49 protein-coding genes and 2 pseudogenes (2 of these 51 cut by a window edge) are annotated in these 57494 nt (G+C 71.1%); 29 read left to right on the top strand and 22 right to left on the bottom strand.

Going from position 1 to position 57494, the window contains the following annotated elements; translation table 11 throughout:
- Window positions 1-47 carry the 5' portion of a DeoR/GlpR family DNA-binding transcription regulator gene (locus ACFYZ8_RS41735; protein WP_359029798.1) on the bottom strand. Its footprint begins 718 nt before the window's first position, so only the first 47 of its 765 coding nucleotides appear in the window; it begins with the start codon at window positions 45-47; the stop codon falls past the left edge of the window.
- A 128-nt stretch (window positions 48-175) separates the two neighbouring features.
- Here ACFYZ8_RS41735 and ACFYZ8_RS41740 point away from each other — a divergent pair, with 128 nt between their 5' ends.
- The 8 genes from ACFYZ8_RS41740 (at window position 176) to ACFYZ8_RS41775 (ending at window position 12249) form a co-directional block, all read left to right on the top strand.
- Entirely contained in the window at window positions 176-1192 is a 1017-nt protein-coding gene (locus ACFYZ8_RS41740; protein ID WP_359029797.1) for a carbohydrate kinase family protein, read from the top strand.
- Window positions 1193-1257: 65 nt separating this feature from the next.
- Entirely contained in the window at window positions 1258-2535 is a 1278-nt protein-coding gene (locus ACFYZ8_RS41745) for an extracellular solute-binding protein (protein WP_359029796.1), read from the top strand.
- A 124-nt stretch (window positions 2536-2659) separates the two neighbouring features.
- Window positions 2660-3544, top strand: a complete 885-nt coding sequence (locus ACFYZ8_RS41750; RefSeq protein ID WP_388533708.1) for a carbohydrate ABC transporter permease — start codon at window positions 2660-2662, stop codon at window positions 3542-3544.
- Window positions 3541-4410, top strand: a complete 870-nt coding sequence (locus tag ACFYZ8_RS41755; RefSeq protein WP_388532238.1) for a carbohydrate ABC transporter permease — start codon at window positions 3541-3543, stop codon at window positions 4408-4410. The genes ACFYZ8_RS41750 and ACFYZ8_RS41755 overlap by 4 nt, the downstream gene beginning before the upstream one ends.
- A gap of 388 nt (window positions 4411-4798) precedes the next feature.
- Window positions 4799-5749 carry an alkaline phosphatase family protein gene (locus tag ACFYZ8_RS41760; RefSeq protein WP_388532236.1) on the top strand — a complete coding sequence of 317 codons (951 nt, stop codon included), beginning with the start codon at window positions 4799-4801 and terminating at the stop codon, window positions 5747-5749.
- Window positions 5746-8685 (top strand): glycoside hydrolase family 2 TIM barrel-domain containing protein, encoded by a 2940-nt coding sequence (locus tag ACFYZ8_RS41765; RefSeq protein WP_388532234.1) that lies wholly within the window; start codon window positions 5746-5748, stop codon window positions 8683-8685. The genes ACFYZ8_RS41760 and ACFYZ8_RS41765 overlap by 4 nt, the downstream gene beginning before the upstream one ends.
- A 35-nt stretch (window positions 8686-8720) precedes the next feature.
- A complete protein-coding gene (locus ACFYZ8_RS41770) occupies window positions 8721-10553 on the top strand; it encodes a LamG-like jellyroll fold domain-containing protein (protein WP_388532232.1) in 1833 nt (610 codons plus the stop codon).
- Between the two features lie 25 nt (window positions 10554-10578).
- Window positions 10579-12249, top strand: coding sequence for a PHP domain-containing protein (locus ACFYZ8_RS41775; protein ID WP_359029791.1), 1671 nt, complete (start codon window positions 10579-10581; stop codon window positions 12247-12249).
- Between the two features lie 85 nt (window positions 12250-12334).
- Here the strand turns inward: ACFYZ8_RS41775 and ACFYZ8_RS41780 are convergent, their stop codons facing one another.
- The 4 genes from ACFYZ8_RS41780 to ACFYZ8_RS41795 are packed head-to-tail and all read right to left on the bottom strand — an operon-like array spanning window position 12335 to window position 16137.
- Entirely contained in the window at window positions 12335-12790 is a 456-nt protein-coding gene (locus ACFYZ8_RS41780) for a MaoC family dehydratase (RefSeq protein ID WP_355732506.1), read from the bottom strand.
- 14 nt (window positions 12791-12804) lie between these two features.
- Window positions 12805-14310 (bottom strand): long-chain fatty acid--CoA ligase, encoded by a 1506-nt coding sequence (locus tag ACFYZ8_RS41785; protein ID WP_388532228.1) that lies wholly within the window; start codon window positions 14308-14310, stop codon window positions 12805-12807.
- A gap of 10 nt (window positions 14311-14320) precedes the next feature.
- A complete protein-coding gene (locus ACFYZ8_RS41790; protein ID WP_388533706.1) occupies window positions 14321-15196 on the bottom strand; it encodes an amidohydrolase family protein in 876 nt (291 codons plus the stop codon).
- Window positions 15197-15219: 23 nt separating this feature from the next.
- The gene (locus ACFYZ8_RS41795; RefSeq protein WP_388532227.1) at window positions 15220-16137 is read right to left on the bottom strand and encodes an SDR family NAD(P)-dependent oxidoreductase; all 918 of its coding nucleotides are present in this window, start codon (window positions 16135-16137) and stop codon (window positions 15220-15222) included.
- 197 nt (window positions 16138-16334) lie between these two features.
- On the opposite strand from ACFYZ8_RS41795, the gene ACFYZ8_RS41800 reads away from it, so the two are divergent.
- From ACFYZ8_RS41800 to ACFYZ8_RS41820, 5 genes and pseudogenes are all read left to right on the top strand, one after another.
- Entirely contained in the window at window positions 16335-16754 is a 420-nt protein-coding gene (locus ACFYZ8_RS41800) for a MarR family transcriptional regulator (protein ID WP_359029787.1), read from the top strand.
- Window positions 16751-17536 (top strand): IclR family transcriptional regulator, encoded by a 786-nt coding sequence (locus tag ACFYZ8_RS41805; RefSeq protein WP_388532225.1) that lies wholly within the window; start codon window positions 16751-16753, stop codon window positions 17534-17536. The genes ACFYZ8_RS41800 and ACFYZ8_RS41805 overlap by 4 nt, the downstream gene beginning before the upstream one ends.
- Before the next feature lie 688 nt (window positions 17537-18224).
- Complete coding sequence (locus ACFYZ8_RS41810; RefSeq protein WP_388532223.1) at window positions 18225-19421, top strand: sensor histidine kinase; 1197 nt, start codon at window positions 18225-18227, stop codon at window positions 19419-19421.
- Entirely contained in the window at window positions 19418-20086 is a 669-nt protein-coding gene (locus tag ACFYZ8_RS41815) for a response regulator (RefSeq protein WP_388532221.1), read from the top strand. The genes ACFYZ8_RS41810 and ACFYZ8_RS41815 overlap by 4 nt, the downstream gene beginning before the upstream one ends.
- Before the next feature lie 7 nt (window positions 20087-20093).
- A pseudogene (locus ACFYZ8_RS41820) lies at window positions 20094-20312 on the top strand (transposase family protein); the annotation flags it as partial.
- A gap of 83 nt (window positions 20313-20395) precedes the next feature.
- Here ACFYZ8_RS41820 and ACFYZ8_RS41825 read toward each other — a convergent pair.
- Entirely contained in the window at window positions 20396-21292 is an 897-nt protein-coding gene (locus ACFYZ8_RS41825) for an alpha/beta hydrolase (protein ID WP_388533703.1), read from the bottom strand.
- Between the two features lie 607 nt (window positions 21293-21899).
- Here ACFYZ8_RS41825 and ACFYZ8_RS41830 point away from each other — a divergent pair.
- Entirely contained in the window at window positions 21900-23282 is a 1383-nt protein-coding gene (locus ACFYZ8_RS41830; RefSeq protein WP_388532219.1) for an erythromycin esterase family protein, read from the top strand.
- 160 nt (window positions 23283-23442) lie between these two features.
- Here ACFYZ8_RS41830 and ACFYZ8_RS41835 read toward each other — a convergent pair whose 3' ends face one another.
- Window positions 23443-23850 (bottom strand): VOC family protein, encoded by a 408-nt coding sequence (locus tag ACFYZ8_RS41835; protein WP_359029782.1) that lies wholly within the window; start codon window positions 23848-23850, stop codon window positions 23443-23445.
- A gap of 198 nt (window positions 23851-24048) precedes the next feature.
- Between ACFYZ8_RS41835 and ACFYZ8_RS41840 the strand changes: the two genes are divergently transcribed.
- The gene (locus tag ACFYZ8_RS41840) at window positions 24049-26157 is read left to right on the top strand and encodes an MMPL family transporter (RefSeq protein ID WP_388532217.1); all 2109 of its coding nucleotides are present in this window, start codon (window positions 24049-24051) and stop codon (window positions 26155-26157) included.
- A gap of 201 nt (window positions 26158-26358) precedes the next feature.
- Window positions 26359-27744, top strand: a complete 1386-nt coding sequence (locus ACFYZ8_RS41845; protein WP_359029780.1) for a glycoside hydrolase family 16 protein — start codon at window positions 26359-26361, stop codon at window positions 27742-27744.
- Between the two features lie 55 nt (window positions 27745-27799).
- Here the strand turns inward: ACFYZ8_RS41845 and ACFYZ8_RS41850 are convergent, their stop codons facing one another.
- The 4 genes from ACFYZ8_RS41850 to ACFYZ8_RS41865 form a co-directional block, all read right to left on the bottom strand.
- Window positions 27800-28822, bottom strand: coding sequence for a TolB-like translocation protein (locus tag ACFYZ8_RS41850; protein ID WP_359029779.1), 1023 nt, complete (start codon window positions 28820-28822; stop codon window positions 27800-27802).
- Complete coding sequence (locus ACFYZ8_RS41855; protein WP_388532215.1) at window positions 28819-30111, bottom strand: MFS transporter; 1293 nt, start codon at window positions 30109-30111, stop codon at window positions 28819-28821. The genes ACFYZ8_RS41850 and ACFYZ8_RS41855 overlap by 4 nt, the downstream gene beginning before the upstream one ends.
- Window positions 30112-30116: 5 nt before the next feature.
- On the bottom strand, window positions 30117-31007 hold the full coding sequence (locus tag ACFYZ8_RS41860) for an alkaline phosphatase family protein (RefSeq protein ID WP_388532213.1): 891 nt from the start codon (window positions 31005-31007) through the stop codon (window positions 30117-30119).
- 215 nt (window positions 31008-31222) lie between these two features.
- Window positions 31223-32137, bottom strand: a complete 915-nt coding sequence (locus ACFYZ8_RS41865) for an AraC family transcriptional regulator (RefSeq protein WP_388532211.1) — start codon at window positions 32135-32137, stop codon at window positions 31223-31225.
- Window positions 32138-32283: 146 nt separating this feature from the next.
- Here ACFYZ8_RS41865 and tkt point away from each other — a divergent pair, with 146 nt between their 5' ends.
- The 9 genes from tkt to ACFYZ8_RS41910 all read left to right on the top strand — a co-directional run bounded on the left by tkt (window position 32284) and on the right by ACFYZ8_RS41910 (window position 43725).
- Window positions 32284-34359, top strand: coding sequence for a transketolase (gene tkt / locus ACFYZ8_RS41870; protein ID WP_388532209.1), 2076 nt, complete (start codon window positions 32284-32286; stop codon window positions 34357-34359).
- A gap of 19 nt (window positions 34360-34378) precedes the next feature.
- Entirely contained in the window at window positions 34379-35524 is a 1146-nt protein-coding gene (gene tal / locus ACFYZ8_RS41875; protein WP_359029774.1) for a transaldolase, read from the top strand.
- Window positions 35521-37056, top strand: coding sequence for a glucose-6-phosphate dehydrogenase (gene zwf, locus ACFYZ8_RS41880; RefSeq protein ID WP_359029773.1), 1536 nt, complete (start codon window positions 35521-35523; stop codon window positions 37054-37056). Before tal ends, zwf begins: the two co-directional genes overlap by 4 nt.
- Entirely contained in the window at window positions 37053-37988 is a 936-nt protein-coding gene (gene opcA / locus ACFYZ8_RS41885; protein ID WP_359029772.1) for a glucose-6-phosphate dehydrogenase assembly protein OpcA, read from the top strand. Before zwf ends, opcA begins: the two co-directional genes overlap by 4 nt.
- Window positions 37981-39633 (top strand): glucose-6-phosphate isomerase, encoded by a 1653-nt coding sequence (pgi, locus tag ACFYZ8_RS41890; protein ID WP_388532207.1) that lies wholly within the window; start codon window positions 37981-37983, stop codon window positions 39631-39633. Before opcA ends, pgi begins: the two co-directional genes overlap by 8 nt.
- A gap of 1 nt (window position 39634) precedes the next feature.
- On the top strand, window positions 39635-40513 hold the full coding sequence (gnd, locus tag ACFYZ8_RS41895) for a phosphogluconate dehydrogenase (NAD(+)-dependent, decarboxylating) (protein WP_388532205.1): 879 nt from the start codon (window positions 39635-39637) through the stop codon (window positions 40511-40513).
- A 7-nt stretch (window positions 40514-40520) separates the two neighbouring features.
- Window positions 40521-41108, top strand: a complete 588-nt coding sequence (locus ACFYZ8_RS41900; RefSeq protein WP_388532203.1) for a histidine phosphatase family protein — start codon at window positions 40521-40523, stop codon at window positions 41106-41108.
- A gap of 306 nt (window positions 41109-41414) precedes the next feature.
- The gene (locus ACFYZ8_RS41905) at window positions 41415-42179 is read left to right on the top strand and encodes a hypothetical protein (protein WP_388532202.1); all 765 of its coding nucleotides are present in this window, start codon (window positions 41415-41417) and stop codon (window positions 42177-42179) included.
- An 82-nt stretch (window positions 42180-42261) separates the two neighbouring features.
- Window positions 42262-43725, top strand: a complete 1464-nt coding sequence (locus ACFYZ8_RS41910; protein WP_388532200.1) for a membrane-associated oxidoreductase — start codon at window positions 42262-42264, stop codon at window positions 43723-43725.
- Window positions 43726-43732: 7 nt separating this feature from the next.
- Here ACFYZ8_RS41910 and ACFYZ8_RS41915 read toward each other — a convergent pair whose 3' ends face one another.
- On the bottom strand, window positions 43733-44608 hold the full coding sequence (locus tag ACFYZ8_RS41915; protein ID WP_388532199.1) for a shikimate dehydrogenase: 876 nt from the start codon (window positions 44606-44608) through the stop codon (window positions 43733-43735).
- A gap of 129 nt (window positions 44609-44737) precedes the next feature.
- Here ACFYZ8_RS41915 and ACFYZ8_RS41920 point away from each other — a divergent pair, with 129 nt between their 5' ends.
- Window positions 44738-45403, top strand: coding sequence for a TetR/AcrR family transcriptional regulator (locus tag ACFYZ8_RS41920; protein WP_388532198.1), 666 nt, complete (start codon window positions 44738-44740; stop codon window positions 45401-45403).
- 124 nt (window positions 45404-45527) lie between these two features.
- Window positions 45528-46868, top strand: coding sequence for an MFS transporter (locus ACFYZ8_RS41925; protein WP_359029764.1), 1341 nt, complete (start codon window positions 45528-45530; stop codon window positions 46866-46868).
- A gap of 36 nt (window positions 46869-46904) precedes the next feature.
- On the opposite strand, the gene ACFYZ8_RS41930 is transcribed toward ACFYZ8_RS41925, so the two are convergent.
- Together ACFYZ8_RS41930 and ACFYZ8_RS41935 are read right to left on the bottom strand one after the other, a co-directional pair.
- Window positions 46905-47315, bottom strand: a complete 411-nt coding sequence (locus ACFYZ8_RS41930) for a VOC family protein (protein WP_359029763.1) — start codon at window positions 47313-47315, stop codon at window positions 46905-46907.
- A 247-nt stretch (window positions 47316-47562) separates the two neighbouring features.
- Window positions 47563-48012, bottom strand: a complete 450-nt coding sequence (locus tag ACFYZ8_RS41935) for a PPOX class F420-dependent oxidoreductase (protein ID WP_359029762.1) — start codon at window positions 48010-48012, stop codon at window positions 47563-47565.
- A gap of 158 nt (window positions 48013-48170) precedes the next feature.
- Here ACFYZ8_RS41935 and ACFYZ8_RS41940 point away from each other — a divergent pair, with 158 nt between their 5' ends.
- Entirely contained in the window at window positions 48171-49397 is a 1227-nt protein-coding gene (locus ACFYZ8_RS41940) for a serine hydrolase domain-containing protein (protein ID WP_388532197.1), read from the top strand.
- A gap of 15 nt (window positions 49398-49412) precedes the next feature.
- Here ACFYZ8_RS41940 and ACFYZ8_RS41945 read toward each other — a convergent pair whose 3' ends face one another.
- From ACFYZ8_RS41945 to ribA, 5 genes are read right to left on the bottom strand one after another with little or no spacing between them, the layout of a single operon-like run.
- Window positions 49413-50567, bottom strand: a complete 1155-nt coding sequence (locus ACFYZ8_RS41945; protein ID WP_388532195.1) for a saccharopine dehydrogenase family protein — start codon at window positions 50565-50567, stop codon at window positions 49413-49415.
- Window positions 50560-51624, bottom strand: a complete 1065-nt coding sequence (locus tag ACFYZ8_RS41950) for a saccharopine dehydrogenase (RefSeq protein WP_388532194.1) — start codon at window positions 51622-51624, stop codon at window positions 50560-50562. Before ACFYZ8_RS41950 ends, ACFYZ8_RS41945 begins: the two co-directional genes overlap by 8 nt.
- The gene (locus tag ACFYZ8_RS41955) at window positions 51621-52769 is read right to left on the bottom strand and encodes an FAD-binding oxidoreductase (RefSeq protein WP_359029757.1); all 1149 of its coding nucleotides are present in this window, start codon (window positions 52767-52769) and stop codon (window positions 51621-51623) included. The genes ACFYZ8_RS41950 and ACFYZ8_RS41955 overlap by 4 nt, the downstream gene beginning before the upstream one ends.
- Complete coding sequence (locus tag ACFYZ8_RS41960) at window positions 52766-53020, bottom strand: hypothetical protein (RefSeq protein WP_388532192.1); 255 nt, start codon at window positions 53018-53020, stop codon at window positions 52766-52768. The genes ACFYZ8_RS41955 and ACFYZ8_RS41960 overlap by 4 nt, the downstream gene beginning before the upstream one ends.
- 45 nt (window positions 53021-53065) lie before the next feature.
- Window positions 53066-53725 (bottom strand): GTP cyclohydrolase II, encoded by a 660-nt coding sequence (gene ribA, locus ACFYZ8_RS41965; protein ID WP_359029755.1) that lies wholly within the window; start codon window positions 53723-53725, stop codon window positions 53066-53068.
- A gap of 38 nt (window positions 53726-53763) precedes the next feature.
- On the opposite strand from ribA, the gene ACFYZ8_RS41970 reads away from it, so the two are divergent.
- Window positions 53764-54531 (top strand): creatininase family protein, encoded by a 768-nt coding sequence (locus ACFYZ8_RS41970; RefSeq protein WP_388532190.1) that lies wholly within the window; start codon window positions 53764-53766, stop codon window positions 54529-54531.
- A 113-nt stretch (window positions 54532-54644) separates the two neighbouring features.
- Here ACFYZ8_RS41970 and ACFYZ8_RS41975 read toward each other — a convergent pair.
- The 3 genes and pseudogenes from ACFYZ8_RS41975 to ACFYZ8_RS41985 all read right to left on the bottom strand — a co-directional run.
- Window positions 54645-55769, bottom strand: a pseudogene (locus ACFYZ8_RS41975) (YbhN family protein); the annotation flags it as partial.
- Window positions 55766-56782: a class I SAM-dependent methyltransferase gene (locus ACFYZ8_RS41980; RefSeq protein ID WP_388532188.1), complete on the bottom strand. Its 1017-nt coding sequence runs from the start codon at window positions 56780-56782 to the stop codon at window positions 55766-55768. The pseudogene ACFYZ8_RS41975 and the gene ACFYZ8_RS41980, both read right to left, overlap by 4 nt.
- A protein-coding gene (locus tag ACFYZ8_RS41985; RefSeq protein ID WP_388533700.1) for a glycosyltransferase family 4 protein crosses the window boundary here: on the bottom strand, window positions 56779-57494 show its 3' portion. The gene runs 460 nt beyond the window's last position; 716 of the gene's 1176 nt are visible here — the last part of the coding sequence; its start codon lies off the right edge, out of view — the gene reads right to left on this strand; the stop codon is at window positions 56779-56781. Before ACFYZ8_RS41985 ends, ACFYZ8_RS41980 begins: the two co-directional genes overlap by 4 nt.

The following is a 57494-nucleotide window of genomic DNA, read 5'->3' on the forward strand; positions in this document are numbered from 1 at the left end:
GAGCGCAGGGCCCGCAGGATGAGTTGGTGTCGTCGTTCTGCCAGCACGGCGTGAACACTACTCGTCATCTTCAATCAAATCCATGCTCAGTTCTGCTCGGGTATTGACCAATCTCGCGGATCAGCGCACGATTCCCGTCATCGAAATTGACGAGTTTTGACGAGAGGCTCTTCGCGTGGACGACGACAGGCCCGACGTGCTCCTGACCGGGCTGCTCTTCTACGACCTCGTCCTCACCGGCCTCGGGAAGCCGCCGACGCCCGGAGAGGAGATCTGGACGGCCGGCATGGGCTGCGGCCCCGGCGGCATCGCCAACCTGGCGGTCGCCGCGTCCCGCTTCGGTCTGCGCACCTGGCTGGCGGCGGCCTTCGGCGACGACTTCTACGGCGAGTACTGCCGGGACGTGCTGTGCGACCAGGAGGACATCGACCTCTCGCTCTCCCGCACCGCGGACGGCTGGCCCACCCCGGTCACCGTCTCCCTGGCCGCCGGCCACGACCGGGCCCTGGTCACCCACGGGCAGGAACCGCCGTACTCCCAGGACGCGCTGATGGGTGACCCGCCCGAGGCGCGTACGGCCCTCGTCCACCTGGAGGCCGAGCCCCGCGCCTGGCTCTCCAAGGCCGCCGCCAACGGCACGCAGATCTACGCGGACGTCGGCTGGGACCCCACCCAGGAGTGGTCGAAGGACCTGCTGGAGCAGCTCGCCCTGTGCCACGCCTTCCTCCCGAACGAGACCGAGGCGATGGCCTACACCCGCACCGACAGCGCGGTCGCGGCCCTCGGCACGCTCTCCGAACTGGTGCCGGTCGCGGTCGTCACCCGCGGCGGTGACGGCGCGGTGGCCGTCGACCAGATGACCGGCGAGTACGCGGAGGTCCCGGCCCTCCCCGTCGACGTCCTGGACGCGACGGGCGCCGGTGACGTCTTCGGCGCCTCGTTCGTCGCCGCCTCCTTGGGCGGCTGGCCGCTGGAGGAACGGCTGCGGTTCGCCGTCCTCGCGGCCGGACTCTCCGTCCGGCACCACGGGGGCGCCCTCGCGGCCCCCGGCTGGTACGGCGTCGACCGCTGGTGGCGCTCCCTGACCGACCCCGACCTGCGCAAGGCGTACGGCTTCCTGGCCGACCGCCTGCCGGCGGACGTCGGCCCGCCGGTGCGCCACGCCCCGGTCACCCCGCCCCGGCACCACTGACCCTCACAACGCCCCCACAGTCCCACGCCCCTCAGCACCACGAACAGGAACAACAGGAGTGACCCGTGGACCTTTCACGTAGAGGCTTCCTCCAGGCCGCCGCGCTCACCGCGGCCGCCTCCGGACTGACCGTCGCCTGCGGCGGCGGCTCGGGCTCGGGCGGCACCAAGAACGGCAAGAACCTCACCCTGTGGTACTGGGGCGGCGCGCTCAGCGACAAGGTGGTCGCGGAGGCGAAGACCCACTTCAGCAGCGAGATCAAGCTGACCACGGCGTCCATCGGCGGCGACTTCAAGCAGAAGCTCACCACCACCCTCGCGGCGGGCACCTCCGTGCCCGACATCACCGGCATCAAGGGCGAGGACATCGCGTCCTTCCTGCCCAACGCCAACCGCTTCCTCGACCTCAACGACCTCGGCTTCAAGAAGCTCGCGCCGCAGTACCTGGACTGGAAGACCAAGCTCGCCCAGACCGAGGACGGCAAGCAGATCGGCTTCCCGATCGACATCGGCCCCACCGCGCTCTTCTACCGCGAGGACTTCTTCGCCAAGGCCGGGGTGGACACCGACCCCGCCAAGGTCGCCGCCCTGGTCAAGACCTGGGAGGACTACTTCCAGCTCGGCGTCGAGCTGCAGAAGAAGAACCCCGGCACCTATCTGATCAACAACCTCGGCTCGATGTTCGACATGACCGTCGGCCAGGGCACCCAGCGGTTCATCGACAAGGACAACCACTTCATCGGCGACGGCGACCACATCCGCGCCGCGTGGACCACGTCGGTACGCCCCTACACCCTCGGCCTCGACGCCAAGATCAACGACAACACCTGGAACGCCGCCATCGGCAAGACCCTCCTCACCGAGCTCGGCGCGGCCTGGCACGCGCTGGACATCGAGCAGGCCGCCCCGCAGACCAAGGGCAAGTGGCGGGTGTGCGCGATGCCGGTCGGACCGGCCAACCAGGGCGGCTCCTACCTGGCCCTGCCCAAGCAGTGCCGCAACCCCGAAGAGGCGTTCAAGATCATCAGCTGGATCCTCAGCCCCGCCAACGACGCCCGCGGCTTCACCGACGCCGCCATCTTCCCCGCCGCCCCGGCCGCCTACACCACGCCGGCCATGACGGGCCCCGACGCCTTCTTCGGCGGACAGAAGATCATCGAGGTGTTCGGTCCTGCCGCCAAGGCCGTTCCGCTCGCCTACGAGGCCCCGGCCGACGCCGCTGTCATGGCCCCGTACAAGACGGAACTGACCAACATCGAGGCCAAGGGCAAGAAGCCCGACGACGCCTGGAAGGACGCGGTCAGCCAGGCCAAGCAGATCGCCCGGCGGCAGGGGGTGAGCTGAGGTGACGTCACCTCCGGTCACCGGTTCCGCCGAGGTGCCACAGCGCCTCGGCGGGCCGGGCCCGGCCCGGTTCCGCCCGCGGCGCGCGACGCCCGTGGGTATCGCTCGGCCCAAGCGGCGCGGGGTGCTGTCGTACTGGCGGCAGTACCTGGCGATCTCGCCGTTCTACCTGATCTTCGCCGCGTTCTCGTTCTTCCCCGTCTTCTACTCCCTGTACCTGGCCTTCCAGCGCTGGGACGGCATGGGCACCATGCAGTTCGTGGGGCTCCAGCAGTTCCGGTTCCTGTGGGACGACCCGGTCTTCTGGCTGTCGATCCGCAACACCCTGGTGATCTGGGTGCTGTCCACCGTGCCGACCCTCTTCGGCGCCCTGATGCTGGCGACGCTGCTGCACTCGGTGCGCCGCTTCAAGGGCTTCTACCGCATCGCGCTGTACGTGCCGAACGTGACCTCGATCGTCGCCGTGGCGATCTTCTTCGGCGCGGTGTTCAGCAACAACTTCGGTCTGGTCAACGCGATTCTCGGCGTGGTCGGCATCTCGCCGGTGCCGTGGCTGAGCAACCCGTGGCTGATCAAGGTGGTCATCTCGCTGCTGATGACCTGGCAGTGGACCGGCTACAACATGATCATCTATCTGGCCGGTCTCCAGGCGATCCCGGGCTCGATCTACGAGGCGGCGAAGATGGACGGCGCGGGCCCCATCCGCACCTTCTTCCAGATCACCATCCCGATCATGCGGCCGATCATCCTGTTCACGGTCATCATCTCGACCATCAACGGCCTGCAGAGCTTCAGCGAACCGCAGGTCCTGTTCGCCAGCAACGCCGCCAACGCCAACCTCGGCGGCCCGGGCCAGGCGGGCCTGACGACCTTGCTGTACTTCTACCAGTCGGCCTTCCTCAACAACGACTACGGCTACGGCGCGGCCATCGTGTGGGCCTTCTTCGTACTGATCATCATCCTCGTCGCCGTCAACTGGCGCATCACCACACGAGGGAGGAAGGCATGACCGCGGTCGACACCGCGCGGCCGGCCACGGGCGGCAGGCGACTTCGCCGCCCCAAGGGCCTCACCGCGCACATCATCCTCACCGTGGCCGTCCTGATCTCGGTCTTCCCGTTCGCGTGGACGATCGTCATGGCGACCAACACCACGCAGGACATCTACAAGAGCCCGCCGAAGTTCACCTTCGGCTCGCACCTGCTGGAGAACATCCGGCATGTGCTCAACACCATCGACTTCTTCGGGTCGATGCTCAACACGGTGATGGTCGCGACCGTCACCACCGCCCTGGTGCTGTTCATCGACTCCCTGGCGGCCTTCACCTTCGCCAAGTTCGACTTCCCCGGGCGCAAGATCCTCTTCGGCACGCTGCTGCTGTTCATGATGCTGCCGCTCCAGCTGGCGATCCTGCCGCAGTTCATCCTGATGTCGAAGATCGGCTGGGTGGGCATGCTCAAGGCGCTGGCCCTGCCGTCCCTCGCCAACGCCTTCGGCATCTTCTGGCTGCACCAGTACATCCAGAACGGCGTGCCCGACGAACTCCTCGACGCCGCGCGCATCGACGGCGCCGGGTTCTTCCGCCAGTACTGGAACATCGCCCTGCCGATGATCAGGCCCGCGCTGTCGTTCCTCGCCATCTACGCCTTCGTCAACTGCTGGAACGACTACATCTGGCCGCTCGTCGTGCTCACCGACCCGGGCCACGTGACCCTCCAGGTGGAGCTCGCCCAGCTCAACGTCGGCCACACCACCGACTACAGCATGGTCATGGCCGGTGTGCTGATGGCGGCGCTCCCGCTGGTCATCGTGTTCAGCATCTTCGCCCGCGGGTTCATCGCGGGCGCCACCGAGGGAGCGGTCCAGGGCACCTGACCCGGTGCCGGGAGAAAGGGGGGTGGGCGGTGAGCCACACCATCGGCAAAGTGCTCGTCGTCAGAAGGGACGGCCCGCGCCGCGCCCACACAACCGGTGCACCGCCCCACGGCCGCGCGGACCACCCCGCCCCGGCCAGACCACACCCCAGAACAACCTCCACCGAGCCCGGACCGGCCCACCCACAGCCGCGAGAAAAGGGGTCGGCGGTGAGCCACACCATCGGCAACGTGCTCGTCGTCAGCAGGGACGGCCCGCGCCGCGCCCACACAACCAGTGCACCGCCCCACGGCCGGACGGAACACCCCGCCCCGGCCAGGCCACAGGCCAGGACAACCTGCACCAAGTCCGGACCGGCCCACCCACAGCCAGGAGAAAGGGGTGGGCGGTGAGCCACACCATCGGCAAGGTGCTCGTGGTGGGCATGGACGGGCTGCGCTACGACCTGCTGTCCCGTGCGACGGCCACGGCGCCCGTCCTGCACCGCCTGATGGCGGCGGGCGCCCACGGCACCAGCCTGCTGCCCTACGGCGAGGCGGACGGCCAGGCCCCGGACGGGCCGTCCACCAGCATGGCCTACACCGACTCCGGGCCCGGCTGGTCGAGCGTGCTGACCGGGGTCTGGCCCGACCGGCACGGCGTGCGCGGCAACGACTTCGCCGGGGCCGACTACGCCGGCTACCCCGACTTCCTGACCCGGGCCGGCACCGCCCGGCGCCGGCTGCGCACCGCGGCGGTGGTGTCCTGGCCGGAGCTGATCCGGCGCGGCACCCTCGGCCCCGCCATCGGCCGACGGGTCCGCTACGACGGCGAGACGGACGGATACGACACCGCGGACCGCCTCGTGGCCCGCACCGCGGAGCGCTGGCTCAGCCAGGAGGATCCCGACGCCGTGTTCGTGTACTTCGGCGCCACCGACGAGGCCGCCCACGCCACGGGCCCGCACAGCCCCGCCTACGACCGGGCCCTGCTCACCCAGGACACCCACCTCGGATGGCTCCTTGCGGCCATCGACGCCCGGCGCTCGGACCCGGCCCGCGCGCGGGAGCGCTGGACCGTGCTGGTCACCACGGACCACGGGCACCTCGACACCGGCGGCCACGGCGGCGACACCCGCGCCGAGCGCGAGGTGTTCGTCGTCCTGGCCGAGCCCGGCCTGCCCGGCGGCACCCGGCTCGACACACCGCGTCTCATCGACATCGCTCCCACCGTCCTGGACCGGCTCGGCGTCCCCGTCGACCCGGCCTGGGGCCTGCAGGGCCGGGTCCTGCACGGCCACGGACCGTCCTGCCACGCCCCGGCGCCACCCACCGCACCTCCGACCCCGGAACGGTCATGACCGACGCACCCCGTCCCACCGATCCCCTCCTGGCCCTGCGCCCCTGGGAGGCACCCGAGGTGACCTCCTGGGGGCGGCTGCCCATGAACGCCGTCGACCGGCGCTCCGGAGCACTCCCCCTGGACGGCGACTGGAGTTTCCAGCTGCTGCCAGCTCCGGACGCGCCGGTCGGCGGTCCCTGGTCGTCGGCCCACGTCCCCGGCGTCTGGACGATGCAGGGCACGGACGACCTGCCGCGGTACCTCAACGTCCGCATGCCGTTCCCGGAGTTCCCGCCGCACTCCCCTGCGGCGAATCCCACGGGCGTGTACGAGCGTGAGGTCGACGTCCCCGCCGAGTGGGCCGGACGCCGGATCGTGCTCCAGGTCGGGGCCGCCGAGAGCGTCCTGCTCGTCCATGTCGACGGGCGGCCCGTCGGGATCTCCAAGGACTCCCACCTGGCGGCCGAGTTCGATCTGACGGGACTGGTCCGCGCCGGCGAGCGGGCCGTCGTACGGCTGACCGTCGTCAAATGGTCGGACGCCTCGCACATCGAGGACCAGGACCAGTGGTGGCACGGCGGGATCACCCGGTCGGTGCTGCTGTACGCGACGGATCCGCTGCATCTGGCGGACGTGACCGTACGGGCGTCCTTCGACGGCTCGCTGCGGGTCGACTGCCGGGTGCGGGACGCGCGGGGCGCGCTGCCCGGGGGGTGGTACGTCAGCGGGGAGCTGGACGGTCTCGAGCTCGCGCAGGACGCCGAGTTCGACCGGTTCAACGCCGAGGACGAGCGGGTCTCCGACTTCCTCGGCGAGGCCAGGATCCGCACGACCGTAACGGGCGTGCGCACCTGGAACGCCGAGACGCCCGAGCTGTACGACCTCACCGTCCGGCTGCACCGCGCCGACGGCACGGTCGCCGACACCTCACGGCACCGGATCGGCTTCCGGGACGTCGAGATCGCCGGCCGGGACCTGCTGGTCAACGGCGAGCGGGTGTTCGTCCGGGGCGTCAACCGGCACGACTTCCACCCCCTGACCGGGCGGACGGTGTCGTGCGACGACATGCGCGCCGACCTGGTCACGCTGAAGCGCTTCGGGTTCAACGCGATCCGTACCTCGCACTACCCCAATGACCCCTCCCTGTACGACCTGGCCGACGAGCTCGGCTTCTACGTCGTCGACGAGGCGGACATCGAGTCGCACGACCACGCCCACGAGATCGCCGACGACCCGCGCTATGTGAACGCCTTCGTGGACCGGGTCTCGCGGATGGTGCTCCGGGACAAGAACCACCCGTCGGTCATCATCTGGTCGCTCGGCAACGAGTCCGACTACGGGGCCAACCACGACGCGGCCGCCGGATGGGTGCGCCGGCACGATCCGACGCGCCCGGTCCAGTACGAGGGGGCCGCGAAGCTGGACTGGGCGGCGAGCGGCGACGCCACCGACATCGCCTGCCCCATGTACGCCTCGCTGGAGGAGTGCGTCGAGCACGCGCTCTCCGGACGGCAGACCAAGCCGCTGATCTGGTGCGAGTACTCGCACGCCATGGGCAACAGTAACGGCACGCTCGCGGACCATTGGGCGGCCATCGAGTCAACGCCAGGTCTTCAGGGCGGGTTCATCTGGGAGTTCTGGGACCACGGCATTCTCCAGCGTGTGAACGACGGCAGACCGGTCGGGCGTGGGGGCGCCGGGCTCTATGACAACGGTGTCGCCGCGCCCGGACATCGCTGGGCGTACGGCGGCGACTTCGGCGAGCCCGACCACGACGGTGCCTTCATCGCGGACGGTGTGGTCTTCCCCGACCGCACGCCCAAGCCGGTGATGTACGAGCACCGGGAGATCGCGGCGCCGGTGCGCATCGAGTGCTTCCGGCACGAGGGCATCGTGCTCGGCAACCACCAGCACTTCCGGGGCCTGGCCTGGCTGGCCGGCGAGTGGGAGCTGTCGCTGGCCGACGGCCGGACCCTGACCGCGCCCGCAGAGCTGCCCGATCTGCGGCCCGGCGAGACGGCGGCCGTACCGCTGCCGTTCGAACTGCCCGAGGACGGCGGCGAGGCGTGGCTGACGCTGCGGGTGACGACCGCGGAGGACGAGCCCTGGGCGCCGCGCGGCACGGTGGTGTGCGTGCCGCAGGTCAGGCTGCGGGAGGCGGTGCCGCAGGCTCCCGCGCCCGTGCGGAATCGTTCCGTCAAGGTCGACGACGACGGACTCCTGGTCCACCCGCTGCTCACCTCGGCCCCCACGCTCTCGCTGTGGCGGGCGCCCACCGACAACGACGAACTGGGCGGTATGGCACCGCGCTGGCGTGGCTGGGGTCTCGACACGCTGGTGCGGAAGGTCGCGCACATCCGGCAGACCTCCGGACGGGTCACCGTCCGTGCCGAGTACGCCTGTGACGCCGGCGTCGTCCGCCATGTGCAGGTCCTCACCGCCGTCGAGGGCGGAATCCACGTCGAGGAGTCGGCCGAGCTGCCGGAGGAGCTCCACGACGTGGCACGGGTCGGCTCCGTGTTCGAGACCGTCGCCGGGCTCGACCTGATGGAGTGGTACGGACAGGGCCCCTGGGAGTCCTATCCGGACCGCAGCTTCGGGGCGCCGGTCGGCCATCACGCGGTGCCCGTGGACGCGTTGTTCACCCCCTATCTGCGCCCGCAGGAGAGCGGCGGCCGGCACGGTGTCCGGCACTTCACGCTCTCCGCGCCGGACGCCACCGGCCTCACGGTCGTCCTGGACGAACCCCGCCAGGTCGCCGTGACCCGCTATCGCGCCGCGGACCTCGCCGGGGCGGCACACCACGACGAACTCACCCCGCGGGCCGGCTGCGTGGTGCACATCGACGCGGCCCACCGCGGCCTCGGCACCGCCTCGTGCGGCCCCGACACCTTCGCCTCCTATCTCGTCGCGCCGGGCGTCCACCGCTGGAGCTGGACCCTGCGCGCGCTCTGAACCCCCTTACGACTTCCCCTTGTTACGGAGCACACGTGTGTACTTCGCATGACCACAACCAGAGCGAGGCCGAGGCCGCGCAGGCCGGTGCCGGACGGCGCAGTTTCCTGCGCGCGACGGCACTGCTGGGCGCGGCCGCCACGGCCGGGGTCGCGCTGCCCGCGGTGGCCGAGGCCGCCTCCGGTCCGTCCTGGCGTCCCGACACGGAGAGCCGGCGTTTCACACTCGCCGTCATGCCCGACACCCAGTACCTCTTCGACGGGCCGAGCATCGACAAGGCGCCCTTCGAGGCCTCGCTGCGGTATCTGCTGGAGCACGGCAAGGACGAGAACATCGTCTTCCTGTCCCACCTCGGCGACCTCACGCAGAACGGCGCGGTGGCCGAGTTCGCCGCGATCGGCGACGCGTTCCGGCTGCTCGACCGGCGGGGCGTCGGTTACAGCGTCCTCGCCGGCAACCACGACGTGAAGTCGTCCACCACCGACCAGCGCGGCGCTACGCCGTACCTGGACACGTTCGGGCCCGACCGGTTCAAGGGGCACAAGACCTTCGGCGGTGCCTCGCCGGACGGCTACAACACGTACCACCTGTTCAAGGCCGCGGGCCGCGAGTGGATGGTGCTCGCCCTGGACTGGCGGCTGTCGGACCAGGGGTACGCCTGGGCGAAGAGCGTCCTGGCCGCCCACCCGAAGACCCCGGTCGTCCTGACCACGCACGAGCTGGTCGTCGAGGACGACACCCTGTCGGACTACGGTCAGCAGCTGTGGGACAAGCTGGTCAAGGACCACGACCAGATCTTCCTCACCCTCAACGGCCACTACTGGCCGGCCGGCCGGGCGACCCTGAAGAACGCGGCGGGCAACGACGTTCACCTGCACCTGACGAACTACCAGAACCGGTACTTCGGCGGCGCGGCCATGATCCGCCTGTACCGCTTCGACCTCGACCGCGGTGTGATCGACGTGGAGACGGTCTCCCCGTGGATCCTCGGCCGGGCCGCCAAGGGGCTCAACGAGCTGGAGCGGCAGGAGATCGAACTCAGCGGCGACGCCGACCGCTTCTCGGTCGACATCGACTTCGAGCAGCGCTTCGCCGGGTTCGACCCGGTGCCCGCGCGTCCGGCGCGTCCGGTGTCGACGATGCTGATACCGGGTACGGCCGCCTACTGGCGGTTCGATTCGGCGGTCGACGGCACGGTCCGTGACCTGTCGGGCCGCGGCAACGACCTCACCGTGGTGTCGGTGGGCGGTGGCTCGCTCGGCTGGTCCGCGGACCACCACCCCGACCAGCCGGGCCACGGCAGCCTGGAGTTCCAGGGTTACAAGTCGCCGCTCAAGGGCGCGTACCTCCAGACGGTCGACAAGGCGCCCCTCAACTCGGCGGTCTTCAAGGACGGTTACACCATCGAGGTGTTCTACCGCATGCCCGCCGACTGGGACCCGGACCACAACGCCTGGGCGGGACTGGTCAGCCGACGGGGCACGGGCGGCGCCGCGGGCAAGACCGCGGACGACCCCGACGAGCCGCTCGCCACGCTGTCGCTGTCGAACGACCGTGAGCCGCAGTGGGCCATGCGCCCGCTCAACCAGCAGGGCATCGCCACCAACTGGGGCCAGGAGACGCCGCTGGAGACCTGGTGGCACCTCGCCGTCGTCAACGACGGAAAGCACACCACGCTGTACGTCCAGGGCTGCCCGGTGGTCCGCAACCCGAAGGCATCGGCCGTCGGGATCACCTCGGTCGGCGCGCCCTGGCTGCTGGGCGGCTACACCTACGCGGACAAGATCGACCAGATCTTCCACGGCCGGCTCGGTGATGTCCGGATCGTGTCGCGGGCGCTGCCCGTCTCCTCCTTCATGACGCACTGAACCGACTCACCCGACTGGGACCACCATGACCGAGCAGCAGCTGCCCTCCTGGGCCGACCCCTCCGTCCATCCCGCCGACCTCGACGCGCAGGGCGTGTCGAGACGCGGACTCCTGCGCCGCGCCGGCCTGTTCGGGGCCGCGTTCGCCCTCGGCTCGGCGGCGACCCCCGCGCTGGCCTCCTCGCGGCGCCCCGGCTTCGGCGGCGAGGACCCGCGCCTGGCCTACCTGGTGGGCGACCACCATGTGCACTCCGTGTACAGCCACGACGCCAAGTACACCTTCTCCCAGCAGGCGAAGGCCGCCGCGAAGTACGGCCTCGACTGGATGGTCTTCAACGAGCACTCCAACTTCGGACACGCCCACTACGGCGCCGAGCTGGAGCACGCGGAGATCGTCAAGGCCCGCGCGGAGAACCCTCGTCAGCTGATCTTCCAGGGCCTGGAGTGGTACATCCCGGCCGCCGAGCACTGCACGGTGTTCGCGGCTCCCGGGCCCCACGAGACCGACCTGCTCACGCAGTTCGAGCTGGCCTACGACGGCAAGCTGCTGAACTACACCGAGGGATCCGCGGGCGCGGCCGACACCGCGCGCAACGAGGCCCACGCCGTCAAGGCGATCAAGTGGCTGGCGGAGCAGCGCCGTTCGGGCTACGTGGACGACGTCCTGGTGCTCGCCAACCACCCGCTGCGCCTCGGCATCGACTCCCCGCACGAGCTGCGCAACTGGCGCGACGCGGCCCCCGAGATCATGATCGGCATGGAGGGCGCCCCGGGTGCCCAGGGTGCGGCGATCCCCGGCTGGCGCGGGGCGACCTCGATCCGCGGCGAGTACGAGAACAAGCCCTCGGCGCAGTCCTGGTCGGGCTATCCCGCGGACGCGTATCTGACGTACGGCGGCTTCGACTGGGCGACGGCGACCGTCGGCGGGCTGTGGGACTCGATGCTGGCCGAAGGCAGCCTGTTCTCGATCACCACGAACTCCGACAACCACCGCACCGTCTTCGACACCTGGAAGAACGGCGACTGGCCGGCCGGGCAGAACTTCGACAACACCGGCAAGCTGCCCGACCCGGTGAACACCGACACCCCGCAGCCCGGCAGCGACTTCTGGCCCGGCGAGTTCAGCCGCACCCACGTCGGAGTGACCCGCTACGGCTACCGCTCGGTCATGGCGGGCCTGCGGGCGGGCCGGGTCTGGGTGGACCACGGGCATCTGCTCGACGGACTCGACGTGCGCGTGAAGCGGGACTGCGACCCGGGCCGCGGGGTCACCCTGGGCGGGCGGCTGCGGGTCCGCAAGGGCGAGCGGATCACGCTGTACGTCACCGTCACCAGCGCCTCGCGCCCCAACCCCCAGGGAATCCTGCCCGAGTTGGCGCACGTGGACGTGATCCGGGGCGCGGTGCGCGGTCCGGTGAGCGACCGGGACGGCTGGCAGGCGCCCGACACCAGGGTCGTACAGACGAAGGACGTGTCCGGGCGCAAGGGGACGTACACCCTGCGTATCCCGCTGACCGCCGGGGACGAGTCGTTCTACGTCCGGCTGCGCGGCAGTGACGGGAAGCGGCACGGTGCCGGGTACCTCGGTGCCTCGGTCGACCCGCACGGGCCGATTCCGCACGAGCCCGGCAACGGCGACCCGTGGGCGGACACGTGGTTCTACTCCAACCCGGTCTTCGTCGACGTCACCGGCTGAGGCAAGCGCCCCGAAGGGGGCGCGGGGAACTGCGCGACCAGCCACAACGGTCGCGCAGTTGCCCACTGCCTCCGCATGGCACTTTCTAGGCGTAGAACCGGGAAAGGCTCTGCAGCACCGCCGCCGGCTTCGCCCCGCCCTCGATCTCGATCGCCCCGTCGACGGTGATCTGGACACCGCCCGGGACCTCCTCGACGTCGGTGAGCTTGGCGACGAGACGGATGCGGGAGCCCACCTTCACCGGGGAGGGGAAACGGACCTTGTTCAGGCCGTAGTTGACCTTCGTGCTGACGCCCTGGACGTCGAGGAGCTCGGTGAAGAGCGGGATGAACAGGGAGAGGGTGAGATAGCCGTGCGCGATGGGGGCGCCGAAGGGGCCCGCCGCGGCCTTCTCGGGGTCCACGTGGATCCACTGGTGGTCGCCGGTGGCGTCGGCGAAGGTGTTGACGCGCTCCTGGGTGACCTCGATCCACTCGCTGGTGCCGAGGTCGCTGCCGGCGAGCTTCTTCAGTTCGTCGAGGCCGTTCACGGTGACGCTCATGTAGCTGTCCTTGTCTAGGAGTCGGAGCCGTAGCGCTTGCGCACCCGGGACTTGAGGAGCTTTCCGGAGGCGGTGCGCGGGAGTTCGTCCGCGACCACCACCGACTTGGGGATCTTGTACTTGGCGAGCCGGCCGGCCAGGGAGGCCAGGATCTCGTCGGGGTCGGGCGTGGCGCCCTCGCGGGGGACGACGACCGCCCGCGGCACCTCGCCCCACTTGTCGTCCGGGACGCCGATGACCGCGCACTCGGCGATGTCCGGATGGCCGAGGAGCAGGTCCTCGATCTCGGCGGGGTAGATGTTCTCCCCACCGGAGATGATCATGTCCTTGATGCGGTCGACGATGAAGACGTAGCCGTCCTCGTCGACGCGGGCCGCGTCCCCGCTGCGGAACCAGCCGTCCGCGAAGGAGGCCGCGGTCTCCTCGGGCAGCCCCCAGTAGCCGGGCATGACGTGCGGGCCGCGGAGCACGACCTCGCCGGTCTCGCCGGTGTCGACGGGCGCGAGGTCCGGCCGGACGACCCGGACGTCGCTGAAGAAGTGCGGTACGCCCGCCGACCCCGCCTTGCTGATCGCGTGTTCGGCGTCCAGGAACAGGGTCCCGGGGGACGCCTCCGTCATGCCGTAGCCCTGGAGGAAGGTGAGCCCGCGCTCCTGGTACGCGGCGATGAGAGGCGTCGACACCGGTGAGCCGCCGCAGGTGAGGATCCGCAGCGACGACAGGTCCGCGTCCGCCCAGCGCGGGTGCCGCGCCACCTGCTCGAACATCGTCGGCACCCCGAACATGAAGGTGATCCGGTGGCGTTCGATCAGGTCGAAGGTCGCGTTCGGGTCGAAGGCCTCGACCAGGACGCAGGTCCCGCCCTTGAGCAACACCGGGAGCGTCAGCATGTTCAGCCCCGCCGTGTGGAACAACGGGGCGGACACCAGGGCGCGTTCGTCGGCGAGCAGGTCGTGGTCGATGAGGACGTTGATCGCGTTCCAGGTCAGGTTGCCGTGGGTGAGCATGGCGCCCTTGGGACGCCCTGTGGTGCCCGAGGTGTACATGATGATGCAGGTGTCGTCCGGCAGCACCGGCTCGTCGATCGGCTCGGCCGGCGACTCGGCGAGCAACTGCTCGTACTCGGCGCCGACTTCGACGTACGTCCGCACGTCGGTGCTGCCCGGCAGTCCGGCGACGAGCCCCGCGTGCGAGGGGGCGTAGACCAGCGCCCTGGCCCCGGAGTCGGAGAGCTGGTAGCCGATCTCCGGTCCGGCGAGGCGGGTGTTGAGGGGCACGAAGACCGCGCCGAGGGTGCCGGCCGCGAACAGCGTCTCCAGGTAGGAGGGGTGGTTGGGGCCGAGGTAGGCGACCCGGTCGCCGCGCCGGATGCCCCGGGCGCGCAGGGCGTGCGCGAGGCGGGTGACACGGATGTGCAGATCGGCGTACGACAGTGTCGTGTCGCCGTGGATCAGGGCGGTGCGGTGCGGGGTCTTGCGGGCCCGGCGTGCGGGCCACGAACCCAGTCCCTCGTTGCGCATCTGGGGCCCCTTATGGCTTGGTCAGCCCGAGCAGACGGGCGGCGTTCTCCTTGAGGATCTTCGGCTTCACCTCGTCCTTGATCGACAGCTTCTCGAAGTCGGCGAGCCAGCGGTCGGGGGTGAGGACGGGGAAGTCGGAGCCGAAGAGGACCTTGTCCTTGAGCAGGGTGTTCGCGTACTGCACGAGCTGCGGCGGGAAGTACTTCGGCGACCAGCCGGACAGGTCGATGTGGACGCCCGGCTTGTGGGTGGCGACGGCGAGGGCCTCGTCCTGCCAGGGGAAGGACGGATGCGCCAGGATGATCTTGAGGTGCGGGAAGTCGGCGGCGACGTCGTCGACGTGGAGGGGGTTGGAGTACTTCAACCTGATTCCCCCGCCGCCCGGGACCCCGGCGCCGATGCCCGTCTGACCCGTGTGGAAGAGGGCAATCGTGCCCGTCTCCTCGATCACTTCGAAGAGGTCGTATGCCACTGCCCTGTCGTTGGGGAAGAAGCCCTGGATGCTGGGGTGGAACTTGAAGCCCTTCACCCCGTACTCCTCGACCAGGCGGCGGGCCTGCTTGACGCCCGCCTTGCCGCGGAAGGGGTCGATGGAGGCGAAGGGGATCAGCACGTCGGAGTTGGCGGCCGCGGCCTCGGCGACCTCCTCGTTCGGGACCGGCGCGGTGCCGGTCGCGGACTCGGCGTCCACCGTGAAGATCACGGCGGCCATCTTCCGCTCGCGGTAGTACGCGGCCGTCTCTTCCAGGGTGGGCTTCCGCTTGCCCTCGACCTTGAAGTAGGCGGATGAGGCGTCGTGCAGGTCGTCGTCCAGCGAGGAGTGGCCCTTGGAGGAGACCTCCGCGTGGGTGTGCACGTCGATGGCGACCAGGTCGTCGACGCTCATGGGGGGCCTGGCGGGGGTCTCCATCACGCCTCCGGAAGCTTCGGTGCCGGGATGCCGACGGTCTGCAGTTCGGCGCCGACCGACGTGGGGAAGGCGTCGGCCAGGGTCTCGGGGGTCCAGCCGCCGTCGGCGTAGGCCGTCTTGATCTCCTGCGGATGGGACCAGAGTGCCACCTTGTCGCCGCCGATGCCGATCGCCTGCCCGGTGATGCCCCGGGCGGCCTCGGAGGCGAGGAAGGGGACGAGGGCCGCGCAGTCCTCGGGGGTGCCGAAGCCCTCGCCCTTGCGCAGGAAGTCCGGCAGCGGCTCACCGTTCCGCATGGCCTCGATGTACGGGGCGAAGGCGGGGATGGTCTCGGTCATCGCGGTGGCCGCGACCGGCACGATCGCGTTGACGGTGATGTTCGCGCGGCCCAGCTCCATGGACCAGGTGCGGGCGAAGGCGGCGATGCCGGCCTTGGCGGCGGCGTAGTTCGTCTGCCCGAAGTTGCCGCGCTGCCCGGCCGGGGAGCCGACCAGGATCAGGGAGCCGCCCTCACCCTGCTCGCGCATCCGGACCGCGGCGGCGCGGGCGCAGGTGAAGGTGCCCTTGAGGTGGGTGGCGATCACCGCGTCGAAGTCGTCGTCGGTCATCTTCCACAGCACCTTGTCGCGCAGGATGCCGGCGTTGGTGACCAGGACGTCCAGTCGTCCGAACTCCTCCACGGCCCGGTTGACCAGGCGCTCGGCGGCCTCGGTGGTGCCGACCGGGACGACCTCGGCGACGGCGGTGCCGCCCGCCTCGGTGATGGACTTCACGGCCTGCTCGGCGACCGCCTCGTCGACGTCGTTGACGACCACGGAGGCGCCGTGGGCGGCGAGGGCGTGCGCGTAGGCGAGGCCGAGGCCCCGGCCGCTGCCGGTGACGACGGCGACCTTGCCGGTGAGATCGATGCTGGGCACGAGCGGGTCCCTTCACATGGGTTCACATGGGGTGCGGCTACGAGATCGAAGCTAAGAGCAATAATTGGTGACGTCAATAGTTGTTGGCGACCTTCGGGTGCGTCATGCTGGAATCTCCCTGACACACCGAGCACGAGGAGCCCGCCATCACACGCCAGCACGTCACCCCGAAGCCCATCGACTCGGAGGAGCCGTGGATGCGCGGGCTGCACGCGGACACCGGTTACCTGCTGTACCGCCTGGGTCTGCGCTCGGGTCAGCTCTTCAACACGTTCCTCCAGGAGTCGGGCCTCAGGCTGCGGCACTACGCGGTGCTGCGGTATCTCGCCGGCTCCGAGGGCGCCCTCCAGCGGGAGCTGAGCACCCGGCTCGGTTACGACCCCAGCGCGATCGTCGGCCTGGTCGACGACCTGGAGAAACTGGGCCTGACCGAACGCCGCCCCTCCCCCGACGACCGGCGCAGCAAGATCGTCATGCTCACCGAGAACGGCCGGGCCTTCCTGCGCGGCACCGACGAGGCCGGCCGACGGGTCACCAACGACCTGCTCGCCCCGCTGGACGCCGCCGAACGCGAGACGCTCCAGGCCCTCCTGCTGAGAGTCGCCGACCAGCCATGACCGTGCGTTCCGCGCCGGACCGGCTGCTGTCCGTGCTCGCCGCGTTCGACCATGACCACCCGGCGCTGTCCCTGACCGACATCAGCCGGCGGGCCGGGCTGACCCTGACCACCACGCACCGGCTGGTGGGCGCGCTGACCGACTGGGGCGCGCTGGAACGGGACGAGGCCGGCGTCTACCACGTGGGGCTCCGCCTGTGGGAGGTCGCCGCGCTCGCGCCGCGCGGGGTGGCGCTCCGCCAGCTGGCGCTGCCGTATCTGGAGGACCTGTACGAGGCCACCCACGAGAACGTGCAGTTGGCGGTGCGGGACGGCTCGGACGTCGTCTACATCGAGTGGATCTCGGGGCGTTCCTCGGTCGGCGTGCACATCCGGGTCGGGGCGCGCTGGCCGCTGCACGCCACCGGGGTCGGCCTGGTGTTGCTGGCGCACTGCGAGCCGCGGGAGCAGGAGGAGTACTGCGCGGCCCCGCTCGCCGTGTTCACGCCGTACACCCTCGCCGAACCGGCGAGGCTGCGCCGGGTCCTGGCCGAGGTCCGGCGCACCGGCGTGGCCGTGAGCAGCCGTCAGGTCACCGACGACGCCCTCTCGGTGGCCGCCCCGGTGCGCGGACCGGACGGCTCGGTGACCGCCGCCGTCTCCGTCGTCGTACCCCAGGACGACGCGCAGGTACCGGTCCTGATCCCCGCGGTGCGGCTCGCGGCGCTCGGCATCTCCCGGGCGCTGGGCTGGCAGCCCGCGGTCACGCCCCACTCGGGGACGGAACATCCCTCGCATCGGTGAGGCCACGGCCGCGTCGGGGTCGTGTCCCTGGAACGCCCACTGGCTGATCCCGGCGATGCGGCGCGTGGCGCCCGGCCCCCCCGGCGCCGGATGCCCCTCGCACCGGCGAGGCCACGGCCCCGTCGGCGTCGTGTCGCTGCAACGCCCACTGGCTGATCCCGGCGGCGCGTGGCGCCCGGACCCCCGGGCGCCGGATGCCCCTCGCACCGGCGAGGCCACGGCCGCGTCGGGGTCGTGTCGCTGCAACGCCCACTGGCTGATCCCGGCGATGCGGCGCGTGGCGCCCGGGACCCCCGGGCGCCGGATGCCCCTCGCACCGGTGAGGTCACGGCCGCGTCGGCGTCGTGTTGCCGGCACTTCCCCTGCCGGCCCCCGCGGCGCCCCAGATCCCCGGTCCCTGGACCGACAGCCCGCGAACACTCCCGTGCCCGGCGCCGGATGCCCCTCGTACCGGTGAGGCCCCGCGGCACCGAGTCGATGCCCAGCCGCTGGCCCCCGCCGCACGTACCTCTTACGCCCCCACCCTGCTAATCCCCGCGATGCGGCTCGCACCGCTCGGGACCCCGTGCCCGGGACCACAACCCGCGATCACGCTCCCGGCCCGGCGCCGGATATCCCTCGCACCGGTGAGGTCCCGCCCCCTGCGCCCTCGTGATACTGGAACGGCCCCGGCCCCGAGGAGCCGCTCATGCCCGCCGCACGGTCCTGGTACGCCCCCGCACTGACCCGACTGAGGACGACGAACCCGTACGTCGTCGACGGCGCGCTCGCCGTGCTGGTGCTGTTCGCCGCGTCTCTCCAGTGGATGTTCCCCGACGAGGGGGACGACCCGCTGAGCCTGGTGGGCTGGCTGCTGGGGGCCGCCACCGCCGTCCCGCTGGTCTGGCGGCGCCGCTTCCCCTACGCGAGCGCGCTGGCGGTCTCGGCGGCCACCACGGCGATGGCGTACTACCACGCACCGCCGCCCGACGTGCTCTACGGCGGGTTCGTCGTCCTGTACACCATGGCCGCCGTGGGCCTGCCCTGGCAGCGCCGCAGCATGCTGGCCAGCTGGCTGCTCGGGGCCGTGCTGACCATGCAGCACAAGGAGCACTCCGAGCCCTTCGAGTACGCCTTCCACGTCACCGGCATGATCTGCGCCTACGGCCTCGGCGTGCTGGCCCGCGTCCAGCGCGCGTACACCGCCGCCGTCGAGGACCGCGCCCGCCGGCTGGAACGGGAGCGGGCCGCGGAGACCGCGCGGGCCATCGCCCAGGAACGCTCCCGGATCGCCCGGGACATGCACGACATCCTCGCGCACGCGGTGAGCCTGATGGTCGTCCAGGCGGAGGCCGGACCGGTCGTGGTGCGCAGTGATCCGGCCCGCGCCGAGGCCGCGTTCGACGCGATCGCCACCAGCGGCCGGGACGCCATGGCCCAACTACGGCGAATTCTCGGTGTGTTGAAGGAGGAGGAGCGACGCAGCGGCGCCACCCGGCTGCCTCAGCCGGACCTGTCCGGGCTCCCGTCCCTGGTCCGGCAGGTCTCCGAGTCGACCGGACTGCGGGTCGAGTCGACCACCCGGGGCAGGCCGCGTCCGCTGCCCCCGGACACCGAGGTCGCCGCCTACCGCGCGGTGCAGGAAGCCCTGACCAACACGGTGAAGCACGCGTACGCTTCCTGCGCACAGGTGGAACTCGACTGGTCGGAGGACGAGTTGACCCTCACGGTGACCGACGACGGCGGCGGCCCTGCGGGCACGGGCGGCGGACACGGGCTGATCGGCCTCAGGGAGCGCGCGGCCGCCTGCGGGGGCAGCGCCGAGACCGGGCCCGGTCCGCAGGGCGGCTTCCGGGTCGTCGTACGGCTGCCCGTCACCGCGGAGCGGGAAGCGGCCCTGGGGTGAGCATCCGGGTGGTCGTCGCCGACGACCAGGAACTGGTCCGCAGCGGCTTCAGCATGATCCTCGAGGCGCAGCAGGACATCGAGGTGGTCGCCGAGGCCGGGGACGGCGCCGAGGCGGTGGACGCGGTGCGCCGCCACACGCCGGACGTACTGCTCCTCGACATCCGGATGCCCGTCATGGACGGCCTGGAGGCGGCCCGCCGGGTGTGCGCCCAGTCCAGCTGCAGGGTGGTCATGCTGACCACGTTCGACCTCGACGAGTACGTGTACGACGCGCTGTACGCCGGAGCCAGCGGCTTCCTCCTCAAGGACGTGCGCCGGGACGACCTCGTGCACGCCGTCCGCGTGGTCGCGGGCGGTGATTCGCTGCTCGCGCCGGCCGTGACCCGCCGCCTGGTCGCGGACATCGTGCGCCGCCGCCACGAGGAAACCGCCACCGGGCCCGCCCCCGACCGCCTGGACGTCCTGACGGCCCGGGAGATGGAGATCCTGCGGATGCTGGCGAGGGGCCTGTCCAACGCGGAGATCGCCACGACGCTGTTCGTGAGCGAGCACACGGTGAAGACCCATGTCAGCAATGTGCTGGGCAAGTTGGGGCTGCGGGACCGGGTGCAGGCGGTGATCTGCGCGTACGAGACGGGTCTGGTGGTGCCGGGCTCCGCCTGAAGCGTGCTTGTTGCGGGTGGTGCGGGAACGGGCGGCAACGGTCCTGGCGGCGGGCGGCCGTGGTGCCGGCCGTTGGCAGATCGGGCGCTGCTGGTGGCGGTCTGCTACCGCACCAACTTGACCATGCGACAGCTCGCGCCCCTGTTCGCCGTCTCGCCGTCTCGCCGTCTCGCCGTTGACGGTGTGCCGGGTCATCCAGCGGCTGCGGCCCCTCCTCGCCCTTGAGCGGGGTCTGGCACAAGTTCCGTGAGCCGCTCACACCTTGCGGTGGTTGATCTTCATCGAGCGGTACGGTCGACCGAGCCGCGCCTACGCCGCGAGTGTGTCCAGGACTTCTGTGACGGAGGCGGGATCCAGAGGGCCTATGTGCGACGCCTCGGGAAAGTCATGTACGCGGAAGCGGTTGCCGGGTGTGAGTGCGTCGGCCTCCGCGACCATCCTGTCCTGCAGTGCGGTGGCGATCGTCCGGTCCCTACCGAAGCGCAGGTAGGTGCGGGGAATGCGTCCCCAGCTGTCAGCTCGGCCGACCGCTCGGCCCGCATAAGCGGTGATGGGCTCGTCGGTCTGCATGCCGGCCAGTATCCGGCGGAAGTCGGCGTCGGGGTGGTCCGCGCAGATCATCTCCTTCAGGAGGGCCAGTTCACGGCTGTCACCGGTCCGGAAGTTCAGCCGCAGCACCCCGAGCTCGTCCAGGTCACCTACCATCAGCTCGACCGGGCTGACGGCGTTGGCGTTCTCGGGTGCCGCCGTGCAGGCGTCCGCTGTGGGCAGGGCACGGCTGGGGCAGAAGGCCGCCATGTAGCAGATGTGGTGCAGCAGATGCGGGACGGCGTTGCCGACACGGCTGACCGATACGCCGCCCAGGCTGTGCCCGACCAGCACCACCGGGCCGTTCCGCGCCACGCGCCGCACGACGCCCGTGACGCGCGCCTCGTACTCGTCCAGCCCGAGTCCCTTCAGCGGGGACGGCTCCACCGCCATCGCTTTGAGGTCCTGCCGCTGATACGACTCCGGGACGAAAGCCTCCGCGCCATGCCCCGGCTGGTCCACCATGACGACGCGGTGGCCGCGCAGCGTCAGCTCCCGCGCGATCGGCATCCAGAACGCGCCGGCGCTGTGGGTACCGTGCACCAGCACATAGGTGGTGGGCCCGCGACGTGGCTCCGCCACCGCTCGTGAGGCTCCGAGGCCGCCGGCCAGAGCCATGCCCCCCACCGCGAGCCCCAGACCGCGCAGCGCCGTCCGCCTGGTGGTACCCGTTCGTTGTTCGTTCGTGGCATCCATCATGTTCCGACGCTATGAGCGGCCCCCTGAGCGCACCAGCGGCCCAGCACCCCTGCGGGGGTGGGCCTGGCACCACCTCCGAACGCCAGGGCTAGGTCGTTGACTGGCCATGACGTCCTTCTTTGGGATCCGGCACAGGTTCCGGGGGGATCATCGACGTCGCCGATGACGCCCACATGGATCACGCGTGCATCGGCGCGCTGCTCTCCGCTGAAGGACTGATCTTCTGCGGAGCAGACACCGCGCCACGTCACGCGGTCACTCCCGCCACGCCTCCGTCCGTTCCCCGGAGCGGTACGCGCCGCACGTCGCCGGTCAATCGGCACCGCACAAAACGGAGTTGATCAAACCCCGCAAACCCTGGCACGGCCTCGCCGACGTCGGACTCGCCACCGCGGAATGCGGCGACTGGTTCAACAACAGCGAGCCTCCGCCGATCCCTGAGCACGCGGACCTGTGGTTATCCCCAGGAGGAAAACTGAAGGTGGCAGGCTGCCCCAGGCGTGCCGCCCATCGGCAGCCTTGATCCATGCCTGCATTTCACAGATCACATCGATCGCATCGGTTACTGCCGCTCCTGCTGGCGCTGACGCTCGGGGTCGGCACGCTGACGGTCGCCGCCCGGCCGGCGCACGCGAACGCGATGACCACCACCGATCCGGTGCGCGAACTGGCGCGCGTCGCGGAGCCGCTGCGTTCCACGGAGGCCGGCGCCCCCGGCAGCGATCTGCGCCCGCTCGGCCGCATGATCGGCTCGGCGAAGATCGTCGGCCTGGGTGAGGCTACGCACAGCTCTCGGCAGTTCTTCACGATGAAGCACCGCGTCTTCCGGTACCTCGTCGAGGAGCAGGGCTTCACCACCTTCGCGCTGGAGGCGCCCTGGTCCACCGGCCTGGTCCTCAACGAGTACGTGTTGTACGGGAAGGGCGACCCGGAGAAGCTCATGCGCAAGGAGTTCCAGAGCTCGTACCGGATATGGAACACCCGCGAGTACCTCGATCTGCTGAGGTGGATGCGCGCCCACAACGTTCGCCACCCCGACCACCCCGTGCAGTTCATGGGTGAGGACAACGGTTACGCGGGACCTGAGCTCTTCGACGCGGTCACGGACTATGTGTCCGCGCACCACCCGGAGCTGCTGCCGGAGTTCCGCCGCCTTTACCGCGAGCTCCGGCCGACGGGGAGCGTGGAGGAGACCGTCAACGAAAACATGGCCAAGCCCATCGCCGAGCGCGAGCGGACGGCCGTGGATGTGCGGCGCGCCTACGAGCTGCTTCAGGCGCAGGGGCCGGACGAGGACCGGCAGGCGTACGAGTGGGTCCTCCAGCACGCCAGGGCCATCTCCCAGACCGGCACCCTCTACGCGTACTACGACTTCTCCGACCCGGAGAAGATCGCTCGGGCCATGCTCTACCGCGACCAGATCATGGCGGAGAACACTGTGTGGTGGCAGCGGCACACCGGCCACCGGATGCTGTTGTCGGCCCACAACGGCCATGTCTCCTACGAGTCCGACAACCCTGAGCAGTATCCGAAGACCCAGGGGGAGTTCCTACGCCAGACGGTCGGGGCCGATTACGTGAACATCGGTTACACCTTCGGGCAGGGCTCGTTCAACGCGATGGATCTGACGGATCCGGAGGAGCCCTACCGTCGCTTCTCCGTGAAGCCACTGGGCGCGGGCAGCAGTGAGGAGGTGCTGGAGAGAGTCTCGCGCCGGGACTACTACGTCGATCTGCGGGCCGTGCCCGAGCCGACGCGAGACTGGCTGATGGCGAAGCGGCTGACCCGCTCCATCGGGAACGCCTGGCCGGAAGACCCCTACCAAACCTCGCTCGGGCGCCGGTTCGACGTGCTGATACACCTCCATCGCGTCACGGCCGCGGATCTCCTGCCAACGGCCCGGGACTGAAACTCCCGGACTTGCACAACGGATCGGCTGTGATCGTTCGCCGGTGCTGAGTCCGCCAAGTCGCGGCGGCGACAGCTCAGTAGGGTCGGGACTGGCAACGGAGCGTCAGCCACCGCACCAGTGGTGCGGCGGGAAGTCGTGCGGCAGGTACGAGCACCCTTCAGTCCCCGAGCTCGGTGAAGAGCGTCAGCTGGAGCGAACCGGGCGCCTCCAGGCGGGAGTTCAGCGAGTTCCAGGGGGTGCGGGTCGGCTCGGCGACCACCTCCGCCCCGGCCTGCGCCAGCTTCGCCGTCGTGGCGGCCGAGTCGTCGACCTCGAAGGCGACCCGGATGTGCCCGGCGACCCGGCGCCCCACCTCCACCTCGTCGATGAACGCGGCATGGTTCGGATCGGTGAGCTCCAGTGTCGCCCGCCCCGCCTCCAGGATGGTGACCCGCCCGTCGGGCGAGGAGAACGCGGCCCGTTCGGGCAGCCCGAGGACGTCCCGGTAGAAGCGCAGCGCCTCGTCGTAGTCGTCCGCCGTGACGACGAGACGGAGTTCACGGACGGCGGGTGGTACCTCGGACATACGGCCTCCTCGATGGTCTCTGCCAGGTCAACTCCCCGACCGGTACCGGAGATTCCTCCCCCGCGGGAGTGAGGAGCCACCCCGTCTCACCCGTACGGCCCAGGCCCTGAAACCGCCCGCCCCGGCGATCCGGTGAGCCCGTCCGCGGCAGCACTCTGACGGTGCCAGCAACCACCGCCAACCCGCCGGGAGGCCCCCGTGCTCTCCACACTCGCCCGGGCGGCGACCCGCCGCCCGCTGACCGTCATCGGCCTCTGGGCCGCCTTCCTGCTGCTGGGCTTCGGCCTCGGGACGGGCGTCTTCGCCGACCTCTCCGACGACGTGCCCGACGTGCCGGGCACCGAGTCCGACCTGGCCGACGACTACCTGTCCGGCGTGGACCCGACCGGCGAGTCCGTCACCGCGGTCGTCGCGGGCGAGCCGGTCTCCGACGCGGCCCTGCGCGCCCGGGTCGAGCGGACGGTGGCCGAGGTCCGCGGGATCGCCGGGGTGGCCGACGTGCCGGACCCGTACACCACGCCCGGTCTCACCGCCCGCGACGGCCGGGCCCTGATCATCCCCGTCACCTTCGAGGGCGGTCTGAGCGACGAGGCGGAGGAGGCGGCGACGGACACGGCCGTCGAGACGATCAAGCGGATCGACGCGCCCGAGGTCCACGTCAGCGGCGGTGAACTCCTCGGCCGGCAGCTCGGTGAACGCGCCCAGGAGGACGTGAAGAACGCCGAGTTGATCTCTCTGCCCGTCGTACTCGCCCTGCTGCTCGTGGTGTTCGGCGGACTGCGCGCCGCCGCACTGCCGCTGGTGATCGCGGTGAGCGGGATCGCGGGGGCGTTCCTCGGACTGTTCGCCTTCAGCCAGGTCACCGACATCTCGGTGTACGCGATCCAGGTCACCACCATGCTCGGCCTCGGACTGGCCGTCGACTACGCCCTGTTGATGCTGGTCCGCTTCCGCGAGGAACGCCGGCAGACCGAGTCCACCGAAGACCTGGTGGAAGCCGTGCACCGCACGGTCGACGCGGCCGGGAGGACCGTCCTGTTCTCCGGGCTCACGGTCGCCGTCAGCCTGACCGGACTGCTGGTCTTCCCGAGCGTGTTCCTGCGCAGCATGGGTCTGGCCGTCGCCGCCGTCGTGGTGGTCGACATGCTGGCCGCGGTGACCCTGCTGCCCGCGCTGCTCACGAAGTTCGGCGGCCGGATCCGGCCCTCGAAGGCGCGTTCCGAGGACGAGGAGGGCCGGGTCTTCGCCCGCCTCGCCCGCTTCGCGCAGCGCCGCCGGATCGCCGTCCTGGTCACCGTCGTCCCGGTGCTGCTGGTCCTCGCCCTGCCGGTGACCGGTATGAGGATCGCCATCGGCGACGCCCGGCAGCTGCCCTCCGGCACCGAGGCCCGGCAGCTGTACGACACCGTCGACGCGCACTTCCCCAAGGGCACCGGGGTCTCCCCCGTGGTCGTCGTCCTCAAGCCCGGCACCGGCACCGAGACCGCCGACCGGATCCGCGCCCTGGTCCCGAACGCGGAGTCCCGCCGGCTGCCGGGCGGCAACACCGTCGTGGAGCTCCAGCCGCCCGGCACCGTGGACGGCGGTGCGGCCACCGACCTGGTCGAGCGGGTACGGGACGTGCGCGGCGACGAGCCCGTCGAGGTGACCGGGGTCGCGGCCCGGCTGGTCGACTTCCGCGCGATGCTCGCCGAGCGGGCACCCTGGGCGGCGCTGACCGTCCTGGCCGGCATCTTCGTCCTGCTGTTCGCCTTCACCGGCTCGGTACTGATCCCGCTGCGCACGATCGCGACCACCCTGCTCAGCCTGGGCGCGGCCCTCGGCGTGGTGGTGTGGGTCTTCCAGGACGGGCACGGGGCCGGGCTGCTCGGCGGCGAGGGCCTGGGCGCGCTGAGCCTGACCGCGCCGCCGCTGATCGTGTCGATCGCCTTCGGGCTCGCCATGGACTACGAGCTGTTCATCCTGGCCCGGATGCGGGAGGCCCGGCGGCGGACCGGGGACGACCGGGCGGCTGTCTTGACGGGGCTGCGCCGCTCCGGACGGGTCGTCACCTGCGCCGCGCTGCTCCTGGCGGTCGTGTTCGGCGCCTTCATGACGGGCGGGTTCTCCCCCATCCTCCAGATCGGTCTCGGCCTGACCCTGGCGGTGCTGATCGACGCGACGGTCGTACGGATGCTGCTGGTCCCGGCGACCATGGCGCTGCTCGGCCGGCGTGCCTGGTGGGCGCCGAAGCCATTGCGCCAGGCGCACGACCGGTTCGGGCTGCGGGAGGCCACGCCCGAGCGGTCCGTGTCGGCGAACGTCTGACGGCGCCGGACGGCGGCCGGGTGGGTTCTCCCGGTTTCAAGGGGTGAACCCACCTGGGGCGCACGGACTTTCACGGCTCAACCTCTTGACGGCTGGAGTGACTGCGAGCACATTGGGCCCACTTTGAGAGCGCTCTCAAGACCTCCGAGCGCTTTCGAAGGCACCCGCGCTCACTTCTCCCCGTACCCGAGAGGCACCCCCATGAGTGAAACCTCCGGCATACCCAGACGGCGACGGACCCTCATCGCCGTCCTCAGCACCCTCGGCCTGGCCGCCGCCCTCGCGACGGCCGCCACCCTCCCCGCCGACGCCTCCGCTCCCGCGCCTCCCACGGGCTGGTCCCAGGTCTTCCTGGACGACTTCAACGGCTCCGCCGGGACGGGTGTCTCCACCTCCAACTGGCAGTACGCGACCGGTACTTCCTACCCCGGCGGCCCCGCCAACTGGGGTACCGGCGAGGTCGAGACGATGACCAACAGCACCAGCAACGTGGCGCTGGACGGCAACGGCAACCTGCGCATCACCCCGCTCCGCGACTCCGCCGGCAGGTGGACCTCGGGCCGCATCGAGACCAACCGCACCGACTTCCAGCCCCCCTCCGGCGGCAAGCTGCGCGTCGAGGCACGCATCCAGATGCCCAACGTCACCGGCACCGCGGCCGAGGGCTACTGGCCGGCCTTCTGGATGCTGGGCGCGCCCTACCGCGGCAACTACCAGAACTGGCCGGGCGTCGGCGAGCTGGACATCATGGAGAACGTCCAGGGCATGAACCGGGTGTGGGCCACGATGCACTGCGGCACCAACCCGGGCGGACCCTGCAACGAGACCACCGGTATCGGCAACAACGTGGCCTGCCCCGGCTCGACCTGCCAGTCCGGCTTCCACACCTACACGATGGAGTGGGACCGCTCGGTGAGCCCCGAGACGATCCGGTTCCTCGTGGACGGCACCCAGTACCACTCGGTCAACGCGAGCCAGGTGGACGCGACGACCTGGGCCAACGCCACCCAGCACGGTTACTTCATCATCCTCAACGTGGCGATGGGCGGCGCCTTCCCCGACGCGTTCGGCGGCGGACTCGACTCCGGCACCCAGTCCGGCGTGCCCATGGTCGTGGACTACGTCCAGGTCCTGTCGGCGAGTGGGAGCGGTACCACGCCGCCACCCACGGGCGGCGTGGACGCCTACGGCACCATCCAGGCGGAGTCCTACAACGGCCAGAGCGGTGTCGGCACCGAGACCACGACCGACACCGGCGGCGGCCAGAACATCGCCTCCCTGGCCAACGGTGACTGGGCGCTGTACCAGAACGTCAACTTCGGTTCCACGCCCGCGACCCAGTTCGTCGCCCGGGTGGCGAGCGGCGCGGCGGGCGGGGTCAGCGGTCTGGTCGAGGTGCGCCTGGACAGCCGTACCGCCACTCCGATCGGCAGCTTCGCCCTCGCCAACACCGGTGGCTGGCAGTCCTGGAGAACGGTCCCGGCGAACATCGGCGCCGTCACCGGCACCCACAACGTCTATCTGACCTTCACCAGCGGCCAGCCGGCCGACTTCGTGAACGTGAACTGGTTCAACTTCGGCCACTGAAGGGCTGGTTGAGCCCCGCGAGGCCGCCTGTGCGGTCTCGCGGGGCAGCGCCGCCTCACCCCAGGTAGGCGGGGGCGACCGCGGAGGTCATCAGACGGCGGGCCGTGCCGGTGCCGTCGGCGGGGACGGTCCACAGGTCGGAGCCGTAGTCACCGGGGAGCGCGTAGACGAGGGTGTCGTCGTCGGCCCACAGGGCCTGGTCGTCGATGGTGCGCGTCTCGGCGGTCGCGGTCTCCTTCATGGTGCTCAGGTTGAGCACGTACAGCCGCCAAGGGGCGTCGGGCGAGGCGCCCTTGACGCGTTTCTTGTAGGCGACGCGCGTGCCGTCCGGGGAGAGGGAGGGGCATTCGACGTTGCGGTGCAGGGTGGTCAGGGTGCGTGCGGTGACGTCGCCCCGTACGAGGTACGTCCGGCCGCCGGTCGCCAGGGTGGCGTAGAAGCGGTGGTCGTCGGCGAAGGTGACGCCCCAGATGTTGGTGTCGGCGGCGTGGTAGGTCCGGCCGTCCTTGATGACGCGGAAGGTCTCCAGGTTGTCGTCGATCGCCCAGGTGCGGGTGTCGACGATGGCCGTGCGGGTGGAGAAGTTCGTTCCGGCGTACGAGTCCCCGCTGACGAACACCGTCCAGGCGACCATGTGTCCGGAGGGCGAGACCCGGGCCCGGGTGGGGATGCCGGCGGCCGGGAAGCGGTGCCGTTCGCGCAGGTGCGCGTCGAGCACCACCGCGCGGTAGGTGTCCTCCAGGGCGCCGTGCACGGCCTGGAGGCAGATGCCGGTGCCTGCCGCCGCGTGGAAGCGCAGGCATTTCACGCCCGACGCGGTCCGCGGGCCCTGCGGATCGTCGGCGGGGACGGTGGCGATCTCGTCGCGGTGCGGACCCCAGGCCAGGTTGCGTACCAGCAGGCGCCGTTCGGCCGACGGCCGCAGCGAGACGGTACCGGCCCGTACGACCGGACCGTTCGCCTGCTGCTCGTCCCGCAGGCCCGAGCGGTGGGCGGCGTGCAGCACCGACCCGGTACCGACCGCGCCGAGCAGCACGACGGCGACGAGCAGGGTCACCAGACGGGTCGTTCGGGTCATGCGGGCACCTCGTCAATGCTTGCGGTGGAGCGCAGGACGAACGCGGCCACGACGGCGCCGGCGGCCAGGGCGGCCGCGGTGATCGCGAGCGCGGTCCGACCGCCCCACAGGCTCCAGGCCGCGCCGAAGGCGAGCGAGCAGGTGAACCGGGCGAGTGCCTGCCCGGTGCCCACCAGCGCCTGCCCCGCGCCCTGGTGCCGGGCGGGGACGACCGCGGCGGTGGCGGCCGCGAGGACTCCGTCGGTGGCCGCGTAGAAGGTGCCGTGCAGGAAAAGGACGGCGATCACGGCCGGGACGCCGTGCCACGGGGAGAGCACCAGGCCGTAGCCGAGCAGCAGGACTCCGTGGCCCGCCAGGAAGAGCCGGCGGCGGCTGACGCGGTCGGCGAGCGCGCCGAGCGGCACGGCGAGCAGCAGGAAGAAGGCGGCGGTGCCCAGCGGCAGCAGCGGGAACAGGTGTGCGGGCAGGTCGCCTTCGCGCTGGAGCAGCAGGTAGAGGAAGGAGTCGCTGACGGTGGTCAGGCCGAGGAGGCTCGCGCAGAGGGTGAGCCGCCGCAGTTCGGGCCGGACCAGCAGTCCGAGGGCGTCCCGGAGCAACGGCCGTTCCGGGGCGGGCGGTTGCGCGGCCCCCGCCGGGGTGATGTGGCCGGGCACGAAGAGCACAAGGACCAGGACCCCGAGCACGGCGACGCAGCCGCTGACCGCGAAGACCGCGTCGTAGCCGTCGACGGTGGCCCGCAGGACGGCGAAGGCGACGAGCGGGCCGAGCAGCGCTCCGGTGGTGTCCATGGCCCGGTGGACGCCGAACGCCCGTCCCCGGCGCGCGGGTTCGGTCGCCAGCGAGATCATCGCGTCCCGTGGGGCGGTGCGCAGTCCCTTGCCGGTGCGGTCGACGGCGAGCACGGCACCGAGCACGGGGAGGGTGTGGGCGAGCAGCAGCAGCGGCTTGCACAGCGCCGACAGGCCGTAGCCGAGGCCCGCGACGGCCTTGTGGCGGCGGCCGCCCCGGTCGGCGAGGTGGCCGCCGGCCAGCCGGACGAGGGCGCCGACGCCGTTGTTGAGGCCGTCGAGGAGGCCGAAGCCGAGCGGTGACAGGCCGAGGCCCGCGACCACGTACAGCGGCAGGACGGCCGTGACCATCTCCGAGGAGACGTCCGTGATCAGGCTGACCGTGCCCAGGGCCAGCACGGTGGCGGGCACGGCGGCCGGCCGCCGCCCCGGACGGGTGTCCGGGACGACGGCGGCCTTCGTGCCGCGGGAACCCGTGCTCCGGGAGTCCGCGAGGTACACGGGCGTCAGTTCCAGATGCCGGTGATGTCGGAGGCGGAGGCGGCGTTGCCCGCGTGGGCGCTCAGACCGGCCAGGTCCTCCAGCGTGCGCAGCACGTTGTAGTGGTTGTAGGTGGTGGAGCTGGTGCTGCCGGGAGCGACGTGCTGGCCGTAGAAGAGGGTCGGGATGCGGTTGCCGGAGAGCTTGTTGTCCTCGTCGAAGGTGACGGCGAGGATGCTGTTGTGGGTCGTGGCCCAGGTGGCGTAGGCGCCCAGGTTGTTCTTGATCCAGGTGTCGCCCGTGGAGACCGAGCAGTCGTGCATGTCGCTGCACAGGTTCGGGACGACGAAGGAGACCTTCGGCAGGGTCGTGTAGTCGGTCGGGAACTGCGCGAAGGTCATCGCGGTGTTCGTCGGCACGTTGGAGAAGCCGAACCACGGGTTGTGCTTCTGGGCGTAGTTGCCGCTGCTGCAGGTCGTCGAACCCTGGCTGGGCAGTGACTCGTTGTAGCTCTTCCAGGTCTTGCCCGCGGCGATGAGCTCGGAGGCGAGGTTCGGCGCGGAGAGGGAGCCGACGGAGACGCAACTGTCGTCGGTACGGCCCTGGTTGGAGCCGGAGAAGAGCATGTAGTAGTTCGGCTCACTGGGGTGGGTGAGGCCGTAGGACTGGGTGAGGGTGGCGCCTCCCGCCTTGAGGGTGTTGTTGAGGTAGGGGGCGCTGGAGCTGCCGATGACCTGCGAGTAGGCGTGGTTCTCCAGCACCACGACCACGACGTGGTCGGGGGTGGGGAGAGCGGCTGCCTCGGCGGTGGAGGCGGTCGCGGCCCACACGCCGACCGAGGCGGCGGTGAGGGCGAGGGCTCCGGTGAGGGCGGAGAGGGAACGTCGGTTGCGCTGCGGTGCCTTGACGGCGGCCATGACTGTCCTCCGGACAGAGTGACGGACGTTCGGGGGGAGCGGCGCCGCAACCCTAGGGGCCCTCGGCCGGGTCCGCGTGAAGCCCTGGCGAACCGTGGGCTACGCCGGGCAAAGATCACCCCACGCACAGGTCATGCACAGCAAAGCGGGAGTCAAGTGGGCGCCATGTGGGCGCGTTCCGGCCGGAGTTGGTGGTTCGTGAACCGGTCCCGCTCCTATCGAAGGTCCGCCCGGAACGCCGCCGGCGTCATGTCCGTGTGCTGCTGGAAGAACTTGGAGAAGTTCGCGGCGTCGGGAAACCCCACCGCCGCCCCCACCCGCCCGATCGGCAGGTCCGTGTGGGCCAGCAGCCGCTTCGCCTCCAGCACGACCCGCTTGTCGATGAACCCCTTGGGCGTCTCCCCCGTGGCGGCACGCACGGCGCGCACCAGGGTCCGGCGGGAGTATCCCAGCGCGTCGGCGTACGCGCTGACGCTGTGGTTCGTGGCGAAGCCCTTCTCCACCGCGTCCCGGAACAGGGTGAACGTCGACTCGGCGCGCCGCCCGGCCTCCGCCGAACTCGCCGCGAGGTGGGCCAGCCGCAGCAGGAACGCCGTCAACGAGTGCCGCAGGACCGAGGTGTGCAGACTCAGCGGCAGGGTCGAGGTGTCCTCGTACTCCCGCTGCAACTGGACCAGAGCCGCGCGCAGGCCCGTCAACTGGGCGTCGGAGGGCCGCAGCAGCGGCGGCAGGTCGTAGCGGTAGAGCCCCGTCGCCTCCACCGTCGCCCGCGGCAGGAAGCCCGGTTGCATGGTGAGCACGGTTCCGCGGTACTCGCTCGTCGGCGAGAAGCGGTGGACCTGGCCCGGGCGGATCCACAACAGGTCGCCCGCGGTCGCCTCGTACTCGGCGAAGTCGATCATGTGGCGGACGGGGCCGCCGTCGAAGAGCATCACGACATGGAAGTCGATGCGGTGGACGCGCTCCAGCGGGGCATCCGCGTGCCAGGTGCGGCCCACTCCCATCGGGCCGATCTGCATACCGACACCGCACACACTCAGCTCGATGGGGAAGGGGAACGTTCTGATCCCGTCCACTCCGCCGTCACCGTCTCCGCCTTGGATGGAGGCTTGGGTTGTTCTGTCCGCCATGTCCTTCTCGTGCCGCCTGCCTGGAGCGTTCCGTGTCCCACTTTCACCACAGGCTGGCACACCGCGACCTTCCCCCCTAAAAGTCAGACTTTTAAGTTTGAACACGTCAGACCAGCTATCCCCCTCCGATCGAGGACTTCTTGAAGATGAGCACGCAGACCCCGGACAGCTTCGAATGGACCGAACTCGACCGGCGTGCCGTCGACACCGCCCGCCTCTTGGCGGCGGATGCCGTGCAGCAGGTCGGCAACGGGCACCCCGGCACCGCGATGGCCCTGGCTCCCGCGGCGTACACGATCTTTCAGAAGGTGATGCGTCACGATCCGGCGGACCCCGAGTGGACCGGCCGTGACCGCTTCGTCCTCTCCCCCGGGCACACCTCGCTGACGCTCTACACCCAGCTCTACCTCTCCGGGTACGAGCTGGAGCTGGACGACCTCAAGGCCTTCCGGACCCACGGCTCCAAGACGCCCGGTCACCCCGAGTACGGGCACACCGCGGGCGTCGAGACCACCACCGGGCCGCTCGGCCAGGGTGTCGCCAACGCCGTCGGCATGGCGATGGCCGCCCGCTACGAGCGCGGCCTCTTCGACCCCGAGGCCCCCGAGGGCGAGTCCCCCTTCGACCACACCGTCTGGGCGATCGTCTCCGACGGCGACCTGGAGGAGGGCATCTCCGCCGAGGCCTCCTCCCTCGCGGGCCACCAGAAGCTCGGCAACCTGGTCTTCGTCTACGACGACAACCACATCTCCATCGAGGGCGACACCGCCACCGCTTTCTCCGAGGACGTGCTGAAGCGGTACGAGGCCTACGGCTGGCACACCCAGCGCATCGAGCCCGGCGCCGACGGCGACGTCGACGTCCACGCCCTGTACGCCGCCCTGAAGGCGGCCCGGGCCGAGACCGAGCGCCCCTCGATCATCGCGATGCGCACGATCATCGCCTGGCCCGCCCCGAACGCGCAGAACACCGAGGCCGCCCACGGCTCCGCGCTCGGCGCGGACGAGGTCGCCGCGACCAAGCGGGTGCTCGGTTTCGACCCGGACAAGACCTTCGAGGTCTCCGACGAGGTCATCCGTCACACCCGCCAGGCCCTGGACCGGGGCGCCGAGGCGCACGCGGCCTGGGACAAGCAGATCTCCGCGTGGCGCGGTGAGCAGCCCGAGCGGGCCGAGCTCTTCGACCGGGTCGTCGCCGGCCAGCTCCCGGAGGGATGGGAGTCCGCGATCCCGGTCTTCGAGGAGGGCACGTCCGTCGCCACCCGCGCCGCCTCCGGCAAGGTCCTCCAGGCGCTCGGCCCGGTGCTCCCCGAGCTGTGGGGCGGTTCCGCCGACCTCGCCGGCTCGAACAACACCACGATCGACAAGACGTCGTCCTTCCTCCCGAAGGGCAACGCGCTGCCGGAGGCCGACCCGTACGGCCGAACCGTCCACTTCGGGATCCGCGAGCACTCGATGGCCGCCGAGATGAACGGCATCGCGCTGCACGGCAACACGCGGATCTACGGCGGCACCTTCCTGGTGTTCTCCGACTACATGCGCAACGCCGTGCGCCTGTCCGCGCTGATGCAGCTGCCCGTCACCTACGTGTGGACGCACGACTCCATCGGCCTCGGCGAGGACGGCCCGACGCACCAGCCGGTCGAGCACCTCGCGTCCCTGCGCGCCATCCCGGGCCTGAACGTCGTGCGCCCGGCCGACGCCAACGAGACCGCGATCGCCTGGGCCGAGATCCTCAAGCGGCACGCCACGAACCCGGCCCCGCACGGCCTCGCACTCACCCGCCAGGGTGTCCCGACGTACGCCCCGAACCCGGACGCGGCCAAGGGCGGGTACGTGCTCCGGGACTCCTCCACGGAGGTTCCCGACGTCGTCCTCATCGCCACCGGCTCCGAGGTCCAGCTCGCCGTCGCCGCGCGGGAGCAGCTGGAGGCGGAGGGGGTCGGCACCCGGGTGGTGTCGATGCCGTCCGTGGAGTGGTTCGAGGAGCAGCCGCGGGAGTACCGGGAGCGCGTCCTTCCGCCGTCCGTGCGAGCCCGCGTCGCAATCGAGGCCGCTATCGGTCTCACGTGGTACCGCTTCACAGGTGACGCAGGACGCATCGTCTCCCTCGAACACTTCGGCGCCTCCGCCGACGCCAAGACCCTGTTCGCCGAGTTCGGCTTCACCGCCGAGAACGTCGCCGCCGCAGCCAGGGAATCACTGGCCGCCGCGCGTGGTTGATCCGACCGCCAGAAAGAAGATGATCACTGTGACCGAAGCGACCGCACCCGCGGGAGCACTCAAGCGCCTGTCCGACGAGGGCGTCTCCATCTGGCTGGACGACCTGTCGCGGGGGCGGATCGAGTCGGGGAACCTCGCCGAGCTCGTCGCCACGAAGCACGTCGTCGGCGTGACCACCAACCCGTCCATCTTCCAGGCCGCCATCGGCTCGGGAGCGGGCTACGAGGAGCAGCTGAGCGACCTCGCGACCCGGGGCGTGACGGTCGACGAGGCCGTACGGATGATGACCACGGCCGACGTCCGCGCCGCCGCCGACGTCCTGCGTCCGGTGTACGAGGCGACCGGCGGCCGGGACGGCCGGGTCTCCATCGAGGTCGACCCGCGTCTGGCCCACGACACCCGGGCCACGATCGCCGAGGCCAAGCAGCTCGCCTGGCTCGTGGACCGCCCGAACGTCATGATCAAGATCCCGGCGACGAAGGCGGGCCTCCCGGCGATCACCGAGGTCATCGGCCTCGGGATCAGCGTCAACGTCACGCTGATCTTCTCCCTGGAGCGCTACCGCGAGGTCATGGACGCCTACCTCGCCGGCCTGGAGAAGGCCGCGAAGAAGGGCCTCGACCTCGCCACGATCCACTCCGTCGCCTCCTTCTTCGTCTCCCGCGTCGACTCCGAGATCGACAAGCGGCTCACGGTCCTCGGCACGGAGAAGGCCCTCGCGCTCAAGGGCCGGGCGGCGCTCGCCAACGCGCGGCTCGCCTACGAGGCGTACGAGGAGGTCTTCTCCTCGGCTCGCTGGGACTCCCTCGGCGGCGCCCGCGCCAACAGGCAGCGCCCGCTGTGGGCCTCGACGGGCGTGAAGGACCCGGCCTACAAGGACACCCTGTACGTCGACGACCTGGTCGCGCCCGGCACGGTCAACACCATGCCCGAGGCCACGCTGAACGCCACCGCCGACCACGGCGACATCACCGGCGACACGGTGACCGGCGGCTACGCGCAGGCCCGCGCCGACCTGGCCGCCGTGGAGGCGCTGGGTGTCTCCTACGACGAGGTCGTGCAGCAGCTGGAGGACGAGGGCGTGGCCAAGTTCGAGGCGGCCTGGCAGGACCTGCTGGACGCCGTCACCAAGTCGCTGAACAGCAAGGGAGTTGACGCGGAATGACCATCACCGCCGACTGGGAGAACCCCCTGCGCGACGAGCGCGACCGGCGTCTCCCCCGGATCGCCGGGCCGTCCGGGCTCGTCATCTTCGGTGTCACCGGCGACCTGTCCCGCAAGAAGCTGATGCCGGCCGTCTACGACCTCGCCAACCGCGGCATGCTCCCGCCGGGCTTCTCGCTCGTCGGATTCGCCCGCCGGGACTGGGAGGACGAGGACTTCGCGCAGATCGTGCACGACTCCGTGCGCGAGCACGCGCGGACCGAGTTCCGTGAGGAGGTCTGGCAGCAGCTCGCCGAGGGCATGCGGTTCATCCCGGGCGACTTCGACGACGACACGGCGTTCAAGCAGCTCCGACAGACCGTCGAGGACCTCGACAAGGCCCGCGGCACGAGCGGCAACTACGCCTTCTACCTCTCCGTACCGCCGAAGTTCTTCCCGAAGGTCGTCCAGCAGCTCAAGAAGCACGGGCTGGCCGACGCGCCCGAGGGGTCCTGGCGGCGCGCGGTCATCGAGAAGCCGTTCGGCCGCGACCTGAAGAGCGCCCGCGAGCTCAACGCCCTCGTGCACGACGTGTTCGAACCGGACCAGGTGTTCCGCATCGACCACTACCTGGGCAAGGAGACCGTCCAGAACATCCTGGCGCTGCGCTTCGCCAACCAGATGTACGAGCCCATCTGGAACCGCTCGTACGTCGACCACGTGCAGATCACGATGGCCGAGGACATCGGCATCGGCGGCCGGGCCGGCTACTACGACGGCATCGGCGCCGCCCGTGACGTCATCCAGAACCACCTGCTCCAGCTGATGGCGCTCACCGCCATGGAGGAGCCGGCCGCCTTCGACGCCGAGTCGCTGCTGACCGAGAAGCTGAAGGTCCTCAGGGCCGTGAAGCTGCCGGAGGACATCGGCAAGCACGCCGTGCGCGGGCAGTACGCGGGCGCCTGGCAGGGCGGCGAGAAGGTGCTCGGCTACTTGGAGGAGGACGGCATCGACAAGGCGTCCACCACCGACACGTACGCCGCCATCAGGCTGAACGTCGACAACCGCCGCTGGGCGGGCGTCCCCTTCTACCTGCGCACCGGCAAGCGGCTCGGACGCCGGGTCACCGAGATCGCGGTCGTCTTCCAGACGGCCCCGCACTCCCCCTTCGACACGACGGCCACCGAGGAGCTCGGCTCCAACGCCATCGTCATCCGCGTGCAACCCGACGAGGGCATGACGGTCCGGTTCGGGTCGAAGGTGCCGGGCACCTCGATGGAGATCCGGGACGTGACGATGGACTTCGCCTACGGCGAGTCGTTCACCGAGTCCAGCCCGGAGGCGTACGAGCGGCTCATCCTGGACGTCCTCCTCGGGGACGCCAACCTGTTCCCGCGTCACCAGGAAGTGGAAGAGTCCTGGAAGATCCTCGACCCGATCGAGGAGTACTGGGCGAACCACGGCCGTCCGGCGCAGTACGCGTCGGGTACCTGGGGACCCGAGGAAGCCGACGAGATGCTCGCACGAGACGGACGGAGCTGGCGCAGGCCATGAAGATCGACCTGACCGACACCACGGCAAGCAAGATCAACAAGGCGCTGGTGCAGGGTCGCCGCGCCATCGGAACCCCCGCGGTGGGCATGGTCCTGACGATGGTGATCGTCACGGACGAGGAGAACGCCTACGACGCGATCAAGGCGGCCGAGGAGGCCTCGCACGAGCACCCCTCGCGCACCCTGGTCGTCATCAAGCGGCACGCCCGCACCGCCCGCGACCGGATGGCGTCCAAGCTGGACGCCGAGGTCCGGGTGGGCGCCGACGCCGGCACCGGCGAGACGGTGATCCTGCGGACCTACGGCGAGGTCTCCGACCACGCCGATTCCGTGGTGCTGCCGCTGCTGCTGCCGGACGCCCCGGTCGTCGTGTGGTGGCCGGTGGACGCGCCGGAGAACCCGGCCAAGGACCCGCTGGGCGCGCTCGCCCAGCGCCGGATCACCGACCTGTACGCCGTCGAGAACCCCCTCGACGTGCTCGCGGCCCGGGTCCGCTCCTACGCGCCGGGCGACACCGACCTCGCCTGGACCCGGCTGACGCCGTGGCGCTCGATGCTGGCGGCGGCCCTCGACCAGGCCCGCGCGGAGATCATCTCCGGAGCCGTGGAGGCCGAGGCCGACAATCCGGCCGCCGAGCTGCTGGCCCGCTGGCTGGAGGCGCGCCTGAAGGTGAAGATCGACCGCGTGGTCACCGCGGGACCGGTGGTCACGGCCGTCCGCCTGGGCACCGCGAACGGCGAGATCGTCATCGACCGCCCCGAGGGCCCGCTGGCCACGCTGTCCCTGCCGGGACAGCCGTCGCGCACCCTCGCGCTGAAGGTCCGCACCACCTCCGAACTCATCGCCGAGGAGCTCCGCCGCCTCGACGCCGACGAGATGTACGCCGTCGCCCTGCGGGGCGAGGCCACCAAGGAGACCCCTGCTCATGTCTGACTCCCCTCTGCTCACGCGCCGCCCCGAGTGGACGGCCCTGGAGGACCACCGCGCCGGGCAACAGGCCCATCTGCGTGAACTGTTCGCCGATGATCCCGGGCGCGCGGAGCGGTACGTGGTGCGCGTGGGCGACCTGCGCATCGACTACTCCAAGCACCTGATCACCGACGAGACGCTGGCCCTGCTTCAGGAACTGGCCACCGCCACCGACGTGTTCGGGCTGCGGGACGCCATGTTCCGCGGTGAGCGGATCAACCTCACCGAGGACCGGGCGGTCCTGCACACCGCGCTGCGCGCCCCCGCGGGCGCAGTGGTCGAGGTCGACGGCGAGAACGTCGTGCCGCGCGTGCACGCCGTGCTCGACAAGATGAGCGACTTCGCGAACCGGGTCCGCTCCGGCGAGTGGACCGGCCACACCGGCAAGCGCATCAAGAACGTCGTCAACATCGGCATCGGCGGCTCGGACCTCGGTCCCGCCATGGCCTACGAGGCCCTGCGGGCGTTCACGGCACGGGAGTTGACCTTCCGCTTCGTGTCCAACGTGGACGGCGCCGACCTGCACGAGGCGGTCCGCGACCTGGACCCGGCGGAGACCCTGTTCATCGTCGCGTCCAAGACCTTCACCACGATCGAGACGATCACCAACGCCACCTCGGCCCGCACCTGGCTGCTCGACGGCCCGGCCGGACTCCGCGACGAGAAGGCGGTCGCCAAGCACTTCGTCGCCCTGTCGACGAACGCCGAGAAGGTCACCGACTTCGGCATCGACCCGGACAACATGTTCGAGTTCTGGGACTGGGTCGGCGGCCGCTACTCCTACGACTCGGCGATCGGCCTCTCCCTGATGATCGCCATCGGCCCGGACCGCTTCCGGGAGATGCTCGACGGCTTCCGGATCGTCGACGAGCACTTCCAGAACGCGCCCGCCGAGGCCAACGCCCCGCTGATCCTCGGCCTGTTGGGCGTCTGGTACGGCAACTTCCACGACGCCCAGTCGCACGCGGTGCTGCCGTACAGCCACTACCTGTCGAAGTTCACCGCCTACCTCCAGCAGCTGGACATGGAGTCCAACGGCAAGTCGGTGCAGCGTGACGGCGACCCCGTCCAGTGGCAGACCGGTCCGGTGGTGTGGGGCACGCCCGGCACCAACGGGCAGCACGCCTACTACCAGTTGATCCACCAGGGCACCAAGCTCATCCCGGCCGACCTGATCGGCTTCGCCCGCCCGGTCGACGAGCTGAGTGACGAACTCAAGGCGCAGCACGACCTGTTGATGGCCAACCTGTTCGCACAGGGGCAGGCGCTCGCCTTCGGCAAGACCGCCGAGGAGGTGCGCGCGGAGGGCGTGGCCGAGGAGCAGGTGGCCCACCGCACCTTCCAGGGCAACCACCCGACCACGACCATCCTGGCGCGCGCGCTGACGCCGTCGGTCCTGGGCCAGCTGATCGCCCTCTACGAGCACAAGGTGTTCGTCCAGGGCGCGGTCTGGAACATCGACTCCTTCGACCAGTGGGGCGTCGAGCTCGGCAAGGTCCTCGCCAAGCGTGTCGAGCCCGCCCTGACCGAGGGTGCCGAGGTCCCCGGTCTCGACTCCTCCACCACCGCCCTCGTGGCCGCCTACCGTGAACTGAAGGAAGTGCACTGACATGCAGTTGGGACTGATCGGCCTCGGCAAGATGGGCGGCAACATGCGCGAGCGCATCCGCCGCGCGGGCCACACCGTCGTCGGCTACGACCGCAATCCCGAGGTCTCCGACGTGGCGAGCCTCGCCGAACTGGTCGACAAGCTCGAAGCGCCGCGCACGGTGTGGGTGATGGTCCCGGCCGGCGCCGCCACCCAGTCCGTCGTGGACGAGCTCGGCGACCTCCTCTCCCCCGGTGACACCGTGGTCGACGGCGGCAACTCCCGCTGGAGCGACGACGAGAAGCACGCCGAGGAGCTCGGCGCCAAGGGCATCGGCTTCGTCGACGCCGGCGTCTCCGGCGGGGTGTGGGGCCTGCAGAACGGCTACGCCCTCATGGTCGGCGGCGACAAGGAGCACGTGGACCGGCTCCAGCCGATCTTCGAGGCGCTCAAGCCCGAGGGGCCGTACGGCTATGTCCACGCGGGCAAGGTCGGCGCCGGGCACTTCTCCAAGATGGTCCACAACGGCATCGAGTACGCCATGATGCAGGCCTACGCCGAGGGCTGGGAGCTGCTGGAGAAGGTCGAGTCGGTGGACAGCGTGCGGGAGGTGTTCCGCTCCTGGCAGGAGGGGACCGTCATCCGCTCCTGGCTGCTCGACCTCGCGGTCAACGCCCTCGACGAGGACGAGCACCTGGACAAGCTCAGGGGCTACGCGGAGGACTCCGGCGAGGGCCGCTGGACCGTGGAGGCCGCCGTGGACAACGCGGTGCCGCTGCCCACCATCACCGCCTCCCTCTTCGCGCGGTTCGCGTCCCGCCAGGACGACTCCCCGCAGATGAAGATGGTCGCGGCGCTGCGCAACCAGTTCGGCGGGCACGCCGTCGAAGCGAAGAAGTAGGCGCGCCGTGGGGGATCTTCTTCTGGTCCGCCACGGCGAGACGGAGTGGAGCGTGTCGGGCCAGCACACCAGCTGGACCGACCTGCCCCTCACCCAGCACGGCGAGGAACAGGCCAAGTCACTCGCTCCGCTCCTCTCGGACCGGACCTTCTCGCTCGCGCTGACCAGTGAGCTGGACCGCGCGATACGCACCGCCGAACTGGCGGGCATCACCGGGGCCGTGACCGACCCCGACCTCCACGAGTGGGACTATGGCGCCTACGAGGGCATCACCACCGTCGACATCCACCGCACCCACCCCGACTGGAACCTGTGGACCGACGGGGTCCCGCCGGGGCCGGACGGACACCCCGGGGAGTCGCCGGAGCAGATCGGCCGACGTGCCGACCGGGTCCTGAGCCGCGTCGACGCCGCCCTTGCCGACGGCGACGTGCTCCTCGTGGCCCACGCCCACTTCCTGCGGGTCCTGACGGCCCGCCGGCTGGGACTGGCCCCGGCGGACGGACGTCTGTTCCAGCTGGCGACCGGCACGGTGAGCCGGCTGTCGACGGAACACGACCGACCGGTGATCGCGGAGTGGAACACCAGGGCCTGACACATCCCGCGGCCTGGGTTGCGGCACGTTTCTCCTCTCACCCGATTCTCTGGGCGACGTGAGGAGCGGGCGTGCCGGAAGCCCGGGCCGTTGTCGTGCAGGAGGCCCGGACGTCGACGCTATGCCGGACTCAGCCCTTTAAGTATGGGTACCAGGCGGCTCGTTGGGGTATATCCACGGAATCGGTGCGGACTGAACGGGGTGAGTGCCGTGGCGGCGATTCCGGAGAACACAGGGCGGACGACCTCTCCCATGGGTCCGCCCCATGAAGTCAGGCGGGCCGCGTACCTCATGCGGAAAACAGCCATGAAGGCTCTGAAATACCTTCGCGACGACGACGGGGAACAGTATGAGCGGTGGTCGGCGGAGGCCGCCGAACGCCTCGTGGATGTCGTGGCGGCGATCACCGGTGAGAAGCGGGAAGAGCAGCCCCGGATCACGTTCTCCGATCCGGAGAGCGCTCGCAGGTCATTGCGGTGCATGGTGCATCTGGCGCTGCATCTCACCGCTTACGACCTCGACCTGGTGGACGTACGGCGGTGCCTGCGGGACCGGTCCGCCCCAGTGGAGCCGCACCATCTCGGGGAACGGCTCGTCGCCGCCGGGTTCGACCTCAACACGGCCGTCCGGTTCCCCACCGCCGACGGCGTCAGCCAGACGTTCACCGTGGCCGAACAGGCCACGCGGGACTGTGACCCCAAGGTCAAGGCCGGCCTCAAAGCAGTCAAGTACGCTCTGGCCCCGAGTCCGTTCGGCCTGGTCAACGACGTCACGACCATGCTCGGCCGCGCCGAGTACCACAGACACCTGACAGATGTCGCGAAACTTGTCGCGGCTCTGCGGCCCTCCGTCAGCCCCGTCGAGTCCGGTCCCTCGCGACCTGTTTCCTCTCGGCACCTCTACTCCGGGCGACGACCCGGTGCGCGTAGGCGCGCGGCCAGTTCGACACCGCGGATCGGCGAGCCTGCCGAGAGCCGCCGGTCCATCGAAGTCCCCTCCGCCCCGATCGCCGCCGAAGCGACCAGGAAGCAGCTGCGGATACGCCCACGCGGGCCTCGGATGAGTCTCTGAACCGGAGCCCACGCCGACCTCCTTCGCCCCTGCGTACACGCATGGTTGACAGCTCGTCACGCTCGCGTCAGAGTCACCGCTGATGGAGATCAACAGCCTGTCCCCGGCCGAACTGCGTGTGTGGCGCGCCTTCCCGAAGGGCGAGGCCGTGGACTTCCGCGCGGCCGACGACGAGGACGTGTCGGGCGGCGCCGAGTGGGGCGCCGAACGCACCGTGCGCGCCTCGGTGTTGCGGTCGCTGATGCTCAACGGGCCGCTGGAGGACGGGGAGATACCCGCACTCAAACTGGCCGGTGCCCGGATCACCGGTGTGCTCGGGCTCCAGTACGGGACGGTCGACCACGCCGTACGCCTGAGCCACTGCCACTTCGACGACGTACCGCTGCTGTACGGCTGCCGGCTGCGTCAGCTGAACCTCAGCAACTCCGTGCTGCCCGGCCTGACCGCCGCGACGATGCGGGTGGAGGCGGTGCTGCGGATGACGGACTGCCGGGTGAACGGGCCGGTGCGGCTCGGCGGGGCGCAGATCGCGGGGGCGCTGTTCATGGAGCGCGCCGAGATCGTCGCGGACCAGGCCGGGGAACCCGCGCTCCAGCTCAACCACATGAGCACGGGCGACGACCTGTGGGCACCGGGACTCCGTGTCCACGGTGAACTCCGCCTCAACGGCGCCTCCGTCGCCGGTTCCGTCAACCTCAACGACGCCCGGCTCAGCCACCCCGGCGACATCGTCCTCGACGCGCAGACCCTCGTCGTGGAAGGCGACGTCCATCTGCGCCGGGTGCACACCTTCGGCTGGATCGGGCTGCGGGGCGCCCGGATCGCGGGCCGTCTCGACTTCTCCTACGCTCATCTGTCGAACCCCGGCGACGCGGCGCTGCGGGCGAGCAGCAGCACCATCGGGGAGCTGTGGATCCGCAAGGGCCCGCCCATGGAGGGCACCCTCACTCTGCGCCGCGCGCAGATCGACGAGCTGTTCCTGGAGCCGGAGTCGGTGCCGGACGAGGTGCAGTTCAACGGGCTCGTCTACACCTCGCTCACCCCGCAGGAACCGCCCGAGCGCCGCCTGCCGATGCTGGAGCGGGACCGCGAGGGCTATGTCCCCCACGCCTACGAGCAGTTGACCGCCGCCTATCGCCGCATCGGCGACGACCGCGCCGCCCGGCTGGTGCAGCTCGCCAAACAGCGCCGCCACCGCGCCACCCTCTCCTGGTACGGGCGCCTGTGGGGCCACGTCCAGGACGCCACCGTCGGCTACGGCTTCCGCCCGCTGCGTGCCTGCGTCTGGCTGGTCTGCCTGCTCGCCCTCGGCACGCTCGCCTACGGCCTGCACCATCCGCCGCCGCTGAAGGCCGACGAGGCCCCCGACTTCAACGCGTTCTTCTACACCCTCGACCTGCTGCTGCCGGTGATCTCCTTCGGCCAGGAGGGCGCCTTCGCCCCGCGGGGCTGGTACCAGTCGCTGTCGTACGCGCTGGTCATCGCGGGCTGGATCCTGGCGACGACGGTCTTCGCCGGTGTCACCCGTACCGTCAACCGCCAGTGAAACGCGGTTACTTGGGGGCCACGGCCACGCCCGCCAGTTCCGCGATGTCCGCCAGCATCCGGGCCGCGTCGGGTTCCCGCCCCGTGAACAGCCTGAAGGCGTCCGCGGCCTGGAAGACCGCCATGCCGCCGCCGTCCAGGGTGGCGCAGCCCAACGCGCGGGCGGTGCACAGCAGTTCCGTCTCCAGCGGGCGGTAGACGACCTCGGCGACCCACAGCTCGGGGCGGAGCAGACCGGCGGGCAGGGGCAGGCCGGGGTGGGCGGCCATGCCGGTGGGGGTGGCGTGCACCAGGCCGTCGGCGTCGGCGAGCAGCTGGGGCAGCCGGTCCGGGGTGGCGGCGGCGGCCCGGCCCTCGCCGAAGTGCCGGTTCAGGGAGGCGGCGAGGTCGGCCGCCCGGTCGGCGAGCGCGTCGACGACCATGACCCGCCCGGCGCCCAGGGTGAGCGTGGCGTGCGCGACGGCCGCTCCGGCGCCGCCCGCGCCCAGCTGCACGACCCGCTCCAGGGGCACGTCGGGCAGCCCGCGGGCGAAGGACGCGGCGAAGCCGGTCACGTCGGTGTTGTGTCCGGTCGCCCGGCCGTTCTCGAAGACGACCGTGTTGACCGCGCCGAGCGCCTCGGCCTGCGGCGTGAGCGCGTCGAGATGCCCGATGGCCAGCTGCTTGCAGGGGTGGGTGATGTTCAGCCCGTCGAAGCCCAGGTCACGGGCGGCCCGCAGCAGATCGCCGACCGCCTCGGGGCGTACGCCGAGCATGTCGATGTCGATGAGCCGGTACAGGTAACGCAGGCCCTGCCGGTCCGCCTCCCGCTCGTGCAGCGCCGGGCTCAGCGAGGGGCCGATGCCCGCGCCGATCAGACCGACGAGAAACGAGTCCTTGGCCACGCGGACCTCCCGAGCCCAGCATTAATGTACGAACCAGTACGTTAGCTATATCAGGCTGGGCGCCCTCGGGGAAGGCTCCGGCCGCGCCTTCTAGAATCGCGGCACCGGCCGCTCTCCCGAAGGAATCCGATGACCAGCGTCGACGAACCGGCACGACCGCACGGGCGGATCCGCGACGCCGCCCGCACCCAGGCCGAGATCCTCGACGTGGCGACCCGCGAGTTCGCCCGGGCCGGCTACGACGGCGCCCGCGTGGACGAGATCGCCGCCCGCACCCGCACCACCAAGCGGATGATCTACTACTACTTCGGCGGCAAGGAACAGCTCTTCACGGCCGTCCTGGAGCGGGCGTACGGCGTGATCCGCGAGGCCGAGCAGGAGCTGGACGTCGAGCACCTGGACCCGGTCGCGGCGATCCGGCGGCTGGCCGAGGTGACCTTCGACCACCACGAGCAGCACCCCGACTTCATCCGCCTGGTCAGCATCGAGAACATCCACGGGGCCGAGCACATCGCCGCCTCCGAGAAGCTCGGGAAGATCGGCTCCCCCGCGCTCGACGTGATCCGCCGCATCCTGGCCTCGGGGCAGGAGTCCGGCCTGTTCACGGCCGACGTGGACGCCGTCGACCTGCACGCGATGATCAGCTCGTTCTGCTTCTTCCGGGTGGCCAACCGGCACACCTTCGGGGCGCTGTTCGGACGCGACCTGGTGGCCGCCGAGCAGCGGGAGCACTACCGGAACATGCTGGGAGACATGGTGATCGCCTATCTGACGGCGGACCGGGCAGCGGAGTGAACCGGCACGTCCGGACCCCTTGACACCCTGGACGTGCGGGCGCAACATCCTCCGCAACCGCTACTAACTATCCAGTGGGTTAATTACCTGGATAGCTCCCGGAGTCCCCCCGAAGGAGCACCCCGTGTCCGTCCCCGCCGAAGCCGCCGGGCAACCGAAGAAGGCGGCGACCGCCGCCTGGATCGGCAGCGCCCTGGAGTACTACGACTTCTTCATCTACGGCAGCGCCGCAGCCCTGATCTTCCCGAAGGTGTTCTTCGACGAGTCCGACCCGGCCACCGCGACCCTGCTGTCGCTGGCCACCTTCGGTGTCGCCTACGCGGCCCGGCCGGTCGGCGCGCTCTTCCTCGGACACTTCGGGGACCGGGTCGGCCGTAAGAAGATCATGGTCTTCACGCTGATCCTGATGGGCCTGTCGACCTTCCTCATCGGCTGTCTGCCCACCCGCCACCAGGTCGGCACCCTCGCCCCGGTCCTTCTGGTGCTGTGCCGGGTCCTCCAGGGCATCTCGGCCGCCGGTGAGCAGGCCAGCGCCAACTCCATGAGCCTGGAACACGCGCCCGCGCACCGGCGGGGCTTCTTCACGAGCTTCACGCTCAGCGGCACCCAGGGCGGACAGCTGCTCGCCACCCTGGTCTTCCTGCCGGTCGCCGCGCTGCCCGAGGACCAGTTGCTGTCCTGGGGCTGGCGGGTGCCGTTCTGGCTGAGTGTCGCGGTCGCCGTGGCCGGGTTCGTGATCCGCCGCAAGCTGGAGGAGACACCGGCCTTCGAGCAGCAGGCCGCCTCCGAGGGGGTACCGAAAATGCCGCTCGCGGTGCTGCTGCGGGAGCACTGGGCGGACGTGCTGCGGGTGATCGGCGGCGCGCTGATCGCCTCGGTCTCCACGATCTTCACGGTGTGGGCGCTGGCGTACGCGACCAGCGACGCGGTCGGGATGAGCCGTTCCTCGATGCTGTGGGTGGGCGCGCTGGCCAACGTCGTCGCGCTCGCCGCGATCCCCCTGTGGGCCACGCTGTCGGACCGCATCGGGCGGCGCCCCGTCTTCCTGATCGGCGCGGTGGGCAGCGCGGTGACGATGTTCCTGTACCTCTGGGCGATCTCCACGGGCAACTACCCGCTGACGCTGCTGCTCGGCATCGTCACCTTCGGTGTCGTCTACAGCGCCGCGAACGGGGTCTGGCCGTCCTTCTACGGCGAGATGTTCTCCACCCGGGTCCGGCTGTCGGGCATGGCCATCGGTACGCAGATCGGCTTCGCGGTAGCCGGTTTCGCGGTCACCTTCGCGGCCCAGATCGCGGGGCCCGACGGCACCGACTGGTCCTCGGTGGCCCTGTTCACCGCGGCCCTGTGCGTCCCGCCGCTGATCGCCGCCCTGACGGCCCGCGAGACCCACCGGGTCCCCACGGAGGAGCTCGGCTCACGCACCGCCCGTAAGGCACCCCGCCCGGAGACGGTACGGGCCTGACCCCGCCCCTCTCGCCACGGCACCGGGGCCGGCGTCCTACCCGTTCGACCAGCCCCGCGTGCACAGCACGAGCCGGTATCCGTCGGGGTCCTCCACGGTGACACCCCACTCGTTCCAGTACGGGTTCGGCGACCGCACCTGCTTTCCGCCGTGCGCCTCCAGACGGGCGACCAGGTCCTGCGGTACCGGCCCGTCGACGTACACGACCAGCAGGTCCTCGTCGGTGGGCCGGGGCTCGACCGGATGGCCCTGCTCGTGGACCAGCTCCAGGTGCCAGCCGGCGTCCGGCCACCCGAGCATCAGGAGGTCGTGCTCACCGGGTTCCGGGCCACCCTCGGCGCGCCACACCACCTCCAGACCCAGCCCCTCGGCCCAGAACCGCTCGGCGGCGGCCAGGTCCCTGGAAGGGCGGGCGATACGGATGTGGCTGCGGCCGTCGACGGGCATGCTGACCTCTTCCCTCGGTGTGCCGGTCAGCGTAGGCAGCCGCCCGCCCCCGGGACATCGGCCGTCCGCCCTGCGCCGCTGGTCGTAGGACCGACGGGCTGGAAGTGATGAACGGCCCGTGGCGGCACAGGCGACTGCACCCCCGTAGGGGCGCGGGGAACTGCGCGACCAGCCACACCGCACCCGCACCCGCACCCGCACCCGCCCGAGACCAAACCCGGCACCCCCTGGGCGCCACCCAAGCCGGTCAGCCGCCGATCGCCCCGGCGGGAATCCCGTACGCCCGTTCCACCCGCAGCCTCAGCACCAGCCGGCGGTCCCGGACCATCGCCGCCCGGTAGTCGTCCCAGTCGGGGTGTTCGCCCTGGACGTCCCGGTACAGGCGGACGAGTTCCTCGACGGTGTCGTCGTGCGGCTCCTTCGCCACCGGGGTGAGGTCGGCCGTGCCCTCGGCGACCGTGTACGCCCACCGGTCCGCCGTCGTCACGTGGTAGGAGGCGCGGGGATCCCGGCGCAGGTTGCGGGTCTTGGCGCGGTCGTCGGTGAGGGAGACCCGGATGATCCGCTCGTCGGGGTAGTAGGCGTGGGTGACGTTCGACAGCTGGGGCCGGCCGTCGCGCTTGAGGGTGACCAGCACCCCGCCGTGGCCCTCGGAGAGCAGCCGGAGCAGTGCGTCCTGCGTCGCGTCCTGAGTCATACCACGATCAACCGGCCCGGCGGCGCCGGGCATTCCCGCTGCCGCCGATTCCCGCCCGACCCGCAGCTCGTCGCGGTTTCCTGAGCGAAGATGATGTCTGAGGTGGTCCGGACGGGGTATGTCGGTCCGCACCTCGACGGACGCGACGGAGGAGAGCGATGGCACAGCTGCGGCAAGAGGTCGATCCCGGTGAGGTGGGGCTGGACGCGAAGGCGCTGGACCGCCTCGACCAGCATTTCGCCCACTACGTCGACGAGGGCCGGATGCCCGGTTTCCTGGTGTCCGTCGCCCGCGGCGGACGCGTCGCCCACCTCACCGCGCACGGCCGCCGTGACGTCGCGGCCGGCCTGCCGGTCGAGGCCGACACCCTGTGGCGGATCTACTCGATGACCAAACCGGTCACCGCCGTGGCAGCCCTGATCCTGGTGGAGGAGGGCCGGCTGTCGCTGGACGACCCGGTCGCCGACTACCTGCCGGCGTTCGCGGACCCCCGGGTCTACGTGGACGGCTCCGGCGACAGCCTCACCACCCGCCCGGCCGACGGCCCGATCCTGGTCCGGCATCTGATGACCCACACCGCGGGCCTGACCTTCGCCTTCTACCACTCCCACCCGGTCGACGCCCTCTACCGCGAGGCCGGTCTGGACTCGTCCGTGCTGCCGGGCTCGGACCTCGCCGAGACCGTCGCCGTGTACGCGAGCCTGCCACTCCAGTTCGAGCCGGGCACGCAGTGGAACTACTCGGTCGCCTCCAACGTCCTGGGCCGGGTCATCGAGATCGCGTCCGGCCAGAGCCTCGACGCCTTCTTCGCCGAGCGCGTCTTCGGCCCCCTCGGGATGACCGACGCCGGCTTCTGGGTGACGGACGAACAGGCCCACCGGCTCTCGGAGTTGTACGGCGAGAAGGACGACGGCACCATCGAGCCGGTCCCCGGACTGCCGCTGCGGGGCCGCCCCCGTCTGCTGTCCGGCAGCGGCGGCCTGGCGGCGTCGGCGTACGACGTCCACCGCTTCGCCGAACTCCTGCGCCGCCGCGGCGAGCTGGACGGCACCCGCCTGCTGTCCCCCGGGACCGTGGACCTGATGACCTCCAACCACCTCCCCGGCGGCGCCGACCTGCGCGCCTTCGGCACCAAGCCGGCCCACGACGAACCCGGCAACGACGGCGTCGGATTCGGCCTCAGCGTCTCCGTGGTGATCGACCCCGCCCGCACCCTGGCCCCGTCGAGCCTGGGTTCCTTCGGCTGGAGCGGGGCGGCGTCCACGACCTTCTGGGTCGACCCGCGCCGCGATCTGACCGTGCAGTTCTTCACCCAGGTCCGGCCGAAGACGCTGAAGCTCTTCCCCGACCTCAAGCGGCTGGTCCACGAGGCCGTCGCCGACTAGGACGCCCCGAGTCGGCTACTGGTCCACCCGCAGCGTGAAGTGCACGCCGTCCCGGGCGAGTTCGCCGAGCCACTGCCGTGAGCGCGCCGCGGTCTCGGCGGCGCGGTTCAGCCCCGCCGGGAGGGAACCGTCCAGGATGTGGCCCACGCCCAGGGCGAGGGTCCGCGAGACACAGCGGGCCATGGCGCTGTCCTCCTCGTCGCCCACCAGGTCGAGGAGGTAGCCCCCGGACCAGGTACGGCCGTCCTCCGCGCGCACGTCGAGGGAGACGGCGAGGACGACCCGGTCCCGGTCGGCGTCCGTCGTCGGGTACCTGGCCGCCAACTCCTGGGCCAGGGCCGCGATCCGGGTGTCGTCGCCCGTCCGCAGCTCCTCGAAGACCGGCTCCCAGGCCCGCAGCCAGCCGTCGAGGCGCAGGGTGCCGCGCACGAAGGTCCGCGGTGTCCAGGCGGCCGGCAGTCCGTACTGCTCGACGAAGGGGACGCTGTCGCGGTTGGGGTAGACCTCGAAGGTCTCGCCGTCCACGACATGGCGCCGGGTCGCCTCCCAGGGGCGCTCGGCGGTGGTCGGGGTGCCGTTGTCGATGTAACGGGCGGGCGAGCGAAGGGCGTTGAGGACTCCGTACGGCGCCCAGCTGAAGCGGTACCTGAAGTCGTTCGGGACGGCGGGGACACCGCCGCAGTAGGAGGTGAGTGCGTACGACGCCGGTGTCGTGTCGCCGATCACCTCGCGGGCCCTGTCGACGAGGTCGTGCGCGAAGAGGTGGTCGATGCCCGGGTCGAGCCCGGCCTCGGTGAGGACGACGATCCCGGCCTTCCGCGCCTGCGGGACCTGTTCGAGGACGGCGTCGGAGACATAGCTGGAGCAGGCGAAGTGGGCCTGCTCGCGCACACAGGCGGCCAGGATCTCGGCGTGCTCGGGCGCGGGCAGCATCGACACGACGACGTCACCGGGCGCCAGTTCGGCCGCCAGCGCGGACAGCGTGTAGGCGCGGGGCGCGGCCTGCCCGTTCAGTCCCAGCCCTTCCAGGGCCTCTTCCGCCCGCTCCTCGGTGCGGTGCCACAGCATCACACGGTCGGCCGAGTCGCACAGTGCGGCCAGGCCGCCGCCGGTGGAGAGCCCGGCGCCGATCCAGTGCACGGTGCCGGTCGCCGGAATCAGGTCAGACACTGCGGGACTCCCCTTCCACGACGCCGAGTTCACGGCAGGCCTGATGGAACCGCTCCAGACAGCGCCCCCAGGGACCGCCGGTCTCGAACTCCAGCAGCAGAGGCAGCAGGGAGCCCGAGAAGCCGACGCTTGACTCCTCCGGGAGCAGGGACGGCAGGTTGTCGATGGCGATCAGGTCCAGCGGGGGCTCCTTGTGCAGTCGGCGGACGGGCTCGGCCCACTCGGTGACGCGGTCGTAGACCGGGAGGACGTTCAGGGGCGAGCCGACGTCGCAGGTGACGTCGGAGAGGGTGCGCAGCCGGCGGGCGGGGTCGTCGAGGTCCGCCTCGCGGACGAAGGGCGGGATCGGGCTGGTGGCGAGGACGCAGTTCACCAGGACGTCGTGGCCGAGCAGGGCCGGGCGGTCCAGGTTCCGGGTCTCGTCCAGGTCCCAGCAGGTGGGCTCGATCCCGGCCGTCCGGAGTGCGACGCGGGCACCCCGCCCGCTGCGGCCCAGTGCCCCGATCACCAGCGCCGTGAACTCCTCGTCCCCTGCGGCGGGCCGCAGCGCCTCCTCCAGTTCCTCCCGCGAGGTGGGCGTGAGGGGTGCGGACAGCCTGCCCCGGTGCTGAAGCACGGCCAGGGCGGCACCCAGGTATCCGGCCCAGTAGCCGAACGCGGCGAGCCTGCGGCCGTGGTCGTCGACCAGGTACTCCAGGTCGAGCAGCGCCCCTCCCCCGGCGGCGAACCGGCGCAGCAGGTCCAGGGCGCCCGGCTGCCGCTTGTAGGCGTGGCCGAAGAAGACGTGCCGGTGCGTCAGGGCGGCGGGCTCGTCGGGAAGTTCCTTCAGGCCCACGACCACGGCGTCCCGCGGCGCCCGGGAGGCCCACGAGCCCGCGGATGCGACACGGCAGCCGACCGCCTCGTACTGCTCGATCGGGAAGATCCGCTGCGGGGACTCCTCGACGGTCAGCGCCACGCCGCTGTCGACGAGCCGCCGGGCGTCGGACGGCACGAGGGGCGTGCGCCGCTCGGTGGAACGGACCTCGTGGCGCAGCCACAGATGGAGCTCGGTCATACGCGGTTGGCCTCCGGACGCGGGGCGTCGGCCGCGAACCGGCCGGCGCTGAGCGGGCTGATGTCCACGAAGGGTACGCGGCCCAGGTACAGGTCGCGGACGACCTCGCCGACGGCCGGTCCCTGGAGGAAACCGTGGCCGGAGAAGCCGGTGGCGTACAGGAAGCGGGAGACCGAAGTCGCCTCGCCGATCAGGGCGTTGTGGTCGGGGGTGATCTCGTACAGCCCGGCCCAGCCGCCGGTGCGGCGCAGGTCCAGGAGGGCGGGGGCGCGGTGCCGCATGGCCTCGGCCAGTCGGGGGATCCAGCGGTCGTGAGTGGCGGTGTCGAAACCGGGCCGCTCGTCGGGGTCGGACATGCCGAGGAGGAGGCCGGGTCCCTCGCGGTGGAAGTAGAGGCTGCTGGTGAAGTCGATGGTCATGGGGAGGCCGGGCGGCAGTCCCGGGACCGGTTCGGTGACCGCGATCTGGCGGCGCAGCGGCTCGACCGGCAGGTCCACGCCGGCCATCGCGCCGACGGCCCGCGACCAGGCGCCGGCCGCGCAGATCACGGTGCCGGTGGCGATCCGGCCCCTGGTCGTCCCGACGGCCGTGATGTCATCGCCGCGCAGTTCGATGCCGGTGACCTCGGTGTGCCGGAGGATGGTCACGCCGTGACGGCGGGCGTCGGCCGCGTAGCCGTGCACCACGGACTCCGGTGTGCAGTGGCCGTCCTCCGGCGAGAAGGCGGCGGCGAGCAGGCCGTCGGTGGTGATGAGCGGGGAGAGAGCGCGGGCCTCGGACGGGTCGGTCATGCGGCTCGGGACGCCGAGGGAGTTCTGGAGCCGGACGCTCTCCTCGAAGGAGGTGACCTCCTCGGGCGTCGACAGCAGGAACAGGTATCCGACCCGGTGCAGCCCGATGTCCTGCCCGGTCTCCTCCTCGAAGCGGCCGAACGCCTCCAGGCTGCGCGCCCCGAGCCGGATGTTGAGCTCGTCGGAGAACTGCGCCCGCACCCCGCCGGCCGCCTTCGAGGTGGAGCCGGAGGCGAGCTCGTCCCGCTCGACGAGCACCACGTCACGGACGCCCGCACGTGCCAGATGGCGGGCGATGCTCGTGCCCATGACGCCGCCGCCGATGACGACGACCTCGGCCGACCGCGTATTCACCGGTGCTCCCCCTCACCGTGCACCCGGGCGCGCGCCACTCCCCGCGCACCGCCGGTGTCGTACTCCGTGTGCGGGCCGTGACCAGGGAGGCGCCGGTCACCGCCTCCTCGGCGCGCGGCCGGGCGGCCGGTCAGCGGCCCGGAGCCGGCGGAGAGCCGGGAGACGCAGGCGAAGACCACGCTGCCGTCGAAGCGGCTCGGACGCGTGATCGTGACCTGCTCTCCGGAGAGGAAGAGGACGTCATCGGTCATGCCCTCTTCCTGTCCGGATCCGCCCTCCCGGAATCCGCCCGGGGATCAGGACAGGTGGGCCACCGCGTCCAGGTGGGGCAGGACGTGGTCCAGCCGCTCCCGCTTGGTGCGCAGATAGGTGATGTTGCTCTCGCACGGGGTGATCAGCAGCGGCACCGTCTCGGAGACCTTGATGCCGTGGCGTTGCAGTGCCTCGCGCTTGCGCGGGTTGTTGGACATCAGGCGGACGGAGTTCACGCCGAGGTCGTGGAAGATCCCGGCGGCGACGCCGTAGTCGCGGGAGTCCACCGGCAGGCCGAGCGCGAGGTTCGCCTCGACGGTGTCCAGGCCCTCCGCCTGGAGCGCCATCGCGCGCAGCTTGGCGAGCAGGCCTATGCCCCGGCCTTCATGGCCGCGCAGATAGACGACGATGCCGCTGCCCGCCTTGACCACGGCCCGCAGCGCGGCGTCGAGTTGGTCGCCGCACTCGCAGTGCTGCGAGCCGAACGCGTCACCCGTCAGGCACTCGGAATGCAGCCGCACAAGAACGTCGTCCGAACCGATGTCACCATGAACCAGGGCGACTTGTTCGTCACCGCGGTCGTGATCGAGGTACCCGACCGCCTGGAATTTCCCGTACACGGTGGGCAGCGGGGCATTCACCACGCGTTCCACACCGGTGCGCTGTGATGCCTTCTTGCCGAGGACGCCAACGTTATCTGTCATGATCTGTTTCCTAAGCAGAGACGAAAGGCCGTGAAAAGATGAGCGGTTCGGGAACACGGTCGGCGGCATACGGTCTGTTGCCGACGGACACTACGGAAGACGTACGGACGCGGGGCGCGGGCGTCTCAACACAGGTCGCCGTCCTTCCGGTCGGGAGCTTCGAACAACATGGCCCGTACCTTCCCCTGGCGACCGACACCCTCGTCGCCTGTGCCGTCGCGCGGGAGATCGCCGCGGCGTACCCGGTGCACCTCCTCCCGCCGGTGACGATCTCCTGCTCGCACGAGCACGCGGCCTGGCCGGGCACCGTCAGCATCTCCTCCGTCACCCTTCACGCGGTGGTACGGGACATAGCGGCCTCGCTGCGCCGCTCGGGCGTCGAGGCACTGGTCGTGGTCAACGGACACGGGGGCAACTACGTGCTGGGCAACGTCGTCCAGGAGGCCTCCGCCGAGGGCGCGCGGATGGCGCTGTTCCCGGCCGCGGAGGACTGGGAGGCCGCGTGTACGGAGGCGGGAGTGCTCACCTCGCTGCTCACCGACATGCACGCCGGAGAAATCGAGACCTCCATTCTTCTGCACACGCACCCGGAATGTCTGCGCCCCGGTTACGAGACCTCCGATTTCGTCGCGGACGACCGTCGTCATCTCCTCACCCTCGGTATGTCCGGTTACACCGATTCCGGTGTCATCGGGCGCCCTTCGCTGGGCTCGGCGGAAAAAGGGAAAGCCTTGCTGGAGAGCCTCGCGGCGTCCTTCGGCACGTATTTCTCGATGCTGACCGAATCCGACGCGGCCGCCGAGTAGGGCTTCGCCGGGCGCCGCAGACCCTGGTACCAGCGGGCGACCAGGACGACGGCGCCCGGCAGGCTCGCCACGAAGCTGAGGACGCCGTACACGATCGCGGTCGCGAGGCCCGCCCCGGCGCCCAGGCCCATGGCGGCGAACGCCCAGGCGGTGACGCCCTCCCGGGGGCCGAACCCGCCGATGTTCAGGGGCAGTCCCATGGCGAGCAGAGCCAGCACGGCCAGCGGCAGCAGTACGGCGACGGAGGCGCCGGAGCCCGCGATGCGGGCGGCGAGCACGAACATCCCGAGGTGGCCGGCGAGCACGACGGCCGAGGAGAGCGCGACGCCGGGCCAGTTGCGGCGGGACAGCAGCGCCTCGCGTGCCTCGCCGAGGGTGGAGCGCAGGACCCGGCCCCGGCCGGAGGAGGGAGCCCGGTTCATCCGCAGGGCCACGACGACGGCGAGCGCGCCGAGGGCGGCGAGGCCGAGGAGGGGCGCGAGGTGGCGGGCCTCGGCGAGCACCGGGGAGTCCATGGTGAGCAGCACGGCACCGCCGACGACCGCCAACGCGATCTGGCCCGCGACCCGTTCGAGGACGACCGCCCGCACCCCGCGGCCCATGTCGCCGGCGCTCTGCCCGTGGCGCACCGCGCGGTGCACGTCGCCGAGGACACCGCCGGGCAGGGCCGCGTTCAGGAACAGGGCGCGGTAGTAGTCGGCCACGGCCGCGCCGAGCGGCAGCCGGATGCGCAGCCCGCGGGCCACCAACTGCCAGCGCCAGGCGCTGAACACGGTGGTCAGCACGCCGATCGCGAGCGCCGCCAGCAGGGCGGGGCCGTCGATCCGGCGCAGCCCGTCCAGGAAGACGCCGGTGCCGAGCCGCCACAGCAGCAGAGCGAGGATGGTGACCCCGGCGACGGTGCCGAAGTGGGTGCGCAGGGCGCGGGAGTTGAGGACCGCGCGCAGTGCGGTACGCCACCTGGGCGGCTGAGCGGGGAGAGGCCGGGCCTCGGTCACGATCACGCCGATCCGGTCCCGGGAGACGGCGGCGTCCCGCAGGTCCGCGGCGGGCTGTCCGGCCGTCTCGAGGATCTGGGCCCGGGCCACCAGCGCCTCGGTGCGCGCGGTGAGGACCTCGTCCCGCGTCCGGACCACCTCGGCCCGCAGCGTGCGGGCCCGGTCGGAGACGGAACGCGACGCGACCGGTTCCGCGGGCCGCCGTACCGGCAGGCCCGGCCGCACCGTCTCCACGCTCATGACGCTCCGCCCGTCGGCCGGGACAGCGCCAGCAGGTCGCTGTGGTGGACGACGACCTTCAACTCGCCCGCGCGGCAGGCCTCCAGGCGCTCGCGGAGGTAGCGGTCGGCGCGGTCCTTCAGCCCGGGGCGCTCCTCGACGGCCGCGCCGACCCAGCCCCGCAGCCACTGCGCGGTGAGCGCGGACTCGGCGGGGCCGAGGCGCCAGGCGCTCGGGTGCAGCCGTACGGTCGCGCCCCGCTCGGAGAACGCCTCGCAGGCGATGGTGACGGCGTCCGGCCCGAGCAGTCCGCCGCGCCGCTGGTGGGCGTTGAACGCGTCGGCGATCTCCTCGTCCAGCGGGTCGGCGGGGCTGAGTTCGACCCGTCCGGCCACGGAGAGCGTGAGCAGGGCCGGGCAGCCGGCGCCCGTGCAGGCGGTGGCGAGGGTCTCGATCTCCTCGCGGGTCAGGACGTCCAGGAGCGCGGAGGCCGTCACCAGGGAGGCGCCGGCGAGGGCGTCCGGGGTGAGCAGGCCGACGTCGCCGCGGCGCGTCTCGACGGTGACGCGGCTGCCGTCGGCCGCGGAGCGCGGGGAGGCGACGGCCGCGAAGTGCAGCAGGTAGGGGTCCCGGTCGTGCAGGATCCAGTGCTGGGGGCCGTCCAGGCGGGACGCCAGCCAACGGCCCATCGAGCCGGTCCCGCAGCCCAGGTCGTGGATGACGAGTCCGGCCTTCCCGGGCAGGTTGGCCAGCCGGATCCGCAGCGGGTCGAGCAGGTCGCCGGCGCGGGCGGCCGCGTCGGGGCCCTCCCGCAGTTCGAGCCACTCGGGCGCGTAGCGGGGGGCGTCGTCGGGTCCGGCGTCCCTGAGCCGTACGGTGGGACGCTCGCCGGGGCGGGTACTGGGACCGGCACCGGGAATGACCGATTCTGCGTCTGCCGCGTCGGACGGGACACCGGGCTTCAAGGACGCCACCTCCCGGGGGCCCGGCTGTGCCGGGATCTTCCCGCTCTGCTTGGTCGCCGTGTTCCTCATGCCGCCCTCCTGGGCTCGCTCGGCAGTCGGCCGAGAACTCCGGCCAGGCTGCGGGCCGTGGTCGCCCAGCCGTCCAGGGCGGCCCGCCGGCCCCGGGCAGCCGCCTTCAGCCTGCGTCGTACGTCGGCCTCGCCGAACCAGCCGCGCAGTTCTGCGGCGAGGGCGCCGGGGTCCTCCGGCGGGACGAGGATGCCGGGCACCCCGCCGTCGGGGGCGCGGCCGACCGCCTCGGCGACTCCGCCGACGTCGGTGGCCAGCACCGGGATGCCGCGCGCGAGGGCCTCGGTGACCGCCATGCCGTAGGTCTCGGCGTAGGAGGTCAGGACCATCAGGTCGGCGGCGGCGTAGCTGGCGTCCAGCTCGGCCCCGGCCCGCGGTCCCGCGAGGTGCAGGCGGTCCTGGAGGCCGTACCTCTTGATGAGCATCCGCAGATGGGCGACGTACTCGGGATCCTGGGTGATCCCGCCGACGCACACGCAGCTCCACGGCAGGTCCTGGGCGCCCGCCAGGGCCTCGATCAGCCGGTGCTGCCCCTTGCGGGGGGTCACCGCGGCCACGCACAGCAGCCGGGAGACTCCGTCGGTGCCGGAGGCGAGCGGGGCGATGTCGGCGCCCGGGGTGGCGACGTGGACCCGCTCGGGGGCCAGGCCGTGGTGCGAGACGAGACGCCGTACGGCCCAGTCGCTGGTGGCGATGACGGCGGGCACGGCCC

Source organism: Streptomyces sp. NPDC001668, assembly GCF_042893155.1.
Classification (GTDB): domain Bacteria; phylum Actinomycetota; class Actinomycetes; order Streptomycetales; family Streptomycetaceae; genus Streptomyces.

Excerpts from the sequence above, each read along its gene's own strand:
- pgi (WP_388532207.1), top strand. The coding sequence starts at position 37,981 with ATGTCTGACTCCCCTCTGCTCACGCGCCGCCCCGAGTGGACGGCCCTG.
- ACFYZ8_RS41980 (WP_388532188.1), bottom strand. The coding sequence starts at position 56,782 with ATGAGGAACACGGCGACCAAGCAGAGCGGGAAGATCCCGGCACAGCCG.
- ACFYZ8_RS41825 (WP_388533703.1), bottom strand. The coding sequence starts at position 21,292 with ATGGCTCTGGCCGGCGGCCTCGGAGCCTCACGAGCGGTGGCGGAGCCA.
- opcA (WP_359029772.1), top strand. The coding sequence starts at position 37,053 with ATGAAGATCGACCTGACCGACACCACGGCAAGCAAGATCAACAAGGCG.
- ACFYZ8_RS41805 (WP_388532225.1), top strand. The coding sequence starts at position 16,751 with ATGACCGTGCGTTCCGCGCCGGACCGGCTGCTGTCCGTGCTCGCCGCG.
- ACFYZ8_RS41940 (WP_388532197.1), top strand. The coding sequence starts at position 48,171 with ATGGCACAGCTGCGGCAAGAGGTCGATCCCGGTGAGGTGGGGCTGGAC.
- ACFYZ8_RS41755 (WP_388532238.1), top strand. The coding sequence starts at position 3,541 with ATGACCGCGGTCGACACCGCGCGGCCGGCCACGGGCGGCAGGCGACTT.
- ACFYZ8_RS41830 (WP_388532219.1), top strand. The coding sequence starts at position 21,900 with ATGCCTGCATTTCACAGATCACATCGATCGCATCGGTTACTGCCGCTC.
- zwf (WP_359029773.1), top strand. The coding sequence starts at position 35,521 with ATGACCATCACCGCCGACTGGGAGAACCCCCTGCGCGACGAGCGCGAC.
- ACFYZ8_RS41850 (WP_359029779.1), bottom strand. The coding sequence starts at position 28,822 with ATGACCCGAACGACCCGTCTGGTGACCCTGCTCGTCGCCGTCGTGCTG.
- ribA (WP_359029755.1), bottom strand. The coding sequence starts at position 53,725 with ATGACAGATAACGTTGGCGTCCTCGGCAAGAAGGCATCACAGCGCACC.
- ACFYZ8_RS41765 (WP_388532234.1), top strand. The coding sequence starts at position 5,746 with ATGACCGACGCACCCCGTCCCACCGATCCCCTCCTGGCCCTGCGCCCC.
- ACFYZ8_RS41970 (WP_388532190.1), top strand. The coding sequence starts at position 53,764 with ATGAGCGGTTCGGGAACACGGTCGGCGGCATACGGTCTGTTGCCGACG.
- ACFYZ8_RS41905 (WP_388532202.1), top strand. The coding sequence starts at position 41,415 with ATGAAGGCTCTGAAATACCTTCGCGACGACGACGGGGAACAGTATGAG.
- ACFYZ8_RS41835 (WP_359029782.1), bottom strand. The coding sequence starts at position 23,850 with ATGTCCGAGGTACCACCCGCCGTCCGTGAACTCCGTCTCGTCGTCACG.
- gnd (WP_388532205.1), top strand. The coding sequence starts at position 39,635 with ATGCAGTTGGGACTGATCGGCCTCGGCAAGATGGGCGGCAACATGCGC.
- ACFYZ8_RS41930 (WP_359029763.1), bottom strand. The coding sequence starts at position 47,315 with ATGCCCGTCGACGGCCGCAGCCACATCCGTATCGCCCGCCCTTCCAGG.
- ACFYZ8_RS41810 (WP_388532223.1), top strand. The coding sequence starts at position 18,225 with ATGCCCGCCGCACGGTCCTGGTACGCCCCCGCACTGACCCGACTGAGG.
- ACFYZ8_RS41845 (WP_359029780.1), top strand. The coding sequence starts at position 26,359 with ATGAGTGAAACCTCCGGCATACCCAGACGGCGACGGACCCTCATCGCC.
- ACFYZ8_RS41935 (WP_359029762.1), bottom strand. The coding sequence starts at position 48,012 with ATGACTCAGGACGCGACGCAGGACGCACTGCTCCGGCTGCTCTCCGAG.
- ACFYZ8_RS41775 (WP_359029791.1), top strand. The coding sequence starts at position 10,579 with ATGACCGAGCAGCAGCTGCCCTCCTGGGCCGACCCCTCCGTCCATCCC.
- ACFYZ8_RS41785 (WP_388532228.1), bottom strand. The coding sequence starts at position 14,310 with ATGCGCAACGAGGGACTGGGTTCGTGGCCCGCACGCCGGGCCCGCAAG.
- ACFYZ8_RS41910 (WP_388532200.1), top strand. The coding sequence starts at position 42,262 with ATGGAGATCAACAGCCTGTCCCCGGCCGAACTGCGTGTGTGGCGCGCC.
- ACFYZ8_RS41780 (WP_355732506.1), bottom strand. The coding sequence starts at position 12,790 with ATGAGCGTCACCGTGAACGGCCTCGACGAACTGAAGAAGCTCGCCGGC.
- tal (WP_359029774.1), top strand. The coding sequence starts at position 34,379 with ATGATCACTGTGACCGAAGCGACCGCACCCGCGGGAGCACTCAAGCGC.
- ACFYZ8_RS41860 (WP_388532213.1), bottom strand. The coding sequence starts at position 31,007 with ATGGCCGCCGTCAAGGCACCGCAGCGCAACCGACGTTCCCTCTCCGCC.
- tkt (WP_388532209.1), top strand. The coding sequence starts at position 32,284 with ATGAGCACGCAGACCCCGGACAGCTTCGAATGGACCGAACTCGACCGG.
- ACFYZ8_RS41920 (WP_388532198.1), top strand. The coding sequence starts at position 44,738 with ATGACCAGCGTCGACGAACCGGCACGACCGCACGGGCGGATCCGCGAC.
- ACFYZ8_RS41865 (WP_388532211.1), bottom strand. The coding sequence starts at position 32,137 with ATGGCGGACAGAACAACCCAAGCCTCCATCCAAGGCGGAGACGGTGAC.
- ACFYZ8_RS41790 (WP_388533706.1), bottom strand. The coding sequence starts at position 15,196 with ATGAGCGTCGACGACCTGGTCGCCATCGACGTGCACACCCACGCGGAG.
- ACFYZ8_RS41960 (WP_388532192.1), bottom strand. The coding sequence starts at position 53,020 with ATGACCGATGACGTCCTCTTCCTCTCCGGAGAGCAGGTCACGATCACG.
- ACFYZ8_RS41800 (WP_359029787.1), top strand. The coding sequence starts at position 16,335 with ATGCGCGGGCTGCACGCGGACACCGGTTACCTGCTGTACCGCCTGGGT.
- ACFYZ8_RS41950 (WP_388532194.1), bottom strand. The coding sequence starts at position 51,624 with ATGACCGAGCTCCATCTGTGGCTGCGCCACGAGGTCCGTTCCACCGAG.